Here is a 57,671-nt window from a genome sequence, read left to right as displayed (position 1 = left end):
CTCGGGCAGCCGGCTGGCGTCAATTCCGGCATTCACGGCGAGACGTGTCGCCTCGGCAAGAACGGCCATCGCACATCCGACGATCACCTGATTGCAGAGCTTTGTGGTCTGCCCCGCTCCAATCGGGCCCATGTGGGTGAACCTGCGCGCCATCGCCAGCATATAGGGCCGTACCCTCTCGATATCTCCCGCCTCGCCGCCGGCCATGATCGCAAGCGTTCCTTCCTCTGCGCCCTTGGTGCCGCCCGATACCGGCGCGTCGATCAAGCCCGCGCCATTCGCAGCTTTTAGCCGGCTGGCCAGATCGCGTGCGGCATCTGGATGGATCGAGGAGAAGTCGACCACGAGCTTGCCTGCACCGGGGGCCGCTGCAAGACCCTCGGAACCGAAGATGACCTGTTCTACGGCGGCGGCATCGGTCACGCACATGAAGACGATGTCCGTGTTAGCCAAGACGTCGCGGGGCGCTGCCGCGTGCCTGGCGCCGGCCTCGATCAGCGGAGCGAGCTTGCCGTGCGAGCGGTTCCAGACGGTGACCTCATAACCGGCATCGAGCAGGCGCCGGGTCATGGGTGTCCCCATCAGCCCAAGGCCGATATAGCCGAGCTTTTCGGCGTTCTGCGGGTTTGCTCTGCTCGATCCAGCCATTGGTTGCTCCTTCTATCGCAGCGCAATGCCGTGCGACCGCTGCTGCCCCCTATATCGCACATCGCAGCGCGAAAGCAGGTCGGCTTGCATGGCTTGCCTGAATGTTTGAACCATGAAACATTTGGAGCGGTCGGGTTGGGTGGCGCCGGTCGGCGCCAGAGCAGCGGAGTGGGCATGATGCGAACCGTTTCGAGGTGGATGCTGGCATTGGGAGCGGCAGCGGCCATTATGGCGGGCGCAAGCCCCTCGCGAGCGCAGCAGACGGTCCGCGTCGGCTGGACGATCCCGGCGGAGGAGGCCAAATACTGGATGATGCGCCGCCCGGCCGAATTTCCCGATATCGGCAAGACCTACAATATTGAATGGACCCAATTCCAGGGCACTGCGCCGATGACTCAGGCGCTCGCGGCCGGCGCGCTGGATTGCGCGACGCAGGCACCGCTGTCGCTCGCCAATGGCGTGGTCGGTGGCAATCTCAAAGCCTACATCGTGGCGCAGCACGTCTTCGAAAAGCCAGGTGGCTTCTCGGTGTACTGGGCGGTCATGGACAACTCGCCGATCAAGACGATTGCCGATCTAAAGGGCAAGACGGTCGGCATTTCCGTGATCGGCGGCGGCACGCAAGGGCCGTTCAATCTGCTCCTGAAGCAGAACGGTGTCGATCCGGCGAAGGACATCAAGCTGGTCGAGGTTGGCTTTGCCGTCTCCGAAGATGCGCTGCGCCAGGGCCGAGTCGAAGCGGTCAACATGAATCAGCCGTTTGCCGCGCGTGCTGAGGCGAAGGGAGGCACCCGAAAGCTATTCTCTCTGTCTCAGGCCATGCCGAACATCGTGCACATTCTGGAAGCCTGCCGCGCCGATTTCGTCGACAGGAATCCGGAAGTAGTGAAGGCCTATGTCCGCGATATCACCTCGGGCATGAAGAAGGCCCTGGCAAATCGCGAAGAGACCTTGAAAGTGGTCTCGGAAGTTCTGAAGGCGCCTATTCCGGTGCTCGAGACCTATCTGCTCAAGGACAATGATTTCGGCCGCGACCCTGGCGCCGCCCCGAACTTTCCCGCCATCCAGAAGATGCTGGATATCTACGCGGAGACGGGAATGCTGCCGAAACTGGATGTCGCGCAGTTCAAGCACTCGACGATCGTCGCGCCGCTGCAATAGGCGATCAGGCTGTTTGTCGATCAGGGAGATCGTGGTGTCCCGGTATATCCGGGACGTCGCATGAAGATGATGCACGTATGAAGAAATTGCGATCACGGGTCACGAGGGACGGTCTTGACCGGGCTCCACATCGTGCGTTCATGCGCGCGATGGGGTTGGACGACGCGGCGCTTGCCAAGCCGATGGTGGGCGTCGTCAGCATGAAGGGCGAGCAGACGCCTTGCAACATGACCCACGACTTTCAGGTGGATGCGGCCAGGGCCGGGATCGAGGAGGCTGGCGGCACCTCGCGCGAATTTTCGACGGTCTCGGTCTCCGACGGTATTAGTATGAATCACGAGGGGATGAAGTTCTCCCTGTTTTCGCGTGAGTTGATTGCCGATTCGATCGAGGCCGTTGTCCACGGCCTCGCCTATGACGCGCTGATCGGATTCGGCGGTTGCGACAAGACGCTTCCCGGCGTGATGATGGGAATGGTCCGTTGCAACGTGCCGTCCATCTTCATCTATGGCGGCAGCGCGCTGCCCGGCCGTCTCGACGGGCGGACCCTGACCGTGCTGGACTCCTATGAGGCCGTCGGCAGCTTCATGACCGGGGAGATCGACGCGGTCACGTTCGAGCGGGTCGAGCGCGCCTGCCTGCCGACTATCGGTGCGTGCGCCGGCCAGTTCACCGCGAACACGATGGGGATGGTATCCGAGGCGATGGGCCTCACCATCCCCAATGTCTCGATGGTGCCCGGCGTCTACGCCGAACGCGCCCAGATATCGAGACGCGCCGGCCGGCTGGTGATGGAAATGTTGGAGCGCGGCGGGCCGCTGCCGCGCGATATCGTGACCAGGAAATCCCTGGAGAACGGCGCCGCGATCGTCGCTGCAACCGGTGGCTCAACCAATGCCGCTCTGCACTTGCCGGCGATCGCGAATGAAGCCGGCATTTCGTTCACAATCGATGATGTCGGCGAGGTTTTCGCCCGAACGCCGCTGATCGGAAATCTGCGCCCCGGAGGCAAGTATACAGCAAAGGATGTGTACGACATCGGTGGCGCGGCCGTCGTGATCCGTGAGCTGATTCAAAGCGGGCACATCGATGGGAGTTGCCTGACCGTCACGGGCCACACCCTTGCGGCAGAATATGGCGCGGCCAACGCACCCGATGGAGAGGTCGTCTATCCAACCCGCGCACCGATTATGCCCGATGGCGGCGTGGCGGTGTTGAAGGGGAGCCTCTGTCCTGACGGAGCGGTGATCAAGGTTGCAGGACTGAAAAACCAGTTCTTCGAGGGAGTGGCGCGCGTCTTCGAAGACGAGGAATCCTGCGTCGAGGCAGTTCGCAACCGGAGCTACAAGGCGGGCGAAGTTCTCGTCATACGCAATGAGGGGCCGGTCGGCGGTCCCGGCATGCGCGAAATGCTCGGCGTTACCGCACTGATCTATGGTCAGGGCATGGGCGAAAAGGTGGCCCTGATCACGGATGGGCGGTTCTCCGGCGCGACCCGCGGCATGTGCATCGGCTACGTGTCTCCGGAAGCTTTTGTAGGCGGCCCGCTGGCGCTTGTCCGCGACGGCGACAGAATCCGAATTGACGCGGCTGGGCGCCGCATGGATTTGCTGGTCGATGAGCATGAACTTGCGGCGCGACGCCGCGATTGGAAACCGCGGCCGCTGCGTCATCGTGCCGGAGCGCTCGCGAAGTATGCGCGGCTGGTTGGCCAGGCGCCAGGTGGTGCCGTCACGCACAAGGGGCCTGCAGAATGGCCCTGGTTCGAATGACTATTGGTGCGTCCTGCGGAAACAGTGATCCGTTTGGCGGGTTTCTTGCTAAGCTAGTGCCGCTGATGGAGCACGTTCGGCAGGTCGGTCGCGCGATATTCGCGCACGAGTGAGGCGAGAGACGAAATGAAGGTGGTGCCTTCGAGATCAAGCGAAATGGCGGAGCCCGTCGCGACACGAAAGCCGGCTTCCGCGATCATTGAGATCGACCGCGTCTCGCAAATATTTCAGACGTCAGCGCGCAAGGATCATCTGGCACTTTCGGACATCTCTCTGACGATCGAAGAAGGAGCATTCGTCTCCATTCTCGGTCCATCCGGCTGTGGCAAGTCGACGCTGCTCTACATCGTCGGAGGCTTCGTCAGTCCGACCAGTGGCGCCGCGAAGATGAAGGGAAAGACGATCGCAGGCCCAGGTCCGGATCGCGGACCGGTGTTTCAGGAGTTTGCGCTGTTTCCCTGGAAGACCGTGCTCGGCAATGTGATGTATGGGCCGCGTCAGCAGGGCTTGCGAGCGAGTGAGGCTGAAGCGCAGAGCCGTGGGCTGATCGAAATGGTCGGACTCAAGGGATACGAGAGCTTTTATCCCAAGGAACTATCGGGTGGCATGAAACAGCGCGTCGCGCTGGCCCGGACGCTGGCCTACCATCCGGAAGTCCTGTTGATGGACGAGCCATTCGGTGCACTCGACGCTCACACCCGGACGCGCCTGCAGAACGATCTGTTGAATATCTGGGAGCGTGATCGCAAGACTGTGCTGTTCGTAACGCATTCGGTCGACGAAGCCGTCTTTCTGTCAGACAAGGTCGTGATGATGTCGAAATCTCCCGGCCGCGTTCGGCAGGTCATCGACATCGACCTGCCTAGGCCGCGTCGCCGCAACGAGTTGCTGCTCGATCCGCGTTACCAGAAATATGTCGTCGATATCGAGCGCATGTTCGACGAGAGCGACGAAACCGGATCGTCCTCATGATTTCGTCGACCGCTTTAGTACGACGTTCTGCTCCGGTGATCGCCTGCATCGGGTTGCTCGCAATGTGGCAGGTTGCGTCCCTCGCACTGAAGAGCGACAGCTTTCCGACTGCGATTGAAGCCATTCGCGCGATTCCCACAATCCTCGGCGACAAGGAAGCCCTGATCAACATCATGGCCTCGCTCCGCCGCATGACGATCGGGTTTGGCGTGGCGGTGCTTGTCTCGATGCCGCTGGGCCTGATGATGGGCCGCAGCCGGGCGGTTGCGGCTTTCTTCAATCCGCTGCTGATGGTGATCTACCCGGTGCCGAAAGCGGCTCTGATGCCCATCATCATGCTGTGGCTGGGGGTCGGCGACATCACGAAGACACTGGTGATCTTCCTCGGCGTCAGCCTCCCCGTCATCTACCACAGTTTCGAGGGTGCCAAAGCTGTCGAAGAGAAGATGCTGTGGTCAGGAGCGGCGATGGGGCTATCGGGCACCCAACGCATGGTCCGGATCGTGCTGCCGGCCGCGCTGCCGGAGATCCTGACTGGGTGCCGCACCGGACTCGTCCTGGCGCTGATCACGATGATCACGAGTGAGATGATTGCGCGGCAGTCCGGCGCCGGGAACATCCTCTTCAACGCGCTCGACATGGGGCAATATGACACCGTGTTCGCCATGATCATCATCGTGGGAGCAATGGGAATTGGTCTCGACGCGATATTCGAGCGCGTCCGAGCGAGGCTCGTACGGTGGTCTGAGCCCCAGTTCGACATGCCCTTGAGCTTCTCATGACAACGCGCCTTTCCCCAACGAATGTCATCCTTGGGCTTGCGCCGATCGCGCTGCTGATCGCCGTGTGGCAAGGGCTTGTGTCATCAGGTCTTGCGCCAGCGACCTTGCTGCCGCCACCGGCGTACGTCTTCGGTCGACTGCTTCAGCAGCTCGTGACGGCAACGTTTCAGCAGGAGATCGCGGCGACTTTGGTCCGGCTGTTCGCCGGCTTTGCAATCGCGGTCGTGCTCGGCGTCAGCATCGGCATCGCGGCCGCCGCCAGTCCCGCGATCAATGCCGCGGTTCGGCCGATCGTGCGTCTTTTGGCGCCACTGCCCAAGGTCGCGCTTTATCCCGCACTTCTGCTCCTGCTCGGTTTTGGTCATGGATCGAAGATCACCCTGGTGACCGCGGATGCATTGTTCCCCATTTTGCTGTCCACCTATTATGGCGCGTCGACCGTGGAGCAAAAGCTGATCTGGTCGGCTATGGCGGCGGGAACGCCGCGCTATGAGATCCTCTTCAAGGTGGTACTGCCAGCGGCGATGCCGTCGATCCTGACCGGCTGCCGGATCGGTCTTGTCATTTCCTGCATCGTGGTGTTTCTGGCCGAGATGATCACGTCGACGGATGGCCTGGGCCATGTTCTTGTCACGGCAGCCCGAACATTCCAGGCCGTCGATATGTTCGTGCCGCTGATAACGATCTCGCTGCTGGGTTTGATTCTGAATAGCTTGCTGGGAGCCGTGCGATCGTACCTCTTGCGGGGTTTCCCCGAAGCGTGATCTGACCAAACAGAGACAGACTACCCGGAGTGTACCATGCTGGCTGATCGCATCGAGGCAAAATGGATCGACGCATTTTGCGAGATCTTCGAGCGATGCGCCGTCAAGGCCGGCGATACTGCCGCCATCCTGTCAGAAACTCAGTCGCGCGCCTTGAACGTGCATCTGGCCGAGCTCGCCTTGCTGCGTATGGGCGCGCGGCCGTTCCATGTGGTCATGCCGACCCCGCGCAACCGCCATGTCGTGCCGGTGCGCTCGACCGGGGCGAGTGAGGCTATCCAGCGGCTGACGCCAGTCGTCAGCGCGCTCCAGCAGGCCGGCTTTGTCGTGGATTGCACCATCGAGGGCCTGATGCACGCGGTGGAGACGCCGGAGATCCTCAAGGCTGGCGCGCGGATCCTGGTGATCTCCAACGAGCATCCTGAGGCGCTGGAGCGGATGGTGCCGAATCCTGCGCTGGAAAAGCGCGTTCGGGCGGCAGCCAAGATGCTGCGCGGGACCAAACGCATGCGGGTCACGTCGAAGGCCGGCACGGCGCTCGACGTCGACATGGTGGGCGCTTCGACGGTCGGGGTGTGGGGCTGGACCGACAAGCCCGGCACGCTGGCGCACTGGCCGGGCGGAATCGTCGTCAGCTTTCCCAAGAGCGGCACGATCAATGGCACGCTGGTGATGGCGCCGGGCGACATCAATCTGACTTTCAAGCGTTACCTGACGTCGCCGGTGAAGATGACGTTGAAGGACGACTATGTCGTCGAGCTGGAAGGCGAGGGTGCAGATGCCGCGATGATGCGATCCTATCTCGCCGCTTGGGGGGACCGGGAAGCCTACGCGGTTTCGCATGTTGGCTTCGGTATGAACCCAGGGGCGCGCTATGAGGCGCTCTCGATGTATGACCAGCGCGACACCAACGGCACCGAGCTTCGCGCTGTGTCCGGTAACTTCCTGTTCTCGACCGGCGCGAATGAATTCGCCGGCCGCTATACGGCGGGCCATTTCGACCTGCCGATGATGGGAACCACCATCGAACTCGATGGCGTCGCGGTGGTGCGGGACGGCGTGCTCCAGGACGTCTTCGGCTAGCTCCGATCGAGCACGGGCGGGCGGGCGAGGCCGAAATGCCGGAGCAGGTCAACCATGGCCTTGAGCCGTTCGCCGCGATAGGCATCGAGGTCGAGGCCGGAATAATCGAGGAAGCCGGCGCCCGTTCGCAGGCCGATCCGGCCCTCGCGCATATTGTTTGAAATCACGTCCGGCGCGCGATAGCGGTCACTGCCGAGTGCGCCTTCGAGGTAGCGGCTGGCGTAGTAGAGAATATCGCCGCCACCCCAGTCGATGAATTCGAGCAGCCCGAGCACGGCGTAGCGGAACCCAAAGCCGTAGCGGATCGCCTTGTCAATGTCCTGCGCGCTGGCGACGCCTTCTTCGACCATGCGCGCAGCCTCATTCATCGCGAGCGCCTGGATGCGCGGGACGATGAAGCCGGGTGTTGCCGCGCAGACGACGGGGACCTTGCCGATCCCTTCCAGCAACGTCTTGACCTGATCAACGATGTTAGGGTCGGTTGCCGCGCCAGGCGATACTTCGACCAGCGGGATCAGATAGGCGGGATTGAGCCAATGCACATTGAGGAAGCGTCGGGGATGCTCGATTGCGCTGGACAAATCATCGACGAGGATCGTGGACGTCGTCGACGCAATGATCGTGTCGGGGCTGACTTGTCGTGAGGCTGATGCCAGCACCTCGCGCTTGAGCTCAACTACTTCGGGGACGCCCTCGAAGACCATGCCGGCATCGGATAAGGCTGCGCGGTTCTGACCCGCTGGCACTACCGAAACCCGCTCGGAGAGAACATTCGCATCGTTCTCGGCGATCAGCCCCAGCCTCGACAGACTGTCGAAGGTCTTTCTGACCTCGCCGAGTGCGTCCGCCTCCAGCCTGGCAAAGTCCTCCGCGGAACGATCCTTCACGTCGATCATTCTGACCGTGTGCCCGGCATAGGCGAACGCGACGGCGATGCCGCGCCCCATGCGGCCGGCCCCGAGACAGACGATGTTGGCGCGGGCTGTCATTAGCCAAATCCCCTGCGCAGGAGTTCTTTCAACTCGGCCTTGCCGAGATGGTCGAGGCTCAACGTTTTGAGCGTGCGGCCGCCTTGTGCAAAATCCTCGCCGCAGATCGCACCACCGATCGCGAGAAAGGCGCGAGCAAGTGGCGTAGCTACACCCGCCAATCCCGCGACAGAAGCCAGCAGCGAAAGCCCGAGCCGCAGATCCTCGCGCATGTAGCGATGGTCGGTCAGCACGATCCGTTCGCGCCAGTCGCCGGAATCGGTCAGGCGATCATGCGAACCGCGGCCATACATCCAGATCTCGCCTTCCTTGGCGTAGTGATGCGCAAGCGGGAAATGCGGCGCGCCATATCCGAGCGCTTCGCGCACCGCAATTCGCTCGGCATCGAGGGCATCGGTGACCCGCCGGATCGAGCTTTGCGTTCCCTCCTTGTGGATGTCCCACCGGTCGAAATGCTCGATCGGACCTGCATTCATTACGATCAGCGGCGGATGGATGATGGGGCCTGCATTCATCAGCGCGCCGGAGAGCGCATCTCCGCACCCCTCGATCACACTAGGAAAGGCTCGGCCAATCACCTGGAGCGCATGTGGCGCCTGATCGAGCGGAAACACGCCGACCGGCAGCCGCTTGGCGCGGATCGTGATCGCGACCTCGAAGGGCCCGTGTTTGCGGGTCAACCAGGGCAGTGTGCCGGTCTCGGCAAAGCTCACCCTAGCGCGGTTGCCGGCATCTCGTGCGGCCTGGGCGAAGATCATCGAGCCGAATGTGGCCGGCGGCAAAAACACGACCTGGTCGTCTTCCAGGTGCGGAGCGAGCAGACGGGCGATGTCCGGCTGCGCGAAGGCGGGGGCAGGGCACAGGACCAGTTCGGCGCCGCCGACGACCTTGGCGATGTCGGTCGTCACCAGCGCAAGTTTGACGTCGTGGCGGCCGTTGTGGTCCTGCACCAGGATGCGGGACCCGGTGGCGCGGTGTGCTGCGACTTGATCCGCGTCGCGACGCCAGAGCCGCACTTCATGACCCGATAGCGCAAAGTCGCCTGCGGCTGCGAAAGAGCCATTGCCGCCGCCCAGCACCGCAATTTTCAAGATGCTTCTCCTTGCGCGCGCGACTGCGCATCAAGCTGCTTCAGCAGGAAATGCTGGACCTTGCCCAGAGCTGTGCGCGGCAGGTCCGGGACGAAAATAATATCGCGCGGAACCTTGTAGCGGGCGAGTTGCGCCTGAACGTGCGCTCTCAATTCGTCCGCCTCGAGCCGACAGCCGGCTCGTCGGATCACATAGGCAACCGGCACCTCGTCCCAGCGCCGGTCCGGCCGGCCGATCACGGCACATTCGCTGACGTCGGGATGCTCCAGCAAGACCCGTTCGACCTCGGCTGGATAGACGTTCTCGCCGCCGGAAATGATCATATTCTTCTTGCGGTCGCGGACCCAGAGATAGCCCTCCGCGTCGCTCAGACCGATATCGCCAGTGCGATACCAGCCCCCGTGCAACGCCTCCCGGGTGGCGTCCGCGTTTCCCCAATATTCGAAGAACACGTTGGGACCGCGCACCGCGATTTCACCCGGTGTGCCCGGCGGCACCTCGGCACCCGCCTGATCGATCACCCTGGCTTCGCAGCAAAGGCCTGCAAGACCGGTCGATCCCGTGCGCGAAAGATCGCCGCCAAGCCGCGTGTAGACCGCAATGGGGCAGGTTTCTGTCGAACCGTAGACCTGAAGCACGGGAACGCCACGTGCAACGAACCGATCGATCAGATGGGGCGGCACGATAGTCGATCCGGTCGCGACGGCCTTCAGTGACGACAGTTCGGTCGCGGCCCAAGCGGGATGATCGCTCACCGCCTGAATGATCGCCGGGACCATTACCGTCAGCGTCGGCCGATCGTGCGCGATGGCAGCGAGTGCCGTATCCGGCGTGAAACGCGCATGGATCGTGACGGTTGCGCCCAGATGAAGCGCGGGCGTGGTCTGGATGTTGAGCCCGCCGACGTGGAAGAAAGGCAGCACGGTCAGCACGTGATCGTCTGACGTCATGTTGTGCATGTGCTGGCTCATGACGCCGTTCCAGAACAGCGCCTCCTGGCGCAGCACGGCGCCCTTTGGCCGTCCCGTCGTCCCCGACGTGTACACGATGAGCAGGGGGCAGGAGAGATCGGTATGCGAGTTGCGTCCGCTGCCGTCGCAGGATGCCAACAGATTTTCGAATGTTTCCCCACGGGGCGGCACGAAGTCGAATCCGATGACGGCCATTCCCGGCGAAGCGTGCTCAAGTTCGGGAATAACGCCGTCAAAAGCCTGCTCGAGCACCAGAACCTTGGCGCCAGCATCGCCGAGAATAAAGAGCTGCTCGGCGACGGCCAGTCGCCAGTTCAATGGCACCAGCATCGCGCCGAGCCGTGCACAGGCGTAGAGCAGAACGAGATAGTCGGGCCGGTTCAGGCTCAGGATCGCGACGCGGTCGCCTCGACCGACGCCGAGCTCCCTCTTCAATGCGTTGGCGGTGCGGTCGATACGCGCGGCGAACGCCGCATAGCTCAGCCTCTCCCCTTCGAAGGCGATGGCGGTCTTGTCTGGCGCAAATGCCGCGTTGCGTTCGATCAGACTAAAGAGGTCCACCGTCAATCGTCCGTTTCGCCGGTCTCGTACAGCGCCTCGCGGCCGATACGGTCGAGGCAGAGCTCGGCTGTCCAGGGCAGCATCAGTGAACCACAGCGGCTGTCGCGATAGATGCGCTCCAGCGGCAGCGATCGGAGCATGGCCTGGCCGCCGCAGGTGCGGATCGCGAGGGCTGCGAGCTCATTGGCGCCCTCCATCACTGAATATTGCGCCGCATAGGCGCGCAATACCTGTTCTTTGCTCGGATTGGCACGGGCCTCCGTGACCGCCTGGAACCAAACGGCCTTGATCTGCTCGAGCTTGATCTGCATCTGTGCGACGGCGATCTGCTTGGTCGGATACATCCTGCGCTTCACCGGTGGCATGCCCGGCACTTCGCCGCGCAGATAGCGCACCGTGAAATCATAGGCCGCCTGCGCGAGGCCCATATAGGTCGGAGACAAGGTCAGGAACATGTGCGGCCAGCGCATCGCGGCCTGAAAGTAGACGCCGCGCGGCATCAGGGCTGCGTCTTCCGGCACGAATACGTCCTTGAACAGGAGCGTCCGTGAGACGGTTCCGCGCATGCCGAGCGGATCCCAGTCACCCACGACGGAAACGCCCTGCGATTTCGCGGGGACGGCAAGGTAAAGGGTGTTGCGGCGCGAAGCTTTCTCGCCTTCCTCGATTTCGGTGCAGAGCACGCCGTAATAGTCGGCATGGCCGGAGAGCGACGCAAAGATCTTCTTGCCGTTGATGATCCAGCCGCCGCTAACCGGCCTCGCTTCCGTACCAAAGGCAACGCCGCCTGCGGCCGCAGCGCCGCCCTCGGAGAAGGGCTGCGAGTAGATCGCGCCGTCCTCGACGATGCGCTTGTAGTGGATGGCGCGCCGGCGCTCATGCTCCGCGCGAGTCGCTGCGTCCATGTCGAGATCGTCGGCGAGCGGGCCCGACCATAGGGTCGAGCAGACATGCATGTTCCAGGTGAGTGCGGTTGCGCCGCAATAGCGGCCGATCTCGGCCGCGGCTAAGGCATAGGTCTGGTAATTCGCGCCAAGTCCGCCATGCTTCTTGGGAATGGCGATGCCGAGCAGGCCGGCGCGATGCAGGTCGCGATAGTTCTCGGTCGGGAACGTAGCCTCGCGATCATAGGCGGCGGCGCGACCCGCGAACACGGTCTGCCCGATGTCGCGTGCCCGCGCGATGATACGGGCCTGCTCGTCGCTCAAGCGGAATGCGGCAGGATCGAAGATCGGCGCATCCAGCGCGACCTTGTCGGTCGTGCCAATGGTCTTGCTGACTTGCATGGTCATTGTGCAGTCACCTGTGGTGTGGTCACGACAGACTCTAGGAACCCTCCAAGAGCTTTATCGAATGCATCGGGGCGCTCGAGATTGGCGAGATGGCCGACGCCGGCCAACTCGACGTATTCGGCCGCCGGAATGTAGGTCGCCATTTTTGCCATCATAGGCGCCGGCGCGTTGTTGTCCTTGGAGCCTGACAGCAGCAGCGTCGGTACGGAAACATCCTTAAGCGTGCTGCGCTGATCGAAGCCGATCAAGGCCAGCATCATGGCGCGATAGCTCGCCTCCGGCACGCTCGCCATGCACTCCCGTGCGAGCTCCATCCCTTTCGGGTCCGGCTCGTCGCCCACAAGCTCTCGCACCAGCGAGGGCGCCAACGACTTCATCGTCTCACCGCGATCGAGCGGCCCGAGCCGCGCTGCGATGAACGATGTCTGCCACTCGCCATCGGCCTTGCCGAAGGCAGGGCTGGTCTGCGCAAGTACGACCGCGCGCGGCAGTCGAGGCGACTGGGCCAGCAATTTCTGCACGATCATGCCGCCGATCGAATGCCCGACGAGAACAGGATTTGTCGCATCGATCTGTGCGATGAACTGCTGGAGAGCCTCCGCCAGGGCAGCGATGCTGACGCTGGTAAGCGGCGCCGATCCGCCATAGCCCGGCATGTCCCATGCGATGGCACGGAAGCGGTCGCCGAATGTCGTAAGTTGATGCCGCCACGCCCGGGCCGCGCCACCAATGCCGTGCAGGAATATCAAGGGTATCGCGCCGGGATTACCCGCAGCTTCATAGGCGAAGCGTCCGTCTTTCGTTATCATCGGCGTGGGTTGCGGCACGCGACATCCTTTTGCCTGGCATGGCGATGCTAACAGGCCTGTCGGGGATGGAAAGAGATAATTTTATACTTAAAGCAATTTTCGGGCCGGGCGGATTGGGGCCGTGTGTCAGCCGCGCCGGCGAGCATCGTTCGTTGCAAAAACTTGAAGTTTAAAATATATCGGGACGTCGTCTTTAGCTGCCGGGAGCCAGCGCATGTCCGGATTGCCGCATTCGTCGCACGCGCTAGTCACCGGTGGCGGTCGCGGCATTGGTCGCGCCATTGCAGCGACGCTTGCTGGCGCCGGCGCGACGGTGACTGTGCTTGGGAGGAATGCGGCGACTCTCGACGAGGCTATCAGCGCAGGGGCTGCTCATTTTGCAGCCGTGGCCGACGTCTCGGATGAAGCTGCGCTAAAAGTCGCAATCGCCGAGGCGAGCGCACGACAGCCATTCGATATTTTGATCGCCAACGCCGGCAGCGCGGAGTCCGCGCCGTTCTCGAAATCGGATAGCGCCCTTTTTGCACGCATGATGGATGTCAATTTCATGGGCGTGGTTCATGCCATTAGGGGCGTCTTGCCCGGAATGAAGGACCGTCCCTATGGCCGCATCATCGCCATTGCATCGATGGCGGGGCTCAAGGGATATGCCTATGTCAGCGCATACAGTGCCGCCAAACACGCCGTGATCGGACTTGTCCGTTCGCTCGCTCTTGAGACGGCTGCCAGCAACGTGACGGTAAATGCAGTGTGTCCCGGCTTCACCGACACTGATCTTGTTGCCGGCAGCATAGAGAACATCATGAAGAAGACGGGCCGAAGCCGCGAGCAGGCCGTCGCCGAGCTCGCGCGCCACAACCCGCAAGGGCGGCTGATAACGCCTCAGGAGGTGGCTGACGCCGTGCTCTGGTTGTGCGGCGAGGGCGCCGGCGCGATTACCGGGCAGGCAATTGCCGTGGCCGGCGGTGAGATCTAGCCTGCCCGGCACGGGCGCGGAACAAGGAAGGTAAGGAGATCGCATGAGCAGACCAGCCAACCCGGTGACCGTGCCGCTTGCGGACTATTCGCCGCAGCACTTCCTGCTGGCCGCGGTCGATGGTGTTGCGACCGTGACGCTCAATCGTCCCGAGCGGAAAAATCCGCTCACTTTCGAAAGCTATCGCGAACTCACCGATTTCTTCCGCGCGTGCGCACTCGACGACGCGGTCAAAGCCATCGTCGTCACCGGTGCTGGCGGCAATTTCTCGTCCGGCGGCGACGTGTTCGAAATCATCGGGCCGCTGGTGAAGATGGACACCAAGGGGCTGACCGCCTTTACGCGGATGACCGGTGATCTCGTCAAGGCGATGCGAGCTTGCCCGCAGCCGATCGTCGCCGCGGTCGAGGGCATCTGCGCTGGTGCCGGCGCGATCATTGCCATGGCGTCGGACATGCGCCTCGCGGCGACCGGCGCCAAGGTGGCGTTCCTGTTCAACAAGGTTGGCCTTGCCGGCTGCGACATGGGCGCCTGTGCAATCCTGCCGCGGATCATCGGGCAGTCCCGCGCTTCCGAACTGCTCTATACGGGCCGGTTCATGACCGCGGAGGAGGGCGAGCGCTGGGGTTTTTTCAGCCGCATCGTCACGCCGGAGCAGGTGCTGCCGCAGGCGCAGGTGCTGGCAAAGCAGATCGCGGAAGGACCGACTTTCGGCAACACCATGACCAAGCGGATGCTGGCCATGGAATGGGCGATGTCGGTGGAGGAGGCGATCGAGGCGGAAGCCGTGGCGCAGGCCCTATGCATGACGACGGCCGATTTCGAGCGCGCCTTTGAGGCCTTTGCCAACAAGGTCAAACCGGTCTTCAAAGGCGACTGAGGCGGTGGCTCTCGCCGCTAACCTGTCAACGGGGACTTGCGAGAAATTATTTTAGGGTTAAAATAATTTCATTGCCGGATAGATTGGCGAGGCTCCCATGAAAGTCGCGATCATCGGTGGCGGACCTGCGGGTCTCTACGCTGCAATCCTCCTCAAGAAGCAGCGCCCGAGCGCCGAGATCACCGTATATGAGCGCAATCGCTCCGGCGACACCTTTGGCTTCGGGGTGGTATTCTCGGACGCCACGCTGGACAATTTCGAGAAGCATGATCTTCCGAGCTATCGCCGTATCACTCAGGAATTCGCCTACTGGGACGACATCGCCGTGCATTTCCGTGGCACGGTGCACCGGGTGGGCGGCAACGGCTTCTGCGGCTGCTCGCGACGCAAGCTGCTCCTGATCCTCCAGGAGAGGGCGTACGAGCTCGGCGTCAACCTGCGTTTCGAAGTCGATATCGACGACGAGTCCCGCTTCGCCGACGCTGATCTGATTCTGCTGGCCGATGGCATCAACAGCCGCTTCCGCGAAAAATACGTCGATCACTTCCAGCCGGAGATCGACGTTCGCGCCAATATGTTCGCCTGGATGGGCTCGACCAAACCGCTCGATGCCTTCACCTTCATTTTCCAGGAGACCGTGTGGGGGCCTTTCATCGCCCACGCCTATCAGTATGAAGCCGGTCATTCGACCTGGATCTTCGAGACCGATCCGAAGACGTTCGAGCGAGCCGGCTTGAAGGGACTGAACGAGACCCAATCCGCCGCGCGGATGGCCGAGATCTTCGGCTGGTTCCTCGATGGCCACCAACTGCTCACCAACCGCTCGATGTGGCGCAATTTCCCCATGATCCGCAGCAAGCGCTGGGTCAAGGACAATATGGTGCTGCTCGGCGACGCAAAAGCGAGTGCGCATTTTTCGATCGGGTCAGGCACCAAGCTTGCTATGGAAGACGCGATCGCGCTTGCCGAGGCGATGCAGGCCGCGCCCGACATCAAGGCCGCGCTCGAGCTTTATGAGCTCGGCCGCCGCGAGGAGGTGGAGAAGACGCAGCACGCCGCCGACGTCTCGCTGGTCTGGTTCGAGCATGTCGACCGCTTCTGGGACTTCGATCCTGTGCAGTTTGCCTTCGGCGTGATGACGCGCTCGAAGGCGATCACCTATGACAATCTCAAGCTTCGCGCGCCCGATTTCGTCGCCGAGGTCGACAGGTCGTTTGCCAAGCGGGTTCGCGGCAGCGGCTTCGATGTCGATACCGACAAACCGCTGGTGCCGCTGTTCCAGCCCTTCCGCTTGCGCGAGATGGAGGTGGCCAATCGCGCCGTGATGTCGCCGATGTGCATGTATTCGGCGAAAGAGGGCGTTCCGACCGATTTCCACCTGGTGCACTACGGATCTCGCGCGATCGGAGGGGCCGGCCTGATCTTCACGGAGATGATCTGCGTCAGCCGCGATGCCCGGATCACGCCCGGCTGCGCAGGCCTGTGGAACGACGAGCAGGAGGCGGCCTGGCGGCGCATCGTGGATTTCGTGCACGCCAATTCGGCCGCGAAGATCTGCCTGCAACTCGGACATGCCGGCCGCAAGGGAGCGACCAAGCTGATGTGGGACGGCATGGATCGGCCTCTGGAGGAGGGCGGCTGGGAGGTGTTCTCGGCATCGCCGCTGCCTTATTTCCCTGATAGTCAGGTGCCACGTGAACTCGATCGTGCCGGAATGGATGCTGTGAGAGATGCTTTCGTCGCGGCCGCCGAACGCGGCGAGCGCTGCGGCTTCGACATGCTCGAATTGCACTGCGCCCACGGCTATCTGCTTGCGAGCTTCGTCTCGCCGCTGACTAACACCCGCACGGACGAATATGGCGGCTCGCTCGCCAACCGTCTGCGCTTCCCGCTTGAGGTCTTCGAGGCGCTGCGGGCCGTATGGCCGTCACACAAGCCGATGTCGGTGCGTATTTCCGCAACCGATTGGGCCGAGGGCGGCATCAACGGCGACGATGCCGTCGCGATTGCGCGCGCGTTTGGCGAGGCCGGCGTCGACCTCATTGACGTCTCGACCGGGCAGACCGTGCGCGACGCGCAGCCGATCTACGGGCGCATGTTCCAGACGCCGTTTTCCGACCAGGTCCGCAACGAGGCGCGCGTGGCCACCATGTGCGTCGGCAACATCACGACCGCGGATCAGGCCAACACCATTTTGGCCGCCGGCCGCGCGGACCTCGTTGCGCTCGGCCGGCCGCATCTGGTCGACCCCTTCTTCACCATGAAGGCGGCGGCCTGGTATGGGGCGGACGGGGCGTTCTGCCCACCGCAATATCTGCCCGGCAAGGACCAGATATTCCGCAACAGCGTGCGCGACCGGCAGGATCTCGAGGAGCTGAGAATTAAGGCTAAGCCCAAGACCCGGGCCGAGCTCAAAGCGGAGGCGACAAAGCCGCTTGCGGCGGAGTGACCCCCCGTGCGACGTTAACCCATTGCCTGTGTATCGAGTGGAGTTAGGGCGATGAAGGCGATTATCGTCGGCGGCGGTATCGGAGGTCTCACAACGGCGTTGATGTTGCGCTCGCGCGGCATCGGTTGCGAGATTTTCGAGCAGGCCGATACGATTCGCGAGCTCGGTGTTGGCATCAATACGCTGCCGCATGCCATGCGTGAGCTTGCCGGACTCGGCCTGCTGCAGAAGCTCGACGACGTCGCGATCCGTACCGACCAGCTCTACTACCTCAACCGCCATGGCCAGGAGGTTTGGCGCGAGGCCCGCGGCATCGATGCTGGCCACGATGTGCCGCAATTCTCGATCCATCGCGGCCGGCTTCAGGGCGTCATCCATCGCGCCGTCGAGGAGCGACTCGGTCCGCAATCGATCCACACCGGTTGCCGCCTTGGCGCTTTCACGCAGGATGAGGGCGGCGTTACGGCTTACTTCTTCGATCGGACGGGCGGGCACGCCCATACTGCGCGCGCCGACATCCTGATCGGTGCCGATGGCATCCATTCGCGCGTGCGCGAGACGCTGTTCCCGAACGAGGGGCCGCCCTGCTGGAACGGCTTGATGTTGTGGCGTGGTGCGCGGGACTGGCCGCTCTTCCTCACCGGCAAATCGATGATCGTGGCCGGCGGCCTCAACGCCAAGGTCGTGATCTATCCGATTGCCGAGGGCTCGAGCCCGGCGAGCCGCCTCACCAACTGGGCGGTGCTGGTGAAGGTCGGCGAGGGCAACGCCCCGCCGCCGCGCAAGGAAGACTGGTCGCGGCCGGGCCGGCGCGAGGAGCTGATGCCGCATGTGGCGCGCTTCTCCGTGCCTTATATCGACGTGAAAAGTCTGATCTCGGCGACTCCCGAATTCTATGAATATCCGACCTGCGACCGCGATCCTTTGCCCTACTGGTCGGCCGGGCGAGTCACGCTGCTCGGCGATGCCGCGCACCCGATGTACCCGGTCGGCTCGAACGGCGCGTCGCAGGCGATCCTCGATGCACGCTGCCTTGCCGATGCGCTGGTGCGCGCCGAGCATCCGCGCCAGGCGCTGGTCGAATACGAGAAGAAGCGCCTGCCGATGACGGCTGAGATCGTCCGCTCCAATCGCCGCGGCGGTCCTGAGGGCGTCATCGACGCGGTCGAGCAGCTCGCGCCCGACGGCTTCGACAATGTCGACAATGTGCTGAGCTATTCCCAGCGCGAGGCGATCGTGCGCGGCTATGCCACCAAGGCCGGCTTCGCCGCCGTGCCCGGCCTTACCGCGGTTCGCGCTTAAGAGCTGCTCAACGCGCGATGAATCATCATCGCGCCGTGGTTGTTCGTTTGAGGATGACCTTTGCCGGAAAACCGCCGCACACTTTTCCGGGTCATGCTCTAGCCGCCGGGAGGCGGCGGCAGGAAGTGGATGTTGAACTCGGCGGCCATCGCCACCACATCCTCCGGCTTCTGTTCCTTCATGTTGTGAAGGCCCCAGAACAGCTCGTAGAGCTTCCGGCTCGGCGAGACCCAGAACAGTACCTTCGCGGTCTGCTCCGACTTGTTGAAGATGCCATGCGGCACACCCATGCCGAGTCTGATCAGATCGCCGGCGCTCGCCTGTGCCTCGGAATTGCCGAGCACGAAATCGAGCTTTCCTTCCAGCATGTAGAGATACTCATCCTGATCGGGATGAATGTGTGGCGGCACGAACGTGCCCGGCGGCAGTGTCGCATGCCAGGAGAAGCTGTGCTCGGCGTAGCTCTTCGGCACATAGGTCTGGCCGAGGATGTTCCAGGAAATGCCCTGGATTCCCTCATTGGCCCGGGTGATGCCGGTAATTTCGCTCTTCATTGCTGTCCTCCCGTAACTCGTTCGCGCCGTGTTAGTTCGCCGGCTTGCAGTCCTTGGCATAGCGGTCGCCGTAGTTCTCGAAAACCTTCTGAACGATCTCGGTTTGGAACTTACCGTCCGAACGCTTGGCGACCTTGGTCAGATAGAAATCCTGGATCGGATAACCGTTGGTGTTGAACTTGAATGAGCCGCGCAGCGAGGTGAAGTCGGCCTTCTTCAAGGCAGCCGCGACGGCGTCCTTCTTGGAGAGGTCGCCGTTCACCGCCTTGACGGCGCTGTCGATCAGCATCGCGGCGTCATAGGCCTGGAACGCGTAGGTGCCGGGCACGCCATTGTAGGCGGCCTCATAGGCGGCGACGAACTTCTTATTCTGAGGATTGTCGAGATTGGGTGCCCAGTTCGCGCCGCCGAACATGCCGACCGCGGCGTCCTGCTGCGCCGGCAGCGTCGACTCGTCGACCGTGAATGCCGACAGCACCGGAACGGTGTCGGCAAGGCCGGCTTGGCGATACTGCTTGACGAGATTGACGCCCATGCCCCCGGGCATGAAGGTGAACAGCGCGTCCGGCTTGAGCGAGGAGATCTTGGATAGCTCCGGCTGGAAGTCGAGCGTGCCGAGCGGCATGTAGGATTCCTCGACGACCTCGCCCTTGTAGTCGAGCTTGAAGCCGGCGACCGAGTCGCGGCCGGCCTGATAATTCGGCACCATCAGATAGACGCGCTTGTAGCCGCGATCCTGGGCGACCTTGCCAAGGACCTCGTGCACTTGGTCGTTCTGGTACGACGTCACATAGAAGAAAGAGCTGCACTCCTTGCCGGCGTAGCTGGACGGACCGGCATTGGGGCTGATCAGGAACACCTTCGATTCCGTGACGGGGCGGTGGATCGCCTGGAGGATGTTGGAGAAGATCGGTCCGACGACGAAGTCGACCTTGTCGCGCTCGAGCAGTCCCTTGACCTTGGTAACGGCCGCATCCGGCTTCAGTTCGTCGTCGGCAACGATCACCTCGACATCGCGGCCGCCCATCTTGCCGCCAAGGTCCTTGACCGCGAGCGCAAAGCCGTCGCGGACCTGCTGGCCGAGCGCCGCGGCCGGACCCGACAGCGTGAGGATCACGCCGATCTTGATCTTCTCCTGGGCCAGGGCGGGATTCGCCGTGATGCCGAGCAGCAAGGCGATTGCGGCAAATGTCGATCGCTTCTTCATGATTTGTCCCCCTGACTATAGGGCTTGCGCTACAAGCCGCGTACTCGGATCCGAGCTTATGCCGATGATGGCGCCCGCGGCAAGCTAGGCCAGGTCGTGCGCCTCGTCGGGAAAGCGCGCATGCAAGCGGCGCGCCAATTATTTGAAGCCTAAAGAATCTCGCGTGCGGTTGATTGTTGCAGGTTTGGACTTGCGGCCGGCATGAATATATTTGAAGCTCAAAATGATGGGTGAATCCGCGCCGGCGCCAATGCCAGCCGTCAGTGACCGCACCAACATGCTCGATTCCGAGACCAAGGCCGTCGAACTTCCGGAAGACCATGCCGAAGAGCTCCGGCTGTGGCTGCGGCTGTTGACCTGCACGACCCTGATCGAGGGCGAGGTCCGCGGCCGGCTCCGGCAGCGGTTCGATGTCACACTGCCGCGGTTCGATCTGATGGCGCAACTCGATAAGGCGCCTGACGGTATGACACTATCCGACGTCTCCAAGCGCATGATGGTTTCCAATGGCAACGTGACCGGCCTCGTCGAGCGTCTCGTGGAATCCGGCCATCTCGATCGTCGCACCTCTGACACGGATCGCCGCGTCCAGGTGATCCGGCTCACCAAGCTCGGCCGTGCCGAGTTTCGCCGAATGGCCGCGGAGCACGAGACCTGGATCGCCGATCTCTTCGCCGATCTCACGCCGAAGGATGTGCGCGAGCTGATGCGTCTCCTGGCCAAGACCAAGGCGTCGGCGCAGAAATCGGCCGGTCGCCGCCGGGCCTAGACCCTCGGGCGATCAAACCCCTCAATCCAAATTTGGCGCGGCAAAAAGCGTCGGACGCCCAAAATCCGCTATTGCGCCAAATTATTTTAAGCCTAAAATGTTTTCCAGATAGTGCTGCCGGGTGCTTTCCATGCTGAAAGGAGCGTGCGATGGCCAACGCCGCCAAGGTTCAAGTGTCGGGCTCGTGTGACAGCAATGCTGCAACGGCTCACGTCGATCCATTTGCGCGGCAACATCTGCCGCCGCGCGATCTCTGGCCCGAATTCATCTTCGCGCGGCCGGAGCTGCACTATCCGCCGCGATTGAACTGCGTCGGCTATTTCCTCGATCGCTGGATCGAGCAAGGTCATGGCGAGGCGCCGTGCGTCATCAGTCCTATCGTCAGCTATAGCTACCGTGAGCTCCAGGAACTCGTGAATCGGATCGCCAATGTCCTGGTGGACAAGCTTGGTCTGGTGACAGGCGGGCGCGTGCTGCTGCGCTCGGCCAACAATCCCATGATGGTCGCGACCTATCTCGCGGTGATCAAGGCTGGCGGCATTGTCGTGGCGACCATGCCGTTGCTGCGCGCCAAGGAGCTGTCATATCCGATCCAGAAGGCGGACATCGCGCTCGCGCTCTGCGACGGAAAGCTCTCCGAGGAGATGGAGAAGGCGAGGGCGGCGGCACCTGGTCTCCAGCGCGTCGTCTATTGGGGAAACGGCGAGGCGGACTCGCTCGAGGCGTTGATCGCGGATGCAAGTCCGGAGTTTAAGGCGGTCGACACCGCTGCGGATGATATCTGCCTGATCGCCTTCACGTCGGGGACAACCGGCGACCCCAAGGGCACCATGCATTTCCACCGCGATATGCTGGCGGTCTGCGATGGTTATGCACGCAATATTTTGCGCGCCGAGCAGAAGGATCGCTTTATCGGCTCGGCGCCACTTGCATTCACGTTCGGTTTCGGCGGCGTGCTGTTTCCGATGCACATCGGCGCATCATTCGTGGTCCTGGAGAAGACGACGCCGGACGACGTGCTGTCGGCGATCGAGAAGTACAAGACCACGGTGTGCTTCACCGCGCCGACCGCCTACCGGGCCATGCTCGGCAAGCTCGCGGGCCACGACATTTCCTCCTTGCGGAAATGCGTCTCGGCCGGCGAGACGCTGCCCAAGCCGACTTTTGATGCCTGGTTCAAGGCCACCGGCATCAAGCTGATGGACGGTATCGGCTCGACCGAGCTGCTGCACATCTTCATCAGCGCGACCGAGGACGAGATCCGCCCCGGTGCGACCGGAAAACCGGTGCCGGGTTATGAGGCGAAGATCGTCGATGACGATGGCAATGACGTGCCGCCCGGCACGATGGGGCGGCTCGCCGTTCGGGGGCCGACCGGCTGCCGCTATCTCGCCGACGAGCGCCAGCGCAAATATGTCCAGAACGGCTGGAACATCACCGGCGATACCTATCTGATGGATAGCGACGGTTACTTCTGGTACCAGTCGCGCTCCGACGACATGATCGTGTCGGCCGGCTACAACATCGCGGGCACCGATGTCGAAGCGGCGCTGCTCACGCATCCCGCAGTGGTGGAGTGCGGCGTGGTTGGCGCGCCCGACGAGGCGCGGGGAATGATCGTGAAGGCGTATGTCGTGGCCGCACCGGGCGTGACCCCGGACGCGCAGCTTGCGTCCGAGTTGCAGGAGCACGTCAAGCGCGAGATTGCGCCCTACAAGTATCCGCGCGCGATCGAGTTTGTGACGCAGTTGCCGAAAACCGAGACCGGCAAGTTGAAGCGCTTCGCCTTGCGGCAACTGGCGCAGGCTGCGGCGGCGTCCTCGGGCGTCGCGGCAGAATGAGAAAAGGATAGAGGATTGTCCGTGACGACTCCGAAAGGTCCGCAGCTTGCGGTGTTGCCGACCACCACTGAAGACGAGCCCTGTTCAACGGCGCAGATCCTCCAGCCTTCCGGCTGGCCGATGCCGAAGGGCTATGCCAACGGCATGGCTGCCGATGGCCGCATCGTCGTCACCGGCGGGGTGATCGGCTGGGATGCGGAGGAGCGTCTGGCGGACGGTTTTGTCGCGCAGGTGCGCCAGACCCTGCGCAACATTGCGGAGATTCTCGCCGAAGCCGGCGCGCGGCCCGAACACCTCGTGCGCCTGACTTGGTACGTGGTCGACATGGACGAATATCTCGCGAACCTGAAGGAACTGGGACAGGTGTACCGGACGATCTTTGGTGCGCACTATCCGGCGATGGCGCTGGTCCAGGTCGTCCGCCTCGTCGAGAAGGCGGCGCGCGTCGAAATCGAGGCGACGGCCGTGATTCCGCGCTGATCGCACTAAGTCCTTGCCGATCGCACAGGGCCGCTCAGCTAGCCTTGGCTAAGCCATCGTCCTCGGGCGAGTTCAGATACATGCCTGACATGGTGTCGACCCAGCAGAGATGGTCGTGCACCTTCTTCACCCCTTCGACGTTCTCGGCAGCAACTATCGCGGCCTGACGGGCACGTTCTTCGGTAATGACGCCACTCAGGTGAACGATGCCGTCGCGAACGATGACGTTCAGACCGAATGGGCACCAATCGTACTTCTCCATGGCCTCGATGATCCGGTTGCGGATGTGATCGTCGTCCGCGGTCGGATCCGGCACCTCGCGCGCGAGGCTGGCCACCGCCTGCAACAGGTTGGCGCGAGACACGATGCCGACAAGCTCATCGCCGCGGACCACCGGCAGGCGCTTGACCTTGTTCCGCTCCATGAGGTCGACGATTTCTGCAAGCGCAGTATCTTCGGTGATGGTCACGGGCGAGGCGGTCATCACCTCCGAAATCTTGCGACCATGCTCCTGAACGAAATCGCTGGCCGATTTGCCGGAGCCGAGGATGAATCGCAGCAAGCCGCGCCGCTTGCGCCCGGTGCCGATCTCGCTGCGGCGAATGAAATCTCCCTCCGATACGATGCCGACGAGCTTGCCCGCATCGTCGACCACCGTGAGCCCACTGACATGCCGTTGCAGCATGATGTTCGCTGCCTCGACGATACTGGTGTCGGGCGTGACCGAGATGACCGGCCGGGTCATGATCTGGTGGGCGCGCATGGCGAACTCCGCAAGTTGATCGAATTCCGATGTACTAAGTCTAGTGCAGGCGCGGGGCTCTGATTTGACTCAGGTCAAACCAACGAAGTCGAGTGATCCCATTGACCTAGTGTGTTGAACGCTTGATGCGTCACCTCTCGTGCACCCGGTGGATCTAGTCGTCGGCTTCGGGACTGCGTGCGAGGTCCGACGGGCGGAAAGGTTTGGCTTTGTCCAGCTTTCGGTACGCGGCCTTGGCGGTCCGCAGCAGTCGCTTGTGCCGCTTGCGATCGAGGAAGCGGACGCCCCCGTCGGATCCCGCTCCGTTCAATGAATCAGCCAGGGCCTGACCCCTTGCGTCATCATTTAGTTGCCCGAGGGATCGTTGCGCCTTGCGTAGTTGCTTGACGGTCGACTTCTGCCTCGCGAGTGAACTCTCGGAGAACAGGTCCTCCAGCGACTCGATTGAGTAAGTCATCCGTTTGTTGAGAATGCGCAGTTTGTGCCGCTTCTCCACGCTGAGTTTGCCGAGCCTCCGGGCCTTCTTGAGGAGTGTCTTCTCCCAATCCGCGAGTTGTGCCGCCGCGTAATCGGCGAGCGCGCCGCGGCGTTGCCTGATGGCCTCCTTGCTCCGCCTGGTCGACCAGGGACCGCTTTCGATCCAGCCGGAGGTTTGCTCGATCAGGCGTCGATACCGCGCCGATTGTAGCGCCCGCGCCAAGAGGCGGTGGCTCTCGGCGCGCTTTTCATCCCAGGACTGGAGCTCGGCGACCACCGCGAGCTCGTTGCCGCTGGCCGCCACCACGCGTTCGATCGCGACGTCGAGGTCCCGCACCAGGCCGAGCTGGCTGTTCAGCCATTTCAGCTCGGCCCAGACGTTCGGCCGCACGGTGTCATCGACCATGGGCGAGAAGAAGCGAATAGCGGTCCGCAAGTGCGTCAGCGCGATTCGTATCTGATGCAGCGCATCAGGATCGCCGCGGCAGGTGCCGTCATGCTGGGCGAGGACGGCGTCGAGGTGTCGGCGCGCGATGATCCGAAAGGCCGTGTCGCAGGCCATGCCGGGGCTGAGACGACCGGGCAGGGCATTGCGCTTCGCCGCCGGCCTGGTGCCAGCGATCGCCGTCGAACTCGTGGTGGATCGCGCCGTGCTTGCCCGCGCCAATCAGATTGCCTTACCTGCCCTCGGCGATCGCCCTCCGGCAGCGCTGGAGCGTCTGCTCAGGTGTCCCGGATGCATCGATGCACGCCCAACCAACATGGCCGATATTATAGTGCTCTTGCAGCGCGGCAACCTCTTGCGTGGCGTCGGACGCGTCCCCCCGTCGGCTGCCGATTCGAGCCTGCCGCGTCGCGAGGTCCGCAACAAGGAATAGTCCGGCCAGGGGAACATTGCATTCCCGGGCAAGCGCTGCGACTTCATCGCGCTCGGATTCGCGTGCAAAGACCGCATCGACAATTGCGGAATGGCCCTGCTTCAGCACGCGGCGGGCGTGTTGGGCCAACGTCTCGTAAACCCGCGCCGTGACATCGGGCTGATATGCGGATGGCGGCAGGCGGTCCGCGTCCTTGACCCCGAACAGCCGCTTGCGAATGACGTCGCTGCGCAGCACGACGGCTCCCGGTTCTGGCGTCACGGCCGGCGCGAGCGCACGGGCCAGCACCGACTTCCCGGTACCCGACAATCCGCCGACCGCAATCAGACGAGGCGCTGGAGGATTGATCAGTACTTGGGCCAGGCCGAAATAGCGGCTTGCGTCGTCGAGAATGCCGGGACGATCAGAATGGGGCCGATTCAGCCGCGCCAGCGCCACCTGGGCGCGGATCGCGGCCCGAATTGACATGAATAGCGGGAGAGCTCGAAGCGCATCGAGATGCTCGAGCGGCGTTGTGGCGAGATACTGATTGAGGACAGCATTGGCTGCGAGCGGCTGGTCGTGGCGCAACAGATCCATCAGCGTGAATGCAAGGTCGTAGAGCACGTCGACAGTTGCGAGGGCGGCGTCGAATTCGACGGCATCGAACAGCACGGGTTGCTGTTCGATCAGCACGATATTGGCAAGATGCAGGTCGCCGTGGCAGCGGCGCACGAAGCCTTGACGGCCACGTTCATCCAGCAGGACACGGATACGATCAAATGCCTCGTCCGAGGCTCTGCCAAGTTGCTCGATCTCGGCCGCCGCAAGATGGTTTCCGTTTCGCAGGCCAGCGGTGTTTCCCTCGATGAGTGCCGGGATCGAGGAGACCCATGCGTTGCCGTCCGCAGGCGTCGCGATCGCGTGCGAGCGAGCGATGGCGTCCGCGATCGCCGACGCGAGGTCCGCGTCGAGCGGCCCGGCCTTGGCCAGATGATCGAGCGTTCGGCTTTCGTCGAAGCGGAACATCTCCACAGCATACTCGATAGGCTTGCCACGCCCTCCGACCTCCACCGTGCCGTCCGGTCCCTCCGTGAGCGCCACGACGCGCTGATAGATTTGCGGCGCCAGTGGCCGGTTGATCCTGATCTCCTCCTCGCACGCCGCCTTTCGCCTTTCGAGCGTGGAGTAATCGAGAAACGGAAAGAGGACAGCCCGCTTGATCTTCAGCGCGCGCGTTCCTTCAAGAAAGACCGAAGCAGCATGCGTATCGATCCTCATTGCGCCGGGATGCGTGGCAGGATCGCTGAGCGCTGCAAAGATTCGTTCCTGGGTCGCGGCGTTGTCCATCATTGAGGGTGGCTTGTGCAGGTACAATCACTCACCCGGATCGGGAGCCGCTGGCTTTCTCTGGACCCCAGCAGGCGAATCCGCACCTCGGGCCTGATGCAGCTCCGATCAGGGTAACCGTAGAATGGCGGTGGCGCGAGTCCTTGACTTTCTTCAAGCGCTGTCGTCGCTTGATCGAACGGTGTTCCCGTCTTGACGAGGATCAAGCGCCCGCCTGGAAGGCGGCCTATCCTGGCAGCCGAGGAGAATTCCGATGCCCATCAAGGATGTGTTTCTGCCGCTTGTCGGTCAGCCGCGCGAGCCGACGCTTGCCGCGATCGAAAAATGCGTAGCCGTTGCCGCCGATCTCGGCGCCAGGATCACCGCGCTTGCGCTGGAGGACGATGTTTTCGTGCGGCCGAAAGCGGTCCAAGATGTTGCGGGGGCCGCCGCTGAGTCCGGCTCAGGGCGGGACATCGGGGACATGCAGCAACTCCTGAATGCGTTCAACAATGCCGCTTCACGCGCGGGCATCCGCGCGCAAAGCCAGTCGGGCAAGGTACCGGCGGAGGAGATCGCACCGACCCTGGCGGAATACGCCCGTTTCAGCGATCTCTCGCTGGTTCCAGTGAAGCCTCACGACAGTCGAACGGAGACCATCATCGAGACGTTCCTGTTCGAATCCGGCCGGCCGCTCCTGCTCTGCCCGGAACATCTCGTCACCGAGCTGCGTGTGGATTTCGAGAACGTCATGATCGCCTGGGATCACTCCGCGCGTGCGGCGCGCGCGGTCGGTGATGCGCTGCAGTTCCTTCAGGCCGCCGCCTCGGTCCGCATCATCACGGTGGCGGACGAGAAGACCGAGACGATCACGCAATCTGGAATGGATCTTGTCGACCACCTTCGGGAGCACGGGGTATATGCATCCTTCGAGACGGTGAACGCCGGCGGCAGCTCGATCGGCAAGGTGCTCGGAAGCTGGGCGGATTCCCATGAAATCGACGCCATCGTCATGGGCGCCTACCATCATTCGCGACTGAACGAAATCGTCTGGGGCGGCGTTACCAAGACCGTCATTGGCCAGCCACCGTGCTGGGTTATGATGTCGCACTAATCGCTCGACCGATATCCGAGCCGGATCTTAAATCTTCGGAACCAGCCGCCCGATCGGACGCGTTTCATGTCGACCTATCGCCTGAAAAATCTGTTGTCGCCGCGCTCCGTAGCGCTCGTCGGAGCGAGCCCCCGTCGGGCGTCCGTCGGACGCGCCGTCCTGGAGAACATTGGCAAAGGACAGTTCAAGGGCCAGTTCGGCCTGGTGAACCCGCGCTACGCGGAGATCGACGGCGTCGCCGCAGTGGACAGCCTCGCCAAATTGCCGTTCGTCCCCGAGCTCGTCGTGATCACCGCGCCGGCGAGCAACGTTCCCGCTATCGTCGGTCAGGCCGGCCGTCTCGGTTCGGCAGGCGCCCTGATCGTATCGGCCGGGCTCGGCCACGGACCGGGGTCTTTGCAAGATGGGACGATCACGGCGGCCAGGAAACATAGCATGCGGCTGATCGGGCCCAATTGCCTGGGCATCATGATGCCGGGTGTGAGCCTCAATGCCAGTTTCGCCGCGCACATGCCGGGCGCCGGCAATCTCGCGCTGATCTCGCAGTCGGGCGCAATTGCGGCCGGCATGGTCGATTGGGCCGCCCAGCGCGGCGTCGGCTTCTCCGGCATCGTCTCGATCGGCGACCAGATCGACGTCGACATTGCCGATCTGCTCGACCATTTTGCGCTCGATCACAAGACGCGTGCGATCCTGCTCTATATCGAGGCCATTAAGGACGCCCGCAAATTCATGTCGGCGGCACGCGCCGCGGCGCGCGTGAAACCGGTGGTCGTGGTGAAGTCTGGCCGCATGGCGCAGGGCGCGAAGGCGGCGGCCACGCATACCGGCGCGCTGGCCGGCGCGGACGCGGTCTACGACGCGGCGTTCCGCCGCGCTGGTGTCCTCCGTGTCTCCGATCTGCGCGAGTTGTTCGATTGTGCCGAAACGCTCGGACGCGTCGAATCGCCGACAGGAAAGCGCCTCGCCATCCTGACCAATGGCGGCGGCATCGGCGTCCTGGCCGTCGACCGGCTGGTGGAGCTTGGCGGAATTCCCGCACCCATGACGGCGGAGATGCGACGCAATCTCGACGCGGTGTTGCCGCCGACCTGGTCGGGTGCAAATCCCGTCGATATCGTGGGCGATGCCGATGCGGCGCGCTATGCGGCAGCGCTGGAGGTGTTGCTCGCCGATCCCGATAACGATGCAGTCCTGGTCCTCAACGTGCAGACCGCGATCGCGTCGGCCGCCGATATCGCCGCGACGGTCACCGAGCACGTCAGGACATATCGCACGCAGCATCGAAGCTGGGCGAAGCCGGTGCTTGCTGCCTGGGTCGGCGCCAATCAGAATATCATCGAAACGCTCAGCGGCGCCGGCATTCCGAACTATCCGACCGAAGACGATGCGGTGCGCGGCTTCATGCATCTGGTCCGGCACCACGAGGTGGTAGAGGAATTGAGCCAGATTCCGCCGGCGATGCCGGATAGGTTCGTTCCGGATGTCGAAGCGGCCAGGCAGATTGTTACAGGTGCGATCGCTGACGGCCGCAAATGGCTCGAGCCTGTCGAGATCAGGCGCCTGCTCGAAGCCTACGACATCGCGATGGTGCCGACTTATGCGGCCGCCGACGTCGACGAGGCCGTCGCTTATGCGAGCGAGATGTTCGCGAAAGGTGCCACCGTCGTACTCAAGATCATGTCGCGCGATATCGCGCACAAGTCCGATGTCGGCGGTGTCGTGCTCAACCTGACCACGCTCGACGCCGTGCGCGTGGCCGCGGCCGATATTCTCGCCCGGGCAAGGAAGCTACGTCCGGACGCACGCATCTCCGGCGTCATTGTGCAGGCGATGGTCGTCAAGGCGAAGGCGCGCGAGCTGATCCTTGGTCTTGCCGACGATCCGACCTTCGGCACCGTCGTCGTCTTCGGCCGCGGCGGGACGGCGGTGGAGATCATCAACGACAGGGCGCTCGCGCTGCCGCCGCTCGACCTGAAACTCGCCAACGATTTGATCGAGCGCACGCGGGTCTCGCGGTTGCTCCGGGCCTACCGTGACGTACCTGCCGTCAAGCAGGACGCCGTCGCCATGGTGCTGGTCAAGCTGGCGCAGATGGCCGCCGACATTCCCGAGATCCGCGAATTCGACATCAATCCGCTGCTGGCGGACGAAGCCGGCGTGACGGCGGTCGACGCTCGCGTCGTCGTGGGACTTCCGCAGCGCAAATTCGCCGGGTCGGGTCCAGCCAATTTCGCCGTTCGCGCCTATCCGTCGCAATGGGAGCGCCATCTTTCGCTCAAGGACGGCTGGCGAATCTTCGCGCGGCCGCTGCGTCCCGAGGACGAGCCGGCGATTCACGAATTTCTGCGTCACGTGACGCCGAACGATCTGCGTCTACGCTTCTTTGCGCCGATGAAGGAGTTTACCCATGAGTTCATCGCGCGCCTGACCCAGCTCGACTATGCCCGCGCGATGGCATTCATTGCGTTCGATGAGGCCACCCACGAGATGGTTGGTGTGGTCCGGATCCATTCGGACTCGATCTACGAGACCGGCGAATACGCCATTCTGCTGCGGTCCGACCTCAAGGGCAGGGGACTTGGATGGGGCCTCATGCAGTTGATCATCGAATACGCGAAGTCGGAGGGCCTGAAGACAATATCGGGCGATGTGCTCCAGGAGAACACCGTGATGCTCGAAATGTGCCGCCAGCTCGGTTTCGAGGTAAAACCGGATCCGACTGAACCGGACGTCTGCGACGTCAGGCTGAAGCTCTAAGCAGGGCCTTGCGGTCAGGAGCCTGCTTCGCCCGAGGTCGCCGGGGCGCAAGCGCTGCGGGTGCCGTGCGTTACAAGCCTCATTTCTCCAAAGTCTTCAGGAACGCGATGAAATCGCCAACCTGGTCAGCGTCGAAGCGGAATTCCGGCATGGCCGGGTGCCCCGTGACGATGCCCTCGGCGAGAGCCTCCTGCAGTTGCTCGACCGGATATCGCTCGTGCAACGTACGGAACGGAGGAGCGATCTTGAGAGGACTGGGGCTGACTTTGTCGATCGAGTGACACTTTGCACAATACAGCAGCGCAAGACGCCGCCCTTGCTCGACGTTCGAAGCTGTACTTGGGCCCGGGGAGAGAAGCAAAGCCGCCACGACGATGCTGCCTGCGATGCCGCGTTCCGTTCGAAGAAATGTCCTCACGTCGTGCTCCATCAGTGCGGTATCAGGACGGGGACGGTCCGCATTGTCCATACCGGATCTGGGCGTTGCTTGCCTCGCTCTCGAAAACGTGCAGCGCTGCGTCCGCTCGTTCCAGTGCGCGTTCGTACTCGAACTGCAGCGACGATGCGACGGCCGCGCCGCCCTCCGCCACAAAAGGTACATTTGCCGACGCTTACCCGGTCGCAAGCGCGTCCAGGTGCGCGCGGGCGCTCATCGCCATAGAAATGGACGCGTCGATGGCGGGCCGTGGTGACCGCTCTGTGGGGATGTGTACCAGTAGATCGCTGAACACGCGTACCTCTCGACCTGATCTCGCTGCCTAATCAGCACATGCGATCTTCGAGAGGCTTGATGCACGTCAAAACAGGCTTCGGTGCATCGGATGTCGGTTGTGGAGGCCGAAGACGCGGCCTGATATCGGAACAAGAAGAGCGCTCCTTTTGATGACGCGCCGGGCTGTTACGTGCTCGAGCAGTAGATGCGGCGGTCATGGACGCAACACGGCTGCTCCAACGAGCTTGCCTTCCCTCAGACGGGCGAGCGCTTCATTGGCCTCGGCGAGCGGGAATACCGTCGTGTGTGTCTGGATATCGAGCTTTGCCGCGGCGGCGAGGAAGTCGATGCCATCCTTTCGGGTGAGGTTTGCAACCGATACGATCTGCCGCTCACCCCAAAGAATATGATAGGGGAAGCCCGGAATGTCGGACATGTGAATGCCGGCGCACACAACGCGCCCGCCCTTGCGCACCGAGCGCAGGGCGGACGGCACCAGCGCTCCGACCGGCGCATATATGATGGCGGCATCGAGCTCCGTCGGCGGGATGTCCTCTGAAGCGCCGGCCCAATCTGCGCCGAGCGAAAGCGCAAGTTGCTGTGCTTCCTGGTCGCCGTCACGGGTGAAGGCGTAAACTTTCCGTCCCTGTGCGTGGGCCACCTGTGCCACGATATGGCCGGCCGCGCCAAAGCCATAAATGCCGAGCGTTTTGCCATCGCCGGCCATCACCAGGGATCGCCAGCCGATCAGGCCGGCGCAGAGCAGAGGCGAAAGGGCTGCGTCCTCGCCGTGCTCGCCGAGCGAAAAGCAATATCGGGCATCGGCGACGAGGTGGCTGGCAAAGCCGCCGTCGCGCGTGTAGCCGGTGAATTTGGGGCGATCGCAGAGATTTTCCTGGTCCGTGCGGCAATAAAAACATTCGCCGCAGGTGAAGCCGAGCCAGGGAACACCTACACGCATGCCTGGTCTCAGCTCGCCGACACCTGCGCCGACCGCATCGATTCGGCCGACGACCTCGTGCCCCGGGATGATGGGATAGGGAATGTCCGAAAGCTCGCCATCCACCACGTGGAGATCGGTCCTGCACACGCCGCACGCGCTGACCTTGACGCGAACCTCGCCGGAGCCGGGGACCGGGTCGGGTCGTTCCTGGAACATCAATGGCGCGCCGCGCGCGGAGAGAACCATCGCGTACATGTCGCATTCCCGTTACGGCAATGCATCCTCCAGCGGGCTTCGCCGGATGTGGGGTCAGTGTGCGCCGTTCGCTACGAAGGCGCAACAGGCGCCTTCCGCAGGCTCTTGATGACCATGGCCACCAACGGCGTCAGAATCGGCAGCAGGCCGCTCAGCGGGTGGTGGACCGCGCCCGTTACCTGAGCGTGGAGCGCGCGCGCCTCGAGCTGAATCGCTTCAATCGCCGCGTCATGGATATCATTCGCGAGTTCGATCTCGCGTCCTGACAACGGACGCGCTGCGACGACGAAAAGGACCGCCGCAATGGCAAAATTGATCGCGCCGAGAATGGCCGCCGCGACGATTGCGCTCCAGATCTGGACCAGGGCGAAATAGGCCGAAAATTCGAGCATCAGCAGACCGAAGGTGGCGATCAGCGCCGCGAAGGCGCGCAAGCCCAGCCCGATCAGGAGGTGCCGTAGTCTGATGTCGGCGATGATCCTGTCGGTACGCCAGAGCACGCGCAGGTGCTTGATGATGTTTTCCGTACCCACCTAGTGCCTCCTGAGCATGAAGCCGACGACCACGCCGAGTGCGAAGGCCGAAGCGAGCGACGCCACCGGACGCTCTGCGAGGAGGCCACGGAGCTGCTCTTGCTCCTCACTCACGGTCTCGCCAAGTTCGGTCAGCGCGGCCTTGATCTGTTCGGCCAAGGCTTCGGCACGGTCTTCCGACGCGTTGAACATCTGCTCGCCGGCCATGTTCAGCAGGCGCGAAACATCGATCTTCATCGCGTTCAGTTCGTCGTTCATGCTGCCGGTGTCGAACATTGGCGGCCTCCATTGAATGAAAGAAGCCTATGCGAACCGGCTCGATGGCCGTTGATTTGCGTCAAGCGAGCTTTCTCGGGCCCTGCTTTGAGGCAGGTCAATCCAGGTATGTCGCGGCGACCTAGAAATCCAAAATGACCGGAGTCGATCCTATGAGGATAAAGGTGTGAATTCGGAACCACTGCTGCTGGCAACACCGTCCGGCGATCTGCTCGAGCTGCGGCCGGAAGGGCCGTGGATCGCCGCCAATGCTCCGAAGCTTGACGCGCTTTCCCGATCGGTCTGGGCGGCTGTCGATAGATCGAAGTCCGTGACGCTCGATATGGCAGGTGTCAGCGAGCTCGACACGCTCGGCGCCTGGCTTCTGGAGAAACTGTCGCGTAGGGCGGCATCCTCCAGCCGATCGGCCGAGGTGGTCGGAATAGCCGACAATTTCGCCGGCCTGATGGACGAGGTGCGTCAGGTCAACCGACACAATCCACTGCCGGCACCTATGCCCAACCCGGTTCTGCACGGGCTGCACGATCTCGGCAAGTCCACGGTCGAGGCGCGGGAAGACATCACGATCTTCCTTCAGATGCTCGGCGCACTGTTCATGTCTCTGATAGGGGTGTCGCGCCGGCCGCGGTCGCTGCGGCTGACGTCGCTGGTCTATCAGCTCTATCGGATCGGCTGGCAGGCGATTCCGATCGTCGTGCTGATCACCTTCCTGATCGGCGCGATCATCGCGCAGCAGGGGTTTTTCCATTTCCGTAGGTTCGGCGCGGAGTCCCACACGGTCGACATGGTCGGCATCCTGGTGCTGCGCGAGCTGGGTGTGCTGATCGTCGCCATCATGGTCGCCGGTCGCTCGGGGAGCGCCTATACCGCCGAGCTCGGCTCGATGAAGATGCGCGAGGAGATTGATGCGCTCTCGACCATGGGGCTCGATCCGGTCGACGTCCTCATCCTGCCGCGGGTGGCTGCCTTGGTCATCGCGCTTCCGATCCTTGCCTTCATCGGCTCGATCGCCGCGCTCTATGGCGGCGGCCTGGTCGCGCAGTTCTACGGCGACATGGGCCCGGCGATCTACGTTGCGCGGCTGCACGAGGCCATTTCCGTCACCCATTTCGAGGTCGGCATCCTGAAGGCGCCGTTCATGGCGCTGGTGATCGGGATCGTCGCCTGCAGCGAGGGATTGCGCGTGAAAGGCAGCGCCGAATCGCTCGGTCGGCAAACGACGACCTCGGTGGTGAAGTCGATCTTTCTGGTGATCGTGCTCGACGGCCTGTTCGCGATCTTCTTTGCCTCGATCGGGATGTGACCATGTCGGGGGTGGCACAAGCGTTCGCAATTCGCGTCAGCGACCTCGTGGTCGGCTTCGGCCGGCAGATTGTGCTCGATCACCTCTCGCTTGAAGTCTGCGGCGGGGAAATCCTTGGCCTGGTCGGTGCCTCCGGCGGCGGCAAGTCGGTCCTGATGCGGACCGTCATCGGGCTCGTCCCGCGGCGAGGCGGCACCATCGAAGTCATGGGACAGCCGATCGGCAGTGCGCACGACCGCAGCGCGCAGGACGCTGCCGGAAAATGGGGCATCCTGTTCCAGCAGGGCGCACTGTTCTCCTCGCTGACGGTCCGGCAGAATCTCCAGTTTCCGCTGCGCGAGAACCTCGCCCTCTCCCAGGAGCTGATGGACGAGATGGCGATCGCCAAGCTCGAGATGGTTGGGCTGAGAGCAGAGGATGCCGAAAAATATCCGTCCGAGCTGTCCGGCGGCATGACCAAGCGGGTGGCATTGGCCCGCGCCCTCGCTCTCGATCCGCCGATCCTGTTCCTGGACGAGCCGACCTCCGGCCTCGATCCGATCGCTGCCGGTGATTTCGACGCCCTGATCAAGACATTGCAGAAGACCCTGGGGCTCACCGTGTTCATGGTGACCCATGATCTCGCAAGCTTGACCACGGTCTGCGACCGCGTCGCGGCGCTGGCCGACGGCAAGATCGTGGCGATCGGTCCCATGCGCGAACTTCTTCAATCAGAGCATCCCTGGGTGAGGGCCTATTTTCACGGCAAGCGTTCCCAGATGCTGCAACCCCACATGAGATGAGACATGGAAACCCGCGCTCCCTATGTGCTGATCGGCGCCTTCGTCCTGGCTGCGATCCTCGTGGTCTTTGGCTTCGTCTATTGGCTGAACAATACGGGCGGCATCGGGCCGCGCGCGACCTATCGCGTGCAGTTTCAGGGGCCGGTACCGGGACTGCTGGTCGGCGCCGGCGTGTTGTTCAATGGCATCCGCGTCGGCGAGGTCACCGAGCTTGGTCTCGCGCCGGACAATCCGCGCTTCGTCAGTGCGACGATTTCGGTTGCGTCTGCGACTCCCGTGCGCGCCGACACCAAGGTCGGGCTCGATTTCCAAGGGTTGACCGGCGTACCGGTGGTGGCTCTGGAAGGCGGCACGATCGCTGCCAGACCGGGCGAGCCGTTGATCTTGATCGCCGAGGCCGGGGCCGGCCAGAGCATGACGCAGGCGGCGCGCGATGCGCTGCGGCGGGTCGATTCCGTACTGGAGGACAACGCCGGTCCGCTGAAGGATACGATCGCCAATTTCAAGACGTTCTCGGACGGGCTCGCGCGCAACGCCGGCAAGCTCGACGGCATCGTTGCGGGACTCGAGAAGATGACGGGCGGTGGAGCGCCTGCGCAGAAGATAACCTATGACCTGCGGGCACCGCAGGACCTCGGGCCGGTCGGCAAGGCGCTTTCCGCGTCATTGGCAATTCCCGAGCCGACCGCGGTTGCAATGCTCCAGACGCAACGGATGCTGTTCTCGCCGGTTCCGGACATCCCGGGCTTTGCCGAGTTCCTGTGGGCCGACAGCATTCCAAAGCTGGTGCAGGCGCGCCTGATCGACAGTTTCGAGAACCTCGACATCGCCCACGCCCCGTTGCGCACGACCGACCTGGGTCAGGCGGACTATCAGCTCTTGATCGATATCAGGCGCTTCCGCATTGCCGCGGAAGGCGAGCCGCGAGCCGAAATCGGACTGTCGGTGAGGATTGTCGACAAGAACGGCAAGGTGATCGCTTCGCGGCTTGTGGAAGCGAGCGAGAAACTCGACAAGATCGAGCCGACCGCCGCAGTCGCGGCATTCGACGCCGCCTTCGGCCGCATCGCAAAGGAGCTGGTCGGTTGGACGGTACAGGCCGTCTAACTCTCGGGCCGGTCGTTCCCGCGTCTCCAGCAGAACAAGGCGGCCATGTCCGCCGAAATTGATCTGCGTCAACTGCCTCTGTCACGGTGCAGTAAAATGCAGGCCGTGCGGCGGACTCGGCTTGATGCGGGCGGCGGCCGGCGCTTGGAGCGGTGGATGAAGGCTTCCTTGGTCACGATTGAGCCGAACGGGCATTCCTGCAGCGATTGTGCGGTCCGCGAATTCGCAGTCTGCTCGTCATTGGACGCGGCCGAACTCCGGGAGCTCGAGCACCTGGGACGCCGCGTCCATTTTATCGCAGGCCAAACCGTCTTCTCCGAGGAGGACATCACTACGTCATTCTACAACGTGCTCGGCGGCGTCATGCGGCTGTACAAGCTGTTGCCGGATGGCCGCCGGCAGATCGTCGGCTTTGCATTGCCCGGCGATTTCCTGGGGATGAACGTTTCCGGGCGCCACAACTTTTCGGCCGATGCGATCGGCGCAGTCACCGTCTGCCAGTTCGCGAAGGCGCCTTTAGGCCGGTTCATTGAGGACCGGCCGCACCTCTTACGGCGAATCAACGAACTGGCGGTCCGCGAATTGAGCCAGGCGCGCGACCACATGGTCCTGCTCGGTCGCCGCTCGGCGGACGAAAAAGTCGCCAGCTTTTTCCTCGGCTGGCGTGAGCGGCTGATCGAGCTCAAGGGGTCGATAGATTCGGTTTCGCTACCGATGAGCCGGCAAGACATCGCCGACTATCTCGGTCTCACCATCGAAACCGTCAGCCGCACCTTCACGAAGCTCGAGCGCCTCGGCGTGATCGAGATCATCCCGGGCGGCATCAGCCTGCTCGACGCCGCACGGGCCGAGGCTCTGGCGGCTGCCTGAAGTCGGGCCGTCCCATTCTTCTGTGGCGCCTGCAACTCTGCATCGATTGGAATGCATTGGCGCACCCTGCGGATGTCAGTTTTGGCCGTCCACGGCATTTTCGCGGCATTTGCCTCAAATCATGTGCATGCTTTCCGGTTGAAAAGCCGGGCGGGGTTGACTACGCAGGAACCCAGTGCCTCGCAGTCTTAGGAGCCCGCGGCGTGCCTCAGGACAAGACCGGCGACCCCCGACAGTCGTCGGGTAACAAATTATCGGTCCTGCGCAAGCACCCGATCTTCGCGGATCTGGAGCCGGAGGCGCTCGATCAGCTCTGCCGCTATGCCAAGCACACGACAGTGAAGCGCGGCGCGACGATTGCCGCGAAGGGCGACCCGGGCAACAATCTGTTCGCGGTGATCTCGGGGACAGTGAAGATTTCCTCCTCCTCGCCTGATGGGCGGAATGCCATTCTCAATCTGATCGGCCCTGGGGAGATTTTTGGCGAGATCGCGGTCCTCGACGGCGCGCCGCGTTCGGCGGATGCTACCGCCAACACCAATTGCGAGCTCTACGTCATCGATCGCCGGGACTTCCTGCCCTTTGTCAAGAGCCAGCCGGCGCTCGCGATGAAATTCATCGAGCTGCTCTGCGCGCGCCTGCGCTGGACCAGCCAGCAGGTCGAGCAGGTGATCCTGCAGAACCTGCCGGGCCGGCTCGCAAGCGCGTTGCTCGGTCTCACCGAAGAACGCAAGCTCGATTCCGGCAGCGGCACGCTCGCCATCACGCAGCAGGAGATCAGCGAGATGGTGGGGATGACGCGCGAGAGCATCAACAAGCAATTGCGCGCCTGGGCCGGACGCAATTGGGTTCGCCTCGAGCATGGCGCGATCGTCGTGCTGGATACCGATGCGCTGCGCGAGCTCGCCGAGAGCGGCCTCGACGGCGAGTGACGGCACCGACCTAGCCGTCGATGATGGCGACCGCGCGGGTCCAGCCCGCCGAAGCCCGTTCGATCTTCACCGGAAAGCACGAGATTGTGAACCCGGTCGAGGGCAGCTTGTCGAGATTGTGCAGCTTCTCGAGATGGCAATAACCGATGTGCCGTCCGGCCTTGTGGCCCTCCCAGATCAGACGGGCATCCTTGGTTTCCGCATATTTTTGGGCTGTGTAGACGAACGGCGCGTCCCAGCTCCAGCCGTCGGTTCCGGTCAGCCGGACGCCGCGTTCGAGCAGGTACATGGTGGCCTCATAGCCCATGCCGCAGCCGGAATTCACGTAATCCGCCCGGCCGAACTTGGCGCCGGCGCTGGTGTTGACGACGACGATTTCCAGCGGAGAGAGCGTGTGACCGATGCGCTTGAGCTCGTTCTCGACGTCTTCCGCGGTGGCCACGTAACCGTCGGGCAGATGCCGGAAATCGAGCTTCACGCCGGGTCGGAGGCACCACTCGAGCGGCACCTCGTCGATGGTCCATGACCGCTCGCCCCGGTTCATGGTCGGATGGAAGTGCCAGGGCGCATCGAGATGCGTGCCGTTATGCGTGGACAGCGAGACCTGCTCGACGGCCCAGCCCTGACCGTCCGGCAGATCCTCCGCCTTGAGGCCGTCGAAGAACTGCAGCATGCGCGGCAGGCCCTGCTGGTGATCGATGTACTGGATCGTCGGGTGATTGCCCGGGGGATCGGCCGGCACGTCGTTCTGCAACGGCACGGAAATATCGATCAGCTTGCGCGGCATGGCATTTCTCTCGGGATGTTCCGCTCTGTTTCGAAGCATCTTGAGTGGGCTGCATCGGCGACGTCAAGTGACGCGCCGGTGCGCCGAGCGTCACCGCAACACCGCGCGCGGCAGCTAGAGCGGGACCTCCGGCAGGCAGATCACGAGCGTCAGCACAAAAAGCATCGCGCCCCGCAGCGGCCAGATAGCTTCGGAAAAAAGGGACCATCCGCCGATTGCGCCTGCGGAGCCCGCGTGATCGATCAATGCAACTCTTGCATTGATCGATGCCGGATTTGGCTTGGACTCAGAATGCCGCCCGCCCTAGGGACGACATTGGCGACATCGCGCTGATGCAGCGCGTTCGCACAGGGATGGGCGACCGTCTCGTCCGAACCTCCAAGCCGCAGCCAATAGCGGTCGAGCATAAAATGAGAGGAACATCCATGGATGCAACGAGCATCGTAACCTCGCATCCGGCATTGGCCAGGGCGAGGCGCGATTGCAGGGGGGCCGGCGCTTGCCGCGCGGGGTCCTCGCCGGCTGGAAGCCTTCAATCGTGCCGCAGCACGAGGGCGACGACGTCATGAACGGCGACCTTCGCGCCAAGGCCGAGGACTTCGCGGCGGAGATCTTCAAGCAGCCGAATCCGCTCGACTCCCTCGCACAATCCTACCAAGGTGGTGCGGTTGTGGCGCTTGACTTCACACCTGAAGTGGAGCGACCCAAGGCGGCCCGCAGCACCTGCCCAACGACGACATAATCAACTCAGGAGGAAAGCCCAGATGAAGACACTAACCGGCATTATCGCAGCCGCTGTGCTGGCGGTCTCAGCGCCCTTGGCGACCGCACGCGATTTCCGCTCCGCCGACGTACACCCCGCTGACTATCCGACCGTCGAGGCCGTCAAGTTCATGGGCAAGCAGCTCGCGACGGCGAGCGGCGGCAAGCTCGGTGTGAAGGTGTTTCCCAACGGAGCCCTGGGCTCCGAGAAGGACACGATCGAGCAGCTCAAGATCGGCGCACTCGACATGATGCGGATCAACGCATCGCCGTTGAACAACTTCGTGCCGGAAACCATCGCGCTGTGCCTGCCTTTCGTCTTCCGGGACACGCAGCACATGCGCACGGTCCTTGACGGGCCGATCGGCGATGAGATCCTGGCGGCCATGGAGCCTGCGGGATTGGTCGGCCTTGCCTATTACGACAGCGGCGCCCGGTCCATTTACACGGTCAAGGCACCGATCAAGTCGCTCGCGGACCTCAAGGGCCTGAAGATTCGCGTCCAGCAATCCGACCTGTGGGTCGGCATGATCCAGAGCCTCGGGGCCAACCCGACGCCGATGCCGTATGGCGAGGTCTATACCGCTCTCAAGACCGGTCTGGTGGACGCTGCCGAGAACAACTGGCCCTCCTACGAGTCGTCGCGCCATTTCGAGGCAGCCAAGTTCTACAACGTCACTGAGCACTCCCTGGCGCCCGAAGTTCTCGTGATGTCCAAGAAGGTCTGGGACACGCTGAGCAAGGAGGATCAGGCGATGATCCGCAAGGCGGCCAAGGAATCGGTGCCCGTCATGCGCAAGCTCTGGGACGAGCGTGAGCAGGCTTCCCGCAAGACCGTCGAGGCGGCCGGCGTTCAGGTCGTTACGATCGCCAACAAGCAGGAATTCGTCGATGCGATGAAGCCGGTCTACGCGAAGTTCGCCGGTGACGAGAAGCTGCAGAGCCTCGTCAAGCGTATCCAGGACACGAAATAAGAACGTAGCGTCGGGGCCGGCGTCGCCGACCGGCGGCACCGGACCCTCGCAAGGAGACGCGGATGACAGACCCACACGTCGCAAACCACGAAGCAGTAGCCGGACGCCCGTCGACCGGCTTGCTGTCACGGATCAATGCCGTCATCGCTCGCGTGGGCATGTACCTGTCCGTGAGCGGCCTGCTCGTCATCGTCACCATCGTGTTCTACCAGGTGTTCGGACGTTACGTGCTCAATTCCAGTCCGACCTGGACGGAGAACCTTGCGCTGGTTCTGATCCTGTATGTCACGCTGATCGGCGCCGCCGTCGGCGTGCGCGATGCCGGGCACATCGGCATGGACAGTTTGCTGGTGATGCTTCCGGATCATTTGCGAGAGAAGATCGAGCTTGTGATCCACGTTCTGGTGGCCGTGTTCGGCATTGCGATGGTCTACAACGGCTGGATCCTCGGGGCGTCGGTCGGAACCGTGAAGATCCCCAATCTCGGCCTTCCCGAGGTCGTTCGCTACATACCGCTGATCGCCTCCGGCGTCTTGATCGTATCCTTTTCAATCGAGCACATCATTGCTCTCCTGCGCGGCGAAGAGGTCGTCCCCTCATGGAACTGATCATTCTCGGCGCCACCTTCTTCGGCTTCCTCATCCTTGGCGTACCGGTCGCCTTCGCGATCGGCCTCTCGGCGATTTGTACCATCCTGTATGAAGGCCTGCCGGTTGCCGTCATCTTCCAGCAGATGATGTCGGGGATGAACATCTTCTCCTTCCTCGCCATACCGTTCTTCGTCTTCAGCGGAGAGCTGATGCTGCATGGCGGCGTCGCCGACAAGATCGTGCAGCTCGCCAAGAACCTCGTCGGACATATCCGCGGCGGGCTCGGCATGTCGAACGTGGTCGCCTGCACGCTGTTCGGCGGCGTATCCGGCTCGCCGGTGGCCGACGTGTCGGCGATGGGGGCGGTGATGATCCCGATGATGAAAAAGGAAGGTTTCGATACCGACTACGCCGTCAACGTCACCACCCACGCCTCGCTGGTCGGAGCGCTGATGCCGACCAGCCACAACATGATCATCTATGCCCTGGCCGCCGGCGGCAAGGTATCGATCGGCGCGCTGATCGCCGCTGGCATCTTGCCAGCGCTCGTGCTGATGGCGTGCATGCTGGTTGCCGCTTACGCCGTCGCGGTGAAGCGAGGCTATCCGGCCGGTAAATTCCCGGGCTGGGCCGAGGTGGTCCGCTCGTTCGCGGCCGCTCTGCCCGGCCTCCTGATCGTCGGCATCATCCTGGCGGGCATCCTGTCCGGTGTCTTCACTGCAACTGAATCCGCAGCCGTCGCGGTCACCTACACGATCCTGCTGACCTTCTTCATCTACCGCACCATGACCTGGAACAATTTCTTGCGGGCCGCCGCCAAGGCGGTGAAGACGACGGGTGTGGTGCTGCTGCTGATCGGCGTCTCCACCATGTTCCAGTATCTGATGGGGCTCTACGAGGTGGCCGACCTCGCCGGCGATATGATGAGCAAGGTGTCCACGGAACCCTGGGCCATCTTCCTGCTCATCAACGTCATCCTGTTCCTGCTCGGTACGTTCATGGACATGGCGGCGACGATCCTGATCTGCACCCCGATCTTCCTGCCGATCGCGATGAAGGCGGGCATGGATCCGGTGCAGTTCGGCATGCTGATGCTGATCAACTGCGCCCTGGGGCTGAACACGCCGCCGGTCGGAACGACGCAATTCGTGGGCTGCGCCATCGGCGGCATCTCGGTGGGCGCGGTGATGCGCACCATCCTGCCGTTCTACGCCGCCCTGATCGCAGCGCTCATGTTCGTGACCTACGTTCCCGCCTTCTCGCTTTGGCTGCCGCGCCTGCTGATGGGGTACAAGGGATAGCTGCCGTGCATACGCCGACACTTGGCGGGCGAACCGGCCTTGCGATACTTTGCGTCGCAGCAACAGGAGAATCTGTCTGTGACTGACTATCGCAAGCTCTTCGATCTCACCGGCAAGACCGCAGTGGTTCTCGGCGCCGCGTCGGGCATTGGCAAGTCGTCGGCGGAAGCGCTGGCCGGGCTCGGTGCTCGCGTCGTCTGCGCCGATCGCGCGCTTGACGCTGCCGAGGCGACCGCCGCCGGCATTCGGGAGAAAGGCGGCTGGGCGGAAGCCGCCGCGTGCGATGCTGCGAGCGCAGCAGATGTCTCCGCGCTGGCCGCGACCGTGATACAGAAATTCCCGCGGCTCGATATCGCCGTGACGACGCCCGGGCTCAACATCCGCAAGACCATCCTCGACTACACCGAGGAGGACCTCGACCGCGTCGTCACGCTCAACGTCAAGGGCACCGTCTGGTTCTTCCAGGCCTTCGGCCGCATCATGGTGGAGCAGAAGGGTGGCAGCATCATCGCCTGCTCCTCGGTGCGCGCCGTGACGATCGAGCCCGGCCTTGCGGTGTACGGCTCGACCAAGGCGGCGATCGGCCTCCTGGTGAAGGGATTTGCCTCCGAGGTCGGCCGCTCCGGTGTACGCGTCAATGCGATTGCGCCGAGCATCGCGGAGACCGCGCTGACCGGCCCCTTCAAGCAGCGCCCCGACATCTACAATCTCTACGCCGGCCACACGGTGTTCAACCGCTGGAGCAGCGCCGATGAGGTTGCGACAGCGGTGGCCTACCTCGCCTCGGATGCCGCGAGCTATGTCAGCGGCAGCACGCTGTTCGTCGATGGCGGCTGGACGGCGGTCGACGGTCCGCCGACTGGGCTCACCCAACTGAACAACTAAGGCGCGCGTGCGCATCTAGCCGGAAAAGCCCACGCGCCGGCGCAGCTCGCTCTGGTCTGCACCGGCGAGCAGCGCGATCAGCGCGCGCGCCTCTGCCGGATGTGCGGCCCGCATGGTGATGCCGGCGGTGTACATCGTGACGAGCTCGCTTCCCGCCGGCAGCGATCCGGACATCACGATGCCCTCGGTTGCAATGATCTCGGTCGCCTGCGTGCATCCGATCGGCCTTTGGGCCGTAGACGCTGCAAGTTCCCGCATTGCGGTCGCGCCGTTCGGATAGATCTTGAGGCGGGATGCGACCTCATAAGCAATGCCGAGCTGATCCAGGACCTTGGCCAGGTGCATGCCGGCGGTCGAAGCCTTGGTGTCCGGGACGAAGATAGCATCTGCGGCGCGCAGCACCGCGCGCAGATCGGCTTCGGTCTTTACCAGCACTTTCGGATCGCCGGCACGAACTGCAAGCGCCGTCTCGACCTTGCCGATGTCCACGATCGATGCGGCCGTTACGAGCTGCTCGTCGGCGAGCTTCGTGACGAGCGCGCGCGTCAGGATGACGAGATCGGCCGGCGTGCTCGCGCGCAGTCTGTCGGCCATAATGCCGACCGCGCCGAATTGACCGTCGATACCGAATCCGGTCTGCGCCTTGAAAGCGTCGGTGAGGCCGCGAACGAGGCCTTGCGCCGCACCTCCGCTCAGGATGTTCAGTGTCGTCACGGGGCAAGCTCCATGGCTGCAATGATCCTGTCGCGCGTGATCGGCAGGTCGCGCACGCGCACGCCGAGGCAATCGAAGACCGCATTCGCAATCGCGGCCGTCACCGGGCCGTGGGCGGCTTCGCCGGCACCGACCGGCTCGATCTCCGGCCGCTGGATGACTTCGACATCCACCGCCGGCACTTCACTGAACGTCAGGATCGGATAGTCCGTCCAGGAGGTCGACGTGATGCGTGTCCGGTCGAAGCGGACGCGCTCCTTCAGCGCCCAGCTCGTCGCCTGGATCGCGCCGCCCTCGATCTGGTTGATCACACCGTCCGGATTGATGGCCTCGCCGACATCGACCGCAAGCGCCAGCCGCTTCACGCGGATATCGTCGGCGCCTTCGATCTCGGCAATCGCGGCACAATAGGCGCCCGTGTTCTTGTAGCGGGCAAAGCCGACGCCGTGACCGACTCCGGCTTGCCTTTGCGGCTTCCACTGCGCGCGCCGCGCCGCGGCGCGGATGACATCCTTTGCCCGCTCGTCGCGCAGATGGCGCAAGCGGAACTGGATCGGGTCTTCGCCGCGCAGAGCAGCGATCTCGTCGAGCAGGGATTCGATGGCGAACACGTTGCCTTGCCCGCCCAGGGTCCGCAGCGCCGAGGTGCGCACGGGCATGGTCAGCAGCCGGTGGCTCGTGATGGTCCAAGCCGGGAGGTCATAGAGCGGAACGGAGTTGCGGTCGCCGCCACCGCCATTGGCAGCCGGCGGGTTGGACGAGATCATGCGCGGGTAGGGATTTGCGATCTCGGTTGCCGCACGCAGCGCGGGCTGCGCCGCGCGACCCGGCCGCGCGGCGTGGCCGTTGCTCCAGATCGCATGGCGCCAAGCGATGATCTCGTTGTCTGCGTCGAGATCGGCCTCGATCTCGATCGCCATCGCTGCGCCAAACGGCGCGTGGGACATCTCGTCGTGACGTGACCACTGCACCCGGACCGGTCGGCCCGCGGCGGCCTTTGCCAGCAGAACGGCATCGAGGGCGACATCATCGGCCGCATTGTGTCCGTAGCAGCCGGCGCCCTCCATGTGCTCGACGATGATGCTCTCCACCGGCAGCTTCAGCACGATCGCGAGATCGGCGCGCAGCAGATAGACACCCTGGCTGTGTGTCCAGACGTGGACGCGATCGCCGTCCCATTGCGCCATGGCACAGGAGGGCGCGATCGAGGCGTGCGCGACGTAGGGGCGGGTATATTGCCGGCGAAGGGTGTGCGCGATCGCGCTCGGTCTTGCCCCTGTTTTGGTGTCGATGACGGTCGTCTCGACCGGCTGGCTCTTCAGGAAGCCTGCGAGATCATGTTCATCGGGCAGCGGCTCGCCGGCCGACCACGTCGCGCCCTTGCGCAATGCCTTCAGTGCAGCTTCGGCCGCTGCTTCAGTCCCGGCGACCACGCCGGCAAAACCGCCGTCGCGGACAATTGCGACGAGGCCGGGAACAGCGCGCGCGCTCTCTTCATCGAGCGCGACCATTTTGGCGCCCGAAATATCCGGCCGCAGCACGCGTCCGTGCAGCAGGCGCGGCAGCGCGCAGTCATGGATGAAGCGCGGACGCGCGAACACCTTGTCGGGAATGTCGACGCGCTGGATCGAACGTCCTGCAATGCCGCGTGTGGAAGCGGACTTCGCCATCGCGCCCGCGGTAGCGTCGCGGTCGAGAGAGACTTCGCCGGCCAGTTCCCAATAGCTGGTCCTGACATTGCCAGGTCCCGAGATCGTGCCGTCGTTGACCTCGAGCTGCGATGCATCGACGCCGAGACGCTCCGAGGCCGCGGCGAGGAAGAGTTGGCGCACCTCCGCGCAGACCTGGCGCAGCGCACGGCCGGACTGTTGGATCGAGAGGCTACCCGAGGTGACGCCCTCGTTCGGGCTGGTCGCCGTTGAGGCGCGGATCATCTCGATCCGGCCGATATCGACATCGAGCTCGTCGGCGGCGATCTGGGTCAGCGCGGTGACGATACCCTGGCCGATCTCGACCTTGCCGGGCGCGATCGCCACCTGGCCTTGGTCGGTGATTTTCACCCAGGACGCCAGCTTTGGATTGGCGGCCAGGCTGACCGACAATTTCGGGGCAGAGGAGGGCGTGCTCATGACGCAGCCAGCTCCGAGGCCGCCTGCAGCACGGCGCGCACCATGCGGTTATGCGATCCGCAGCGGCACAAATTGCGATCGAGTGCAGCTCTGACCTCGGCCTCGGTCGGCGACGGATTGCGCTTCAAAAGCGCCGCCGCGCTGATCAGGATTCCTGACACGCAATAGCCGCATTGCATCGCCTGTTCGGCGATGAAGGCGCGTTGCAGCGGATGCGGATGCTCCGCTGTGCCGAGGCCCTCAATCGTGGTGACGTCCTTGTCGGCGACCGACCACATCGGCATGTCGCAGGACGCGATCGCGCGATCGCCGACCATGACATAGCAGGCGCCGCATTCATTGGCCCCGCAGCCGAAATGCGGGCCGGTCACGCCGAGCCGGCCGCGCAGCACGTCGAGCAGCATCTGGTCCGGATCGGTCTCGACCGCAATGGCGGCGCCGTTGAGCTGGAAACGAATGGTCGGCATGGTCGAACAGCGGCCTCAGGACTTGTCGAACTTCTTGACGACATCGGCCCATTTAGCGATGTCGCCGCGCAGGAATTTGTCGAACTCCTCCGGCGTCATCGACATGGGCACGGCGCCCTGTTCCGTCCAGAGCTTGACGATGTCCGGCCGCTTCAGCATTGCGTTCACGGCGGCGTTGAGCTTGTCGATGATCGGCTTCGGCGTGCCGGCCGGCGCCATCAGGCCGAGCCAGATCGTGGCCTCATAGCCAGGCACGCCGGCCTCGATCGCGGTCGGCACGTTCGGCAGCACCGCGGAGCGTTGCTTGCCGGTGGTCGCAAGCGCGCGCACCTGGTTCTCACCGACGTTCGGCGCCATCGCCGGCACCGCATCGATCATCATCTGTACCTGTCCGCCGATCACCCCGCTGCGTGCCTCGCCGCTGTTGCGATAGGGGACGTGCACGACGTCGATGCCGGCCATGGCTTTGAACAGCTCGCCGGCCATGTGGTACGGCGTGCCCTGACCGGAGGAGGCGTAGTTCAATTTGCCCGGCTGCGACTTGGCGAGCGCGATGAACTCCTGCAGCGTCTTCGCTGCGACCTGTGGGTTCACCACGATGACGAGATCGGAATAGTTCACCGGGGCGATCGGCGCGAGGTCGCGCATCAGGTCGTATTTGCGCTGGGCCGCCGTCAACAGTGATTCGTTGGCGGTTTGTGTGTTCGACATCATCAGCAAGGTGTAGCCGTCCGCCGGCGACTTGACCGCCTCGACCGTACCGATGACGCCGCCCGCGCCGGTGCGGTTCTCGATGACGAAGGGCTGGCCGAAGCTCTCCTGGAGGACGTTGCCGATTAGCCGGGCCGCGACATCCGCCGGCCCGCCGGCGCCGAAGGGAACGACGATCCGGACCGCATGGGCAGGATAGTCTTGCGCGAAACAGGAGGGCGCGGAGAATGCACTGAACAGGCCGGCAGCCAGCGCCAGCACAATCCTTGCGGGCGTCATGCCCACCTCCCTCTGTCGTTGTTGTTGGCCGGCACTGTAGCGGCAGGGCGCGCGGACTGTCGACGCCTCAGAAAGTCGATCACGCTGGGAATATCGGCCGGCTTCCGGGGTGACCGCGCCGCATTTCGCAGTCGCGGCAGGAACCGGCAACGCACGCGGCTTGAGCAAATTGCATAGGCATTGCCGGATAAATGCCCTCGGCTGGCCGGTATTTTGATGTTACGGATTTCCCCATGAACCAGCACGCCAAGATCGAGATCCGCCACTCCACCTGTCCGCATGATTGCCCCTCGGCCTGCGCGCTCGATGTCGAGGTGGTCGAGGGCCGCAGCATCGGTCGCGTTCGCGGCTCCAAGCGGCAGACCTACACGGCCGGCGTCGTCTGCGCCAAGGTCGCCCGCTATGCCGAGCGCATCCATCACCCCGAGCGGGTGATGTACCCGATGCGCCGCACCGGGCCGAAAGGATCCGGCCAGTTCGCGCGGATCTCCTGGGACGAGGCGCTCGACGAGATCGGCCATCGCTTCAACGAGGCCGAGCGCGAGTTCGGCGCGGAATCGATCTGGCCCTATTACTACGCCGGCACGATGGGGCTGGTGATGCGCGACGGTCTCAACCGCCTCACGCATGTGAAGAAATATTCGCGCTTCTATTCGACGATCTGCGCGAACGTCGCGCGCGTCGGTTATGCAATCGGCACCGGCAAGATTGCCGGCGTCGATCCACGCGAGATGGCGCTGTCCGACCTCGTCGTGATCTGGGGTACCAACCCCGTCAACACCCAGGTCAACGTGATGACGCACGCCGCGCGTGCGCGCAAGGAGCGCGGCGCGAAGATCGCGGCCGTCGACATCTACGACAACGAGACCATGAAGCAGGCCGACATCAGGATCATCCTGCGGCCCGGCACCGATGGCGCGTTCGCCTGCGGCGTCATGCACGTGCTGTTCCGCGACGGCTATGCCGACCGCGCCTATATGGACAAGTACACCGATTGCCCGGCCGAGCTCGAGGCGCATCTGAGAACGCGCACGCCGGAATGGGCGTCCGCGATCTCTGGCGTGCCGGTGTCTGAGATCGAAGCGTTCGCGAAGGCGGTCGGCGAGACCAAGCGAACCTTCCTGCGCCTCGGCTACGGCTTCACCCGCTCGCGCAACGGGGCCACGCAGATGCATGCGGCACTCTGCATTCCCGCGGTGACCGGCGCCTGGCAATACGAAGGCGGCGGCGCCTTCTTCAACAATTACGCGCTGTGGCATTTCGACGAATCCATCATCGAGGGCCATGACGCGATCGATCGCACCACGCGCGTGCTCGACCAGTCCCAGATCGGCCGTATCCTGACCGGCGACACTGAGGCCTTGCACGGCAAGGGCCCGATCAAGGCGATGCTGATCCAGAACACCAACCCGATGACGGTGGCGCCGGAGCAGGCGCGGGTAGCACAGGGTTTTGCGCGCGAAGACCTGTTCGTCGCCGTGCATGAGCAGTTCATGACCGAGACGGCGCAGATGGCCGACATCGTGCTGCCGGCGACCATGTTCATGGAGCATGACGACCTCTATTACGGCGGCGGCCACCAGCACATCTCGGTGGGCGCGAAGCTGATCGATCCGCCCGGCGAATGCCGCTCCAACCATGAGGTCTTGCAGGCGCTGGCGCCGCGCGTCGGCGCGATGCATCCAGGCTTCGAGATGACGTCGCGCGAGTTGATCGATGCGACGCTGAAGCTGAGCGGCCACGGCGACATCGCCGGGCTCGAGGCCGACATCTGGCGCGACCTGCAGCCGGATTTCCGGACCTCGCATTTTCTCGACGGCTTCGCCCATCCCGACAAGAAATTCCACTTCAGGGCGGATTGGGCGCATCCGCCGTTCGGCCAGACGATGGGCGATATCGACAACATGCCTGATCTGCCGGACCATTGGGCGGTGATCGAGCAGGCCGACCAGGCCCATCCGTTCCGGCTTGCCACCAGCCCATCGCGCAGCTTCCTCAACACCACCTTCAACGAGACGCCGTCCTCGCAGGCGCGCGAGGGCAGGGCGAGCGTGATGATCCATCCGCTGGATGCAGCCTCCCTCGACATTGCTGACGGCGATGCGGTGACGCTCGGCAACATCAGAGGCGAGACCACGCTGATCGCAACGCTGTTCGACGGCGTGCGGCGCGGCGTGCTGATCGCGGAATCCGTTCACCCGAACAAGAACCATATCGGCGGCCGCGGCATCAACATGCTGACCGGAGCCGAAGCCGTCGCGCCGATCGGCGGCGCCGCATTCCACGACAACAAGGTCTGGATCAGGAAAGCGGTCGCGGGCTGACCGCGCGCCTCCGTTGCCAGCAATTTGCGTCGAGGCGCTAAAGCGGCGCCTCGCTGCAGATTGCTCTTGCACCTGCCGCCCGCGCTGCCGCAAATGCTGCAAACGGACAGCAAGGAAGCGACGTCATGACCGACAACACAGCCGTCATCACCGAAAAGCGCGGGCAGGCATTCTGGATCACCATCAACCGGCCCGAGAAGCGCAACGCGCTGAACGGCGAGGTCATCGCCGGCATCAGCAAGGGCTATCGCGACGCCCATGACGACAAGGACGTCCGCGTCATCGTGCTGACCGGCGCCGGCGACAAGGCGTTCTGCGCCGGCGCCGACTTGCAGAATTCCGGTGCGGCGTTCGCGATGGATCATTCCCGGCCGAATGTCGACTATGCCGATCTGCTCCGCCTGTCACAGAACGCGACGAAGCCCGCGATCGCGCGGGTCGGTGGCGTCTGCATGGCCGGCGGCATGGGCCTTTTGTGCATGACCGACATGGCGGTTGCGGCCGACCATGTCATCTTCGGCCTGCCGGAGGTGAAGGTCGGCGTGTTTCCGATGCAGGTGCTGAGCTTGCTGCAGTCCATCGCGCCGCCGCGTCTCGTCAACGAATGGGCGCTCACCGGCGAGCCGTTCGATGCGAAAGCTGCGCAAGCCGCGGGCCTCTTGAACTATATCGTACCGGCGGCCGAGCTCGACGCCAAGGTCGACTGGCTGATCGGCCGCACCGTCGACAAATCCCCGACCGCGATCCGCCGTGGCAAATACGCCATGCGCGCCATTGCCTCGATGTCGTTCGACGAGAGCATCGCCTACACCGAAAGCCAGATCGCGCTGCTCGCGATGACCGAGGACGCCAAGGAGGGGCTGAAGGCGTTCGGCGAAAAGCGCAAGCCGGTATGGACGGGGCGGTAGACCCGATGTTGGAACAAACTCAGAGAGGCATCCGGCAAAACGATGCCTATCTCGTTCGCGCCACGAGCTGATCGTCAAAGGAAGCTGTTCCCGCGCGCTGCAATCGGCGCTTTTTGGTAGCCGCAATGAGCTGCTTGCGCGTGCGCTTGGCATAAGTTGGCAATTGGTATTTTGAACGATGGCGGCCGGCGGTGCGCAATTCAGCATCCGTGAGATCGCTGTCGGCGCCTTCGGTGAAGCCGCCATGGCGAAATGATGTGAATGAAAGTTCGTGACGAAGCCCGGCTGCGGCGATGATCTTTTTTACGACGGAGCGGAGGTATCGCAGATCTTTGCGTTGGGTGATCCATGGGACGGGAATGCTCGATCTGCGATGAGGGTGGTCGCGCCGGAAGACCAATCCGGAGCCGTGCCCCGCTTTGATAGCGTCGAGTTCCGCCATCAACTCGGGGAAAAGCGGCGTGCCAGTTTCGTCAAAGAGGGGCCACCATGCTTCTTCGCCGTTCTTTGGATGGACAATCCTGACGCTATCTGGTCGTCCCTCCGGGCGGTAGTGCGCAAGTTCGAAAATGCCGAAGACATGCTCTTCGCGCTGCAGCCATTCCCAACTCAACAAAGCGGCTGTAGCGATGGAGTAAAACCCGAGTTTCTTGGCACTGCGCCTGAACGCGACAAGCTCGTCCCAGTTTGCAGTGGGCGTCTCCCGCTTCGGTTGACCAGGGGCTCGAGACCTTAGCCCCATCCGGGAGAACGGGTTTATTTCGGGGACCTTCGCCTCATGAGCGCGCTGGCCAACAAACCAAGCGCGCCTGCAAGCCGTCATGGCAGCATTTGCGAAGCGCCGGCGTTCGTATTTGACGGTGTTGCCGTCCGCTTCCTTGCGTTCTACGACCAGCAACTTCGCATAGACGGCATCGACAAATCCTCTAGAGAAGGCAGAAATCTGTTTCGAGCCCGCCCGACTGCCGTCCTTTAGCTCGTGATTAGCAAAAAGCGCTAAGCCCTGGGCGTAAAGTCGCTGCGTTTTGTGATCGAGTTCTTTCCACTTCTGGTGCGTCTTGAATACCCATACGAGCCAATCGAAAGTGCCAGGTGCAGGCGGAGTAGAAGACAGGTCGGTTAGCCCCCCAGAACGCCAGCTGTCAAAAGCGGGTAACAAGACTTTCTTGACCCGGTCTACAGCTGCATCGAAATCCTCGCCAAGTGCCTCAGGTTCGATGGTACAGCCTTGTCTGCGTGCCCAGGTGGGCGGCTCGAAAAAATAGGCCCAACCGCCATGCTTCAATGCCTTCCGCCGACAGTAACGAGGAAGTCCAGGCGTAGTGTTGGACAAATTCATACGAGCGAGGTCAGGTCTTGTCGGTCTAGCTTATTGGGGTTTGTAGCGCTGCACGCTGCCGCGAAGTCATCAATAGCTGCCTTCGACCAAACTGGCTCTCGGGAGCGACCAGTTCCGTGATAATGCGTCGGCGGAGGAGCTTCCCCGCGGACTATCGCGCGCGCAAGTTCGACTGTATTGCGGTAATCTAAATACGCTGCGACCATATCCGCCCGCATGACGGCTGGCCATGCGCCGACCGGCGGGTAACGAGCAGGAAGTGCAATGCGAGATCCCATTAGTCTCCATCCGCACAGATAGTTCGCCACAGATTTAAGCTTTCGCGCTTCTTCGCCGTCCTCTCTCGCTGGCGCGCGCATAAGGATGCCAAATCGTCTGTCTCGGTGTCCGCCATGCGGGCTCCGGCTAGCTCTAGTTGACCCACTGCTCGAATCCGAACGCGAAAACTAATTGAGAAACAAGTCGAGGCGATAGCTCGTGCGGCAATCGGGTGGCCTGGAGGGAAATTGGGCTGGAGTGCGCGCGCAACTAATTTAGGTCGGGACTGGCGCAGGAGGGTGGAACACAGAGCTGCTTGGGAAAAAGGTGATCGAAATCGATCACAAAACAGTTCAAGAGGTGGGCATCCGGTCTGGATGACTTTCGGCAGGGTGGTGTTTGCCCGCTGCTCGAGAGGCATCTGATTCCCTTTACCCATGCGTCCTCGTTCCAACAATCTGTCGTTCAAGTCGCTCGGGAAGCAGGGTTAGGAACTCCAATTGTCGGAATGGCAGACATGTCTGGATCCGACGGCAGACAGCGTCTGTCGCGGTACACAGATGTATGCGAGGGGAATTCAATTCTGTCTCTGTCGTTTGTGCGCGAGCGGCTTGCGCCGCACCGGGCTCTTGTGAACCGAGCCGCGCAGCGTCTCGGTAGGGTAGGCGCGGGATACCTCGTCGAGGATATCCCTACGCCTCCCCCCAAACCGTGCGGGCACTTTTCAATGCACACGGCTTTCCATACGCGCATGCGCTCGACCGGAGACGGTTGCGCGGCATGACGGACACAGGACGATCGTCTTGCGCCGCCAACCGGACTGTTTCCAAACCGTCAGCGAACCGCTTCGCAGGTCTCCAACGCGGCGGAGGTGATGCATCTCAAATGGTCCGGTCCTATCACCGCACCCTTCGCACCTGCGAGCGTTGAGGCGATCGATCAGATCATTGGGGCTTTTGACCCACCACGCCCCTGCCGTGACGTTGTCCACCACAGGACTCGTCCAGTAGGTCTGGGTCAGATGCTTCAGTCTCCACAGCTTGATACTGCGAAGTTTACCACGGACCACGGAGCTGACTTCGTAGTCCGTACCCTTCCACAGACGTGCCATGGTTCTCGCTCTCGTCGTCCGATGTCGCATCGCCAGCGTCTTCACAAGGCTGCGGAACACAACAAGCTCCAACAGTCCCAAGGCGCTCTTGAAGTCATCGGCAAACGAATGGTAGTTCGCAAAACCACGGAACTCTGAGTTATAGGCGAGGACGGTTGCGACATCGCTGGTGACCAAGAACTGCTCGCGCGGACGGCCAGTCTTTCTGGCGAGATCGCCATAGTCGTGTCGCTTGCAGAACGCGGTAACCTCCTTGCGCGGCACTCGCAAACTGACATTGCCGGTGGTCGGCCGGCGTACCACGCGCCATGTCCGGCCATCCGGCCCCGTGCGGTTGGATTTGCGTCCAGCCCCATAGGATGTGTATGTCGAGATGCGATAGCTGAGGAAGGTCACTCCCTTTGAAGCGGCGTGAACTCCACTTTTCTCGGCCGATACGGCGAGCTTCAAGGCCTGCGTCAGGAACTGTTCGACGCGAGCCATGATCTCACACGCTTCCCGCTTGCTCCCGATTACGCCGATGAGGAAGTCGTCGGCGTAGCGGCAGTACGGGTTTGTGCCTGTTCGCCAAGCGGCTCGAGGAAGGCGTCTTCCGCTGGCCGAAGATCGAGGATGGCGTGATGCGTTTGTCGGCGGCGGAATTGTCGGCGCTGCTCGAAGGGCTCGATTGGCGGCGTGTCCACGCGGCACGGGAGACGGTCGTCCCGACGCAAGCCGGATAATTGTGGGCCGCGCTGCGACGAAGTGAATCAGGGGCATCGAGCGCGCCGTCAGGCGAGCGCGAATATGCTCTGATTTGCCTGTGAGCGATAACCTTCCTGATGATCCCGAGACGCTGAAGGCGATGCTGCTTGCCGAGCGGCACGAGAGCGAGCGGCTGCGCCAGATCATCAAGAAGCTGCAGCGTCATCGCTTTGGCCGGAAGGCGGAGTCGCTTCCTGAGGAACAGATGTTGCTGGGCCCCGAGGACGTCGAGCAGGTCGCAGCTTCTGCCGAGGCCGGTCAGGACGAGACAGCCCCGGAAGGCCGGACCGAAGGCGTAGCGGATGGCCTCGGCGAGCTTGTTTCACCCTGTTATCTTTTTGTTTGCGGCAGGGGCACCCGTCAACTTGAGCGCACACGCTCGACACGTCTGTGTTTAAAGTTGCACAAACATCGTGGGCCGAACCTCTTGCGCCCCAATGTCACTGGTATATGTGAGAGCGGTTGGCACTCGCTCGTTGCGACTGCCAACCTAAAGAATATTCACAAAAGTCAGGGAGGACTGCATGAAATTCCCTCCGCTTCACGACCGCGTCGTGGTCAAGCGCATCGAAGCTGAAGAGAAGACCGGTGGCGGCATCATCATTCCCGATACGGCCAAGGAAAAGCCCTCCCAGGGCGAAGTCATCGCCATTGGCCCTGGCGGCCGGGATGAGAGCGGCAAGCTGATCCCGATCGACGTCCAGGTCGGCGACCGCGTGCTGTTCGGCAAGTGGTCGGGCACCGAGGTCAAGATCGACGGCCAGGAGCTGTTGATCATGAAGGAGAGCGACATCATGGGCGTTCTTACCGACGTGTCGTCCAAGAAGAAGGCCGCCTAATCCACCGTCACCCCCTGAGGAGCGCCCGACCGGTGCTGCCTCGCAGGTGAGCGGCGAATTTCAATTCAGGGAGGACAAATATGTCAGCTAAAGAACTCAAATTCGGGGTCGATGCCCGCGACCGGATGCTGCGCGGCGTCGACATTCTCGCCAATGCGGTCAGGGTGACGCTCGGCCCCAAGGGCCGCAACGTCGTGCTCGACAAATCGTTTGGCGCACCCCGCATCACCAAGGACGGCGTCGGCGTCGCCAAAGAGATCGAGCTCGAGGACAAATTCGAGAACATGGGCGCGCAGATGGTGCGGGAGGTGGCCTCCAAGTCCGCTGATGCGGCCGGCGACGGCACCACCACCGCGACCGTCCTTGCGGCCGCAATCGTCCGCGAGGGCGCCAAGTCGGTTGCCGCCGGCATGAACCCAATGGACCTCAAGCGCGGTATCGACCTCGCCGTCGAAGCTGTGGTGGCCGACATCGAGAAGAACTCCAAGAAGGTCACCTCCAATGAGGAGATCGCCCAGGTCGGCACGATTTCGGCCAATGGCGATGCCGAGATCGGCAAGTTCCTTGCGGACGCCATGAAGAAGGTCGGCAACGAAGGCGTAATTACCGTCGAAGAAGCGAAATCGCTCCAGACCGAACTCGATGTCGTCGAGGGCATGCAGTTCGACCGCGGCTACATCTCGCCCTACTTCGTCACCAATGCCGACAAGATGCGCGCTGAGATGGAAGACGCCTACATCCTCATAAACGAGAAGAAGCTCTCGTCGCTGAACGAGCTGCTCCCGCTGCTCGAGGCCGTGGTGCAGAGCGGCAAGCCGCTCGTCATCGTCGCGGAAGACGTCGAAGGTGAAGCGCTCGCAACGCTGGTGGTGAACCGCCTGCGTGGCGGGTTGAAAGTCGCTGCCGTCAAGGCTCCGGGCTTCGGCGATCGCCGCAAGGCCATGCTGCAGGACATCGCGATCCTGACCGGCGGCCAGGCGATCTCGGAAGACCTCGGCATCAAGCTCGAGAACGTCACGCTCAACATGCTCGGTCGGGCCAAGAAGGTGATGATCGACAAGGAGAACACCACGATCATCAACGGCGCTGGCAAAAAGGCCGACATCGAGGCGCGCGTGGCCCAGATCAAGGCGCAGATCGAGGAGACCACCTCGGACTACGACCGTGAGAAGCTCCAGGAGCGTCTCGCCAAGCTCGCGGGCGGCGTCGCGGTGATCCGCGTCGGCGGGGCGACCGAGGTCGAGGTGAAGGAGCGCAAGGATCGCGTCGATGACGCGATGCATGCAACCCGCGCGGCGGTCGAGGAAGGCATCCTGCCAGGCGGCGGCGTCGCCCTACTCCGTGCCTCCGAGCATCTCAAGGGCATCCGCACCAAAAACGACGACCAGAAGACCGGCGTCGAGATCGTGCGCAAGGCGCTGTCCTGGCCGGCCCGCCAGATCGCGATCAATGCCGGCGAGGACGGCTCGGTCGTGGTCGGTAAGGTCCTGGAAAAAGAACAGTACGGCTATGGCTTCGACGCGCAGACCGGCGAATACGGCAACCTGGTCACCAAGGGCATCATCGACCCGGCCAAGGTCGTGCGTGTGGCTATCCAGAATGCGGCTTCGATTGCGGCGTTGCTGATCACCACCGAGGCCATGGTCGCCGAGCTGCCGAAGAAGGCCGCTGCCGGCCCGGCCATGCCTCCGGGCGGCGGCATGGGTGGTATGGACTTCTAAGCCACCCATTGAGCGCCCAAAAAGCACAAGAAAGGCCCGGTATCGCTGCCGGGCCGTTCTGCATCATACTCCGCTCCGACCATCTTTCATCTTTCGCGCCTCAACAATTTGCAAACAATCCGCCGTCCCAGCCAAGCGCGATGCCCTCTGAGGCCCGCACTGCGCCAGCTCGGCCAGTTTGCAGGCTGGGCGCGCAATGTGGCGATTCGTCCAACTCAACAGCAGACCAGTTTGTGAGCCGACTCTGTAGTCAGGGAACTCCGCCAGAGGCGTCTCAAACATCAGGTGTCACGAAACGTCGATAGCCAGCAATCGTGCAGCCAGTCGAGCGTTCTTGGCAATGGTTGCGAGCGCAACGTTCAGATCCGCCAAGGTCTTCTGGTCCAAAGCGCGCGAACGATTGTTGCCCGCAGGTCAGAGATTGATCGCGCACTTTCGAACGAAGGTACCCATCCGGTGAAG

The 57,671-nt window shown here is 63.0% G+C and carries 53 protein-coding genes and 1 pseudogene (1 of these 54 running past the window's edge); 31 read left to right on the top strand and 23 right to left on the bottom strand.

Annotation, left to right across the window (positions count from 1 at the left end):
• Positions 1-648 carry the 5' portion of an NAD(P)-dependent oxidoreductase gene (locus tag MTR72_RS37630; protein WP_341512116.1) on the bottom strand. The gene continues 261 nt to the left of window position 1, outside the view, so the window shows 648 of its 909 coding nt (coding positions 1-648); it begins with the start codon at positions 646-648; the stop codon falls past the left edge of the window.
• A 174-nt stretch (positions 649-822) separates the two neighbouring features.
• On the opposite strand from MTR72_RS37630, the gene MTR72_RS37625 reads away from it, so the two are divergent.
• From MTR72_RS37625 to MTR72_RS37600, 6 genes are all read left to right on the top strand, one after another.
• Positions 823-1,809, top strand: a complete 987-nt coding sequence (locus MTR72_RS37625; RefSeq protein ID WP_445819681.1) for an ABC transporter substrate-binding protein — start codon at positions 823-825, stop codon at positions 1,807-1,809.
• Positions 1,810-1,886: 77 nt separating this feature from the next.
• Positions 1,887-3,581, top strand: a complete 1,695-nt coding sequence (ilvD, locus tag MTR72_RS37620; RefSeq protein WP_341512115.1) for a dihydroxy-acid dehydratase — start codon at positions 1,887-1,889, stop codon at positions 3,579-3,581.
• 126 nt (positions 3,582-3,707) lie between these two features.
• Complete coding sequence (locus MTR72_RS37615; RefSeq protein ID WP_445819680.1) at positions 3,708-4,553, top strand: ABC transporter ATP-binding protein; 846 nt, start codon at positions 3,708-3,710, stop codon at positions 4,551-4,553.
• Positions 4,550-5,335, top strand: coding sequence for an ABC transporter permease (locus tag MTR72_RS37610; protein ID WP_341512113.1), 786 nt, complete (start codon positions 4,550-4,552; stop codon positions 5,333-5,335). The genes MTR72_RS37615 and MTR72_RS37610 overlap by 4 nt, the downstream gene beginning before the upstream one ends.
• A complete protein-coding gene (locus MTR72_RS37605) occupies positions 5,332-6,099 on the top strand; it encodes an ABC transporter permease (protein WP_341512112.1) in 768 nt (255 codons plus the stop codon). The genes MTR72_RS37610 and MTR72_RS37605 overlap by 4 nt, the downstream gene beginning before the upstream one ends.
• Before the next feature lie 36 nt (positions 6,100-6,135).
• Entirely contained in the window at positions 6,136-7,182 is a 1,047-nt protein-coding gene (locus MTR72_RS37600; RefSeq protein ID WP_341512111.1) for a peptidase M29, read from the top strand.
• Here MTR72_RS37600 and MTR72_RS37595 read toward each other — a convergent pair.
• From MTR72_RS37595 to MTR72_RS37575, 5 genes are read right to left on the bottom strand one after another with little or no spacing between them, the layout of a single operon-like run.
• Complete coding sequence (locus tag MTR72_RS37595) at positions 7,179-8,171, bottom strand: 3-hydroxybutyryl-CoA dehydrogenase (protein ID WP_341512110.1); 993 nt, start codon at positions 8,169-8,171, stop codon at positions 7,179-7,181. The two genes, MTR72_RS37600 and MTR72_RS37595, sit on opposite strands and share 4 nt — an antisense overlap.
• Complete coding sequence (locus MTR72_RS37590; protein WP_341512109.1) at positions 8,171-9,262, bottom strand: NAD/NADP-dependent octopine/nopaline dehydrogenase family protein; 1,092 nt, start codon at positions 9,260-9,262, stop codon at positions 8,171-8,173. The genes MTR72_RS37595 and MTR72_RS37590 overlap by 1 nt, the downstream gene beginning before the upstream one ends.
• A complete protein-coding gene (locus MTR72_RS37585) occupies positions 9,259-10,794 on the bottom strand; it encodes a class I adenylate-forming enzyme family protein (protein ID WP_280969604.1) in 1,536 nt (511 codons plus the stop codon). Before MTR72_RS37585 ends, MTR72_RS37590 begins: the two co-directional genes overlap by 4 nt.
• Before the next feature lie 2 nt (positions 10,795-10,796).
• Positions 10,797-12,086, bottom strand: coding sequence for an acyl-CoA dehydrogenase family protein (locus tag MTR72_RS37580; RefSeq protein ID WP_280969605.1), 1,290 nt, complete (start codon positions 12,084-12,086; stop codon positions 10,797-10,799).
• Positions 12,083-12,913, bottom strand: coding sequence for an alpha/beta fold hydrolase (locus MTR72_RS37575; RefSeq protein WP_341512108.1), 831 nt, complete (start codon positions 12,911-12,913; stop codon positions 12,083-12,085). Before MTR72_RS37575 ends, MTR72_RS37580 begins: the two co-directional genes overlap by 4 nt.
• Positions 12,914-13,109: 196 nt before the next feature.
• Here MTR72_RS37575 and MTR72_RS37570 point away from each other — a divergent pair, with 196 nt between their 5' ends.
• From MTR72_RS37570 to MTR72_RS37555, 4 genes are all read left to right on the top strand, one after another.
• The gene (locus MTR72_RS37570) at positions 13,110-13,871 is read left to right on the top strand and encodes an SDR family NAD(P)-dependent oxidoreductase (RefSeq protein ID WP_341512107.1); all 762 of its coding nucleotides are present in this window, start codon (positions 13,110-13,112) and stop codon (positions 13,869-13,871) included.
• A gap of 43 nt (positions 13,872-13,914) precedes the next feature.
• A complete protein-coding gene (locus MTR72_RS37565; protein WP_280969608.1) occupies positions 13,915-14,751 on the top strand; it encodes an enoyl-CoA hydratase family protein in 837 nt (278 codons plus the stop codon).
• A gap of 97 nt (positions 14,752-14,848) precedes the next feature.
• Entirely contained in the window at positions 14,849-17,200 is a 2,352-nt protein-coding gene (locus tag MTR72_RS37560) for a bifunctional salicylyl-CoA 5-hydroxylase/oxidoreductase (protein WP_341512106.1), read from the top strand.
• Between the two features lie 51 nt (positions 17,201-17,251).
• On the top strand, positions 17,252-18,502 hold the full coding sequence (locus tag MTR72_RS37555) for a flavin-dependent oxidoreductase (protein WP_341512105.1): 1,251 nt from the start codon (positions 17,252-17,254) through the stop codon (positions 18,500-18,502).
• Between the two features lie 98 nt (positions 18,503-18,600).
• Here the strand turns inward: MTR72_RS37555 and MTR72_RS37550 are convergent, their stop codons facing one another.
• Complete coding sequence (locus MTR72_RS37550; protein ID WP_280969611.1) at positions 18,601-19,056, bottom strand: cupin domain-containing protein; 456 nt, start codon at positions 19,054-19,056, stop codon at positions 18,601-18,603.
• Positions 19,057-19,087: 31 nt separating this feature from the next.
• Entirely contained in the window at positions 19,088-20,263 is a 1,176-nt protein-coding gene (locus MTR72_RS37545; RefSeq protein WP_280969612.1) for an ABC transporter substrate-binding protein, read from the bottom strand.
• 250 nt (positions 20,264-20,513) lie between these two features.
• Here MTR72_RS37545 and MTR72_RS37540 point away from each other — a divergent pair, with 250 nt between their 5' ends.
• The 3 genes from MTR72_RS37540 (at position 20,514) to MTR72_RS37530 (ending at position 23,353) form a co-directional block, all read left to right on the top strand.
• Positions 20,514-21,032 (top strand): MarR family winged helix-turn-helix transcriptional regulator, encoded by a 519-nt coding sequence (locus MTR72_RS37540; RefSeq protein ID WP_280970922.1) that lies wholly within the window; start codon positions 20,514-20,516, stop codon positions 21,030-21,032.
• Between the two features lie 149 nt (positions 21,033-21,181).
• Positions 21,182-22,873: a benzoate-CoA ligase family protein gene (locus MTR72_RS37535; RefSeq protein WP_280969613.1), complete on the top strand. Its 1,692-nt coding sequence runs from the start codon at positions 21,182-21,184 to the stop codon at positions 22,871-22,873.
• A 21-nt stretch (positions 22,874-22,894) separates the two neighbouring features.
• Positions 22,895-23,353 carry a RidA family protein gene (locus MTR72_RS37530; protein WP_280969614.1) on the top strand — a complete coding sequence of 153 codons (459 nt, stop codon included), beginning with the start codon at positions 22,895-22,897 and terminating at the stop codon, positions 23,351-23,353.
• 34 nt (positions 23,354-23,387) lie between these two features.
• Here the strand turns inward: MTR72_RS37530 and MTR72_RS37525 are convergent, their stop codons facing one another.
• The 3 genes from MTR72_RS37525 to MTR72_RS37515 all read right to left on the bottom strand — a co-directional run bounded on the left by MTR72_RS37525 (position 23,388) and on the right by MTR72_RS37515 (position 26,803).
• A complete protein-coding gene (locus MTR72_RS37525) occupies positions 23,388-24,116 on the bottom strand; it encodes a CBS domain-containing protein (protein ID WP_341512104.1) in 729 nt (242 codons plus the stop codon).
• 154 nt (positions 24,117-24,270) lie between these two features.
• Entirely contained in the window at positions 24,271-25,260 is a 990-nt protein-coding gene (locus MTR72_RS37520) for a CHAD domain-containing protein (RefSeq protein ID WP_341512103.1), read from the bottom strand.
• A 10-nt stretch (positions 25,261-25,270) separates the two neighbouring features.
• A complete protein-coding gene (locus MTR72_RS37515) occupies positions 25,271-26,803 on the bottom strand; it encodes a bifunctional aminoglycoside phosphotransferase/ATP-binding protein (protein ID WP_341512102.1) in 1,533 nt (510 codons plus the stop codon).
• Between the two features lie 250 nt (positions 26,804-27,053).
• Here MTR72_RS37515 and MTR72_RS37510 point away from each other — a divergent pair, with 250 nt between their 5' ends.
• Together MTR72_RS37510 and MTR72_RS37505 are read left to right on the top strand one after the other, a co-directional pair.
• Entirely contained in the window at positions 27,054-27,893 is an 840-nt protein-coding gene (locus MTR72_RS37510; RefSeq protein ID WP_341512101.1) for a universal stress protein, read from the top strand.
• A gap of 66 nt (positions 27,894-27,959) precedes the next feature.
• Positions 27,960-30,653: a bifunctional acetate--CoA ligase family protein/GNAT family N-acetyltransferase gene (locus tag MTR72_RS37505; protein WP_280969619.1), complete on the top strand. Its 2,694-nt coding sequence runs from the start codon at positions 27,960-27,962 to the stop codon at positions 30,651-30,653.
• Between the two features lie 79 nt (positions 30,654-30,732).
• On the opposite strand, the gene MTR72_RS37500 is transcribed toward MTR72_RS37505, so the two are convergent.
• From MTR72_RS37500 to MTR72_RS37485, 4 genes are all read right to left on the bottom strand, one after another.
• Positions 30,733-31,122 carry a c-type cytochrome gene (locus MTR72_RS37500; protein ID WP_341512100.1) on the bottom strand — a complete coding sequence of 130 codons (390 nt, stop codon included), beginning with the start codon at positions 31,120-31,122 and terminating at the stop codon, positions 30,733-30,735.
• 457 nt (positions 31,123-31,579) lie between these two features.
• A complete protein-coding gene (locus MTR72_RS37495) occupies positions 31,580-32,563 on the bottom strand; it encodes a zinc-dependent alcohol dehydrogenase family protein (protein ID WP_280969621.1) in 984 nt (327 codons plus the stop codon).
• Positions 32,564-32,634: 71 nt separating this feature from the next.
• A complete protein-coding gene (locus MTR72_RS37490) occupies positions 32,635-33,096 on the bottom strand; it encodes a phage holin family protein (protein ID WP_280969622.1) in 462 nt (153 codons plus the stop codon).
• Complete coding sequence (locus tag MTR72_RS37485) at positions 33,097-33,372, bottom strand: hypothetical protein (RefSeq protein ID WP_280969623.1); 276 nt, start codon at positions 33,370-33,372, stop codon at positions 33,097-33,099.
• Between the two features lie 166 nt (positions 33,373-33,538).
• Between MTR72_RS37485 and MTR72_RS37480 the strand changes: the two genes are divergently transcribed.
• The 5 genes from MTR72_RS37480 (at position 33,539) to MTR72_RS37460 (ending at position 38,366) form a co-directional block, all read left to right on the top strand.
• The gene (locus MTR72_RS37480; RefSeq protein WP_280969624.1) at positions 33,539-34,675 is read left to right on the top strand and encodes an MlaE family ABC transporter permease; all 1,137 of its coding nucleotides are present in this window, start codon (positions 33,539-33,541) and stop codon (positions 34,673-34,675) included.
• A 2-nt stretch (positions 34,676-34,677) separates the two neighbouring features.
• A complete protein-coding gene (locus MTR72_RS37475; protein ID WP_280969625.1) occupies positions 34,678-35,457 on the top strand; it encodes an ABC transporter ATP-binding protein in 780 nt (259 codons plus the stop codon).
• Positions 35,458-35,460: 3 nt separating this feature from the next.
• Positions 35,461-36,564, top strand: coding sequence for an ABC-type transport auxiliary lipoprotein family protein (locus tag MTR72_RS37470; RefSeq protein WP_280969626.1), 1,104 nt, complete (start codon positions 35,461-35,463; stop codon positions 36,562-36,564).
• 156 nt (positions 36,565-36,720) lie between these two features.
• Positions 36,721-37,434 carry a helix-turn-helix domain-containing protein gene (locus MTR72_RS37465; RefSeq protein WP_280970923.1) on the top strand — a complete coding sequence of 238 codons (714 nt, stop codon included), beginning with the start codon at positions 36,721-36,723 and terminating at the stop codon, positions 37,432-37,434.
• A 203-nt stretch (positions 37,435-37,637) separates the two neighbouring features.
• Positions 37,638-38,366: a Crp/Fnr family transcriptional regulator gene (locus MTR72_RS37460; RefSeq protein WP_280969627.1), complete on the top strand. Its 729-nt coding sequence runs from the start codon at positions 37,638-37,640 to the stop codon at positions 38,364-38,366.
• Between the two features lie 10 nt (positions 38,367-38,376).
• Here MTR72_RS37460 and MTR72_RS37455 read toward each other — a convergent pair whose 3' ends face one another.
• Positions 38,377-39,153, bottom strand: coding sequence for a cyclase family protein (locus MTR72_RS37455; protein ID WP_341512099.1), 777 nt, complete (start codon positions 39,151-39,153; stop codon positions 38,377-38,379).
• 538 nt (positions 39,154-39,691) lie between these two features.
• Here MTR72_RS37455 and MTR72_RS37450 point away from each other — a divergent pair.
• The 5 genes from MTR72_RS37450 to MTR72_RS37430 all read left to right on the top strand — a co-directional run bounded on the left by MTR72_RS37450 (position 39,692) and on the right by MTR72_RS37430 (position 43,665).
• Positions 39,692-39,895 (top strand): hypothetical protein, encoded by a 204-nt coding sequence (locus MTR72_RS37450; protein ID WP_341512098.1) that lies wholly within the window; start codon positions 39,692-39,694, stop codon positions 39,893-39,895.
• 22 nt (positions 39,896-39,917) lie between these two features.
• Positions 39,918-40,889 carry a TRAP transporter substrate-binding protein gene (locus MTR72_RS37445; RefSeq protein ID WP_280969631.1) on the top strand — a complete coding sequence of 324 codons (972 nt, stop codon included), beginning with the start codon at positions 39,918-39,920 and terminating at the stop codon, positions 40,887-40,889.
• A 62-nt stretch (positions 40,890-40,951) separates the two neighbouring features.
• Positions 40,952-41,497, top strand: coding sequence for a TRAP transporter small permease (locus MTR72_RS37440; protein ID WP_280969632.1), 546 nt, complete (start codon positions 40,952-40,954; stop codon positions 41,495-41,497).
• Complete coding sequence (locus MTR72_RS37435) at positions 41,488-42,780, top strand: TRAP transporter large permease (protein ID WP_280969633.1); 1,293 nt, start codon at positions 41,488-41,490, stop codon at positions 42,778-42,780. Before MTR72_RS37440 ends, MTR72_RS37435 begins: the two co-directional genes overlap by 10 nt.
• 78 nt (positions 42,781-42,858) lie before the next feature.
• On the top strand, positions 42,859-43,665 hold the full coding sequence (locus MTR72_RS37430) for an SDR family NAD(P)-dependent oxidoreductase (RefSeq protein ID WP_280969634.1): 807 nt from the start codon (positions 42,859-42,861) through the stop codon (positions 43,663-43,665).
• A 15-nt stretch (positions 43,666-43,680) separates the two neighbouring features.
• Here the strand turns inward: MTR72_RS37430 and MTR72_RS37425 are convergent, their stop codons facing one another.
• From MTR72_RS37425 to MTR72_RS37410, 4 genes are read right to left on the bottom strand one after another with little or no spacing between them, the layout of a single operon-like run.
• Positions 43,681-44,379, bottom strand: a complete 699-nt coding sequence (locus MTR72_RS37425) for a molybdate ABC transporter substrate-binding protein (RefSeq protein ID WP_280969635.1) — start codon at positions 44,377-44,379, stop codon at positions 43,681-43,683.
• Entirely contained in the window at positions 44,376-46,508 is a 2,133-nt protein-coding gene (locus MTR72_RS37420) for a xanthine dehydrogenase family protein molybdopterin-binding subunit (RefSeq protein WP_280969636.1), read from the bottom strand. The genes MTR72_RS37425 and MTR72_RS37420 overlap by 4 nt, the downstream gene beginning before the upstream one ends.
• The gene (locus MTR72_RS37415; RefSeq protein ID WP_280969637.1) at positions 46,505-46,975 is read right to left on the bottom strand and encodes a (2Fe-2S)-binding protein; all 471 of its coding nucleotides are present in this window, start codon (positions 46,973-46,975) and stop codon (positions 46,505-46,507) included. The genes MTR72_RS37420 and MTR72_RS37415 overlap by 4 nt, the downstream gene beginning before the upstream one ends.
• 15 nt (positions 46,976-46,990) lie before the next feature.
• Positions 46,991-47,965, bottom strand: a complete 975-nt coding sequence (locus MTR72_RS37410; protein ID WP_280969638.1) for a Bug family tripartite tricarboxylate transporter substrate binding protein — start codon at positions 47,963-47,965, stop codon at positions 46,991-46,993.
• 233 nt (positions 47,966-48,198) lie between these two features.
• Between MTR72_RS37410 and MTR72_RS37405 the strand changes: the two genes are divergently transcribed.
• Together MTR72_RS37405 and MTR72_RS37400 are read left to right on the top strand one after the other, a co-directional pair.
• A complete protein-coding gene (locus MTR72_RS37405; RefSeq protein ID WP_280969639.1) occupies positions 48,199-50,289 on the top strand; it encodes a molybdopterin oxidoreductase family protein in 2,091 nt (696 codons plus the stop codon).
• A gap of 125 nt (positions 50,290-50,414) precedes the next feature.
• Positions 50,415-51,197 carry an enoyl-CoA hydratase/isomerase family protein gene (locus MTR72_RS37400; RefSeq protein ID WP_280969640.1) on the top strand — a complete coding sequence of 261 codons (783 nt, stop codon included), beginning with the start codon at positions 50,415-50,417 and terminating at the stop codon, positions 51,195-51,197.
• A 46-nt stretch (positions 51,198-51,243) separates the two neighbouring features.
• On the opposite strand, the gene MTR72_RS37395 is transcribed toward MTR72_RS37400, so the two are convergent.
• The gene (locus tag MTR72_RS37395) at positions 51,244-52,482 is read right to left on the bottom strand and encodes a hypothetical protein (RefSeq protein ID WP_341512097.1); all 1,239 of its coding nucleotides are present in this window, start codon (positions 52,480-52,482) and stop codon (positions 51,244-51,246) included.
• A gap of 1,036 nt (positions 52,483-53,518) precedes the next feature.
• Positions 53,519-54,388: a group II intron reverse transcriptase/maturase gene (locus MTR72_RS37390; protein ID WP_280969642.1), complete on the bottom strand. Its 870-nt coding sequence runs from the start codon at positions 54,386-54,388 to the stop codon at positions 53,519-53,521.
• Positions 54,389-54,459: 71 nt separating this feature from the next.
• Between MTR72_RS37390 and tnpB the strand changes: the two genes are divergently transcribed.
• The 4 genes and pseudogenes from tnpB to groL all read left to right on the top strand — a co-directional run bounded on the left by tnpB (position 54,460) and on the right by groL (position 57,209).
• Positions 54,460-54,627, top strand: a complete 168-nt coding sequence (gene tnpB / locus MTR72_RS37385) for an IS66 family insertion sequence element accessory protein TnpB (protein WP_280969643.1) — start codon at positions 54,460-54,462, stop codon at positions 54,625-54,627.
• 122 nt (positions 54,628-54,749) lie between these two features.
• Positions 54,750-54,950, top strand: a pseudogene (locus MTR72_RS37380) (transposase domain-containing protein); the annotation flags it as partial.
• A gap of 223 nt (positions 54,951-55,173) precedes the next feature.
• Positions 55,174-55,488, top strand: coding sequence for a co-chaperone GroES (locus MTR72_RS37375; protein ID WP_280969644.1), 315 nt, complete (start codon positions 55,174-55,176; stop codon positions 55,486-55,488).
• A gap of 80 nt (positions 55,489-55,568) precedes the next feature.
• On the top strand, positions 55,569-57,209 hold the full coding sequence (gene groL, locus MTR72_RS37370; protein ID WP_280969645.1) for a chaperonin GroEL: 1,641 nt from the start codon (positions 55,569-55,571) through the stop codon (positions 57,207-57,209).
• 274 nt (positions 57,210-57,483) lie between these two features.
• Here the strand turns inward: groL and MTR72_RS37365 are convergent.
• Positions 57,484-57,671, bottom strand: a 188-nt coding sequence (locus tag MTR72_RS37365; RefSeq protein WP_341512096.1) for a hypothetical protein, incomplete at its 5' end; no start/stop codon positions are given.

Origin of the sequence: Bradyrhizobium sp. ISRA442 (assembly GCF_038085055.1) — a bacterium.
In the GTDB taxonomy this organism is placed as follows: Bacteria; Pseudomonadota; Alphaproteobacteria; order Rhizobiales; family Xanthobacteraceae; genus Bradyrhizobium.
This window is presented reverse-complemented; position numbering and strand designations above follow the sequence as displayed.

Coding starts and splice junctions, on each gene's coding strand:
- MTR72_RS37625 (WP_445819681.1), top strand. CDS start 823: ATGATGCGAACCGTTTCGAGGTGGATGCTGGCATTGGGAGCGGCAGCG.
- ilvD (WP_341512115.1), top strand. CDS start 1,887: ATGAAGAAATTGCGATCACGGGTCACGAGGGACGGTCTTGACCGGGCT.
- MTR72_RS37615 (WP_445819680.1), top strand. CDS start 3,708: ATGAAGGTGGTGCCTTCGAGATCAAGCGAAATGGCGGAGCCCGTCGCG.
- MTR72_RS37610 (WP_341512113.1), top strand. CDS start 4,550: ATGATTTCGTCGACCGCTTTAGTACGACGTTCTGCTCCGGTGATCGCC.
- MTR72_RS37605 (WP_341512112.1), top strand. CDS start 5,332: ATGACAACGCGCCTTTCCCCAACGAATGTCATCCTTGGGCTTGCGCCG.
- MTR72_RS37600 (WP_341512111.1), top strand. CDS start 6,136: ATGCTGGCTGATCGCATCGAGGCAAAATGGATCGACGCATTTTGCGAG.
- MTR72_RS37595 (WP_341512110.1), bottom strand. CDS start 8,171: ATGACAGCCCGCGCCAACATCGTCTGTCTCGGGGCCGGCCGCATGGGG.
- MTR72_RS37580 (WP_280969605.1), bottom strand. CDS start 12,086: ATGACCATGCAAGTCAGCAAGACCATTGGCACGACCGACAAGGTCGCG.
- MTR72_RS37570 (WP_341512107.1), top strand. CDS start 13,110: ATGTCCGGATTGCCGCATTCGTCGCACGCGCTAGTCACCGGTGGCGGT.
- MTR72_RS37565 (WP_280969608.1), top strand. CDS start 13,915: ATGAGCAGACCAGCCAACCCGGTGACCGTGCCGCTTGCGGACTATTCG.
- MTR72_RS37560 (WP_341512106.1), top strand. CDS start 14,849: ATGAAAGTCGCGATCATCGGTGGCGGACCTGCGGGTCTCTACGCTGCA.
- MTR72_RS37555 (WP_341512105.1), top strand. CDS start 17,252: ATGAAGGCGATTATCGTCGGCGGCGGTATCGGAGGTCTCACAACGGCG.
- MTR72_RS37550 (WP_280969611.1), bottom strand. CDS start 19,056: ATGAAGAGCGAAATTACCGGCATCACCCGGGCCAATGAGGGAATCCAG.
- MTR72_RS37545 (WP_280969612.1), bottom strand. CDS start 20,263: ATGAAGAAGCGATCGACATTTGCCGCAATCGCCTTGCTGCTCGGCATC.
- MTR72_RS37540 (WP_280970922.1), top strand. CDS start 20,514: ATGCCAGCCGTCAGTGACCGCACCAACATGCTCGATTCCGAGACCAAG.
- MTR72_RS37535 (WP_280969613.1), top strand. CDS start 21,182: ATGGCCAACGCCGCCAAGGTTCAAGTGTCGGGCTCGTGTGACAGCAAT.
- MTR72_RS37525 (WP_341512104.1), bottom strand. CDS start 24,116: ATGCGCGCCCACCAGATCATGACCCGGCCGGTCATCTCGGTCACGCCC.
- MTR72_RS37515 (WP_341512102.1), bottom strand. CDS start 26,803: ATGATGGACAACGCCGCGACCCAGGAACGAATCTTTGCAGCGCTCAGC.
- MTR72_RS37510 (WP_341512101.1), top strand. CDS start 27,054: ATGCCCATCAAGGATGTGTTTCTGCCGCTTGTCGGTCAGCCGCGCGAG.
- MTR72_RS37505 (WP_280969619.1), top strand. CDS start 27,960: ATGTCGACCTATCGCCTGAAAAATCTGTTGTCGCCGCGCTCCGTAGCG.
- MTR72_RS37500 (WP_341512100.1), bottom strand. CDS start 31,122: ATGGACAATGCGGACCGTCCCCGTCCTGATACCGCACTGATGGAGCAC.
- MTR72_RS37495 (WP_280969621.1), bottom strand. CDS start 32,563: ATGTACGCGATGGTTCTCTCCGCGCGCGGCGCGCCATTGATGTTCCAG.
- MTR72_RS37485 (WP_280969623.1), bottom strand. CDS start 33,372: ATGTTCGACACCGGCAGCATGAACGACGAACTGAACGCGATGAAGATC.
- MTR72_RS37475 (WP_280969625.1), top strand. CDS start 34,678: ATGTCGGGGGTGGCACAAGCGTTCGCAATTCGCGTCAGCGACCTCGTG.
- MTR72_RS37470 (WP_280969626.1), top strand. CDS start 35,461: ATGGAAACCCGCGCTCCCTATGTGCTGATCGGCGCCTTCGTCCTGGCT.
- MTR72_RS37465 (WP_280970923.1), top strand. CDS start 36,721: ATGAAGGCTTCCTTGGTCACGATTGAGCCGAACGGGCATTCCTGCAGC.
- MTR72_RS37455 (WP_341512099.1), bottom strand. CDS start 39,153: ATGCCGCGCAAGCTGATCGATATTTCCGTGCCGTTGCAGAACGACGTG.
- MTR72_RS37445 (WP_280969631.1), top strand. CDS start 39,918: ATGAAGACACTAACCGGCATTATCGCAGCCGCTGTGCTGGCGGTCTCA.
- MTR72_RS37440 (WP_280969632.1), top strand. CDS start 40,952: ATGACAGACCCACACGTCGCAAACCACGAAGCAGTAGCCGGACGCCCG.
- MTR72_RS37435 (WP_280969633.1), top strand. CDS start 41,488: ATGGAACTGATCATTCTCGGCGCCACCTTCTTCGGCTTCCTCATCCTT.
- MTR72_RS37420 (WP_280969636.1), bottom strand. CDS start 46,508: ATGAGCACGCCCTCCTCTGCCCCGAAATTGTCGGTCAGCCTGGCCGCC.
- MTR72_RS37415 (WP_280969637.1), bottom strand. CDS start 46,975: ATGCCGACCATTCGTTTCCAGCTCAACGGCGCCGCCATTGCGGTCGAG.
- MTR72_RS37410 (WP_280969638.1), bottom strand. CDS start 47,965: ATGACGCCCGCAAGGATTGTGCTGGCGCTGGCTGCCGGCCTGTTCAGT.
- MTR72_RS37405 (WP_280969639.1), top strand. CDS start 48,199: ATGAACCAGCACGCCAAGATCGAGATCCGCCACTCCACCTGTCCGCAT.
- MTR72_RS37400 (WP_280969640.1), top strand. CDS start 50,415: ATGACCGACAACACAGCCGTCATCACCGAAAAGCGCGGGCAGGCATTC.
- MTR72_RS37390 (WP_280969642.1), bottom strand. CDS start 54,388: ATGGCTCGCGTCGAACAGTTCCTGACGCAGGCCTTGAAGCTCGCCGTA.
- MTR72_RS37375 (WP_280969644.1), top strand. CDS start 55,174: ATGAAATTCCCTCCGCTTCACGACCGCGTCGTGGTCAAGCGCATCGAA.
- groL (WP_280969645.1), top strand. CDS start 55,569: ATGTCAGCTAAAGAACTCAAATTCGGGGTCGATGCCCGCGACCGGATG.